Source organism: Enterococcus wangshanyuanii (assembly GCF_002197645.1).
Taxonomy (GTDB): Bacteria; Bacillota; Bacilli; order Lactobacillales; family Enterococcaceae; genus Enterococcus_L; species Enterococcus_L wangshanyuanii.
Genome location: NZ_CP021874.1, coordinates 3,517,178 through 3,572,308, shown reverse-complemented (window position 1 = coordinate 3,572,308; position 55,131 = coordinate 3,517,178). Strand labels below are relative to the sequence as shown.

Genomic DNA, 55,131 nt, shown 5'->3' with positions numbered 1-55,131 from the left:
ACGATTTTTTCGTGTAGAGATGAACGCATTTGGTTCAAAGTCTTCTTCTTCTAAAAGATCTTGCAATTCAATAACAGCGTCATAAGTCAAATCAGTTTCAAGAACATGTCCTGCCGACACCGCAGATTGATCAATCGATTGTGGAAATGGATTTTCTTGATTCAAGATAGTTGCAGCATCAATCTTCTTATAAATAGCTTCTGCAATTTTTGGTCGCATTTCATCAAAGAATGTTGAGCGTTCATATTGTAAATATTCACGAGAAGCTAAAACAATGACAGCCGCTTTTTTCGCTACCATTTTTACTGTTAACCATTTTGCAGTAGATGTTTTGATCTTTTCTGCCTCACCTACCCAGTAAGCTCCTGGTCCTTCAGCAAAATATTGGAACTCTTTTTCTTTTCCGTCCATTTCTTCATATTTTGCCAGCTGCATCATTTTAGAGTTTTCCATAACTTCTTTTAAGATCAATTCATTGTACTTATCAGGAATTGTTCCATCCATTTGTTCATACAATTTAGCGTGATCAGGTGTAAATTTTGGTACTGCAAAAGTTTGTAAATCCATTTTCATTAAGTTCTTTTTCATGTGTGAATCCTCCTATTTTATAATTCGTGTTTGTTTTGCTAACTCTGCTGTCGACATTTTTTTATTTCCGCTTGTATCGAACTGACCGCCAGCAGCTGGAGTTTGTTGACGAGCATTTTCTTTTTTGATCTTAGATACAAAGTTCGTAATGATCGCCACAGCTCCCTTAGTAGCTTCTGCATCATCTGAAACAATCAAGCTGAGTAAATCATCATCATGTGGCAAACTAGCTTCTGACAGCATTTTAGATGCTTCTGTTGTCATAGCGGCTAAAGTCTGACCACGTTCCAATTCTGCAATTTTCGCTTCTAATTGTTTCTTCTCATGTTCAGCCTTTTCCTGAGCATTCATCTTGGCTAGTTTTTCAGCTTCAGCCTGCTTCTCTTGTTGCTCTTTTTCCCAAGCTTTAAAAGCTTTGTTTTTCTCAGCAGCAATCATTTTTGCTACTTCATCACGAGTAAAAGTTTTGTCTCCATTACCAGCTCCATCTGGATCATCAGGATTCGCTGGATCATTCGGATTGGGATCACCTGCTGGCGGAGTTCCTGTTCCTCCTGGTTCACCGCTACCTCCATCTGGATCAGCAAAGAATTGTAAATGTAATGGCATTAATAAACGTTTTTTCATGATTATTCCTCCACGGTTACGCCGCTACCCGATAAATTTGACTAGTTACGCCAGTCAGCCGAAACAAGCTGTTCTTTAACGCCTTCAGCAAGAAAAGGCATAATAAAAAGCCTAGTGATCAACTAGACTTAAAACTACATTCTATTCGATATAGCATTTCTTTTTATCTTATCTGTAGAAATTGCATCTGAAATTTTCTTTGCAATTGCTTCTCCATCAATTTCAACTGTTGTAGTTAACTGATTTTTTTCGACTTTGACTGCTGGATAAGTTAGATTGATAGATACTCCAACTGAACCATCGTCATAGTGGGTTTCAGAAACGTCGACGGTCTCTAGTTCATTAATGTTTGTGTCGGTGAGAATATCAACTGCCAAATCCATTAATTTTTCTTTATTATTTGTTTTCATCATTTTCACCCTTGCTTTCTATTTTTTGTTTCAGATCGTCCATAAGACCTTGAATCTGTTTCGTTAACCGTTCTTTCTTTTTCGTACCAAAAGCCGTGTTCTTTTGTTGGTACATTAGGGATTTAATCTCAGAATCGATATAGAAGATTGTTGACTGATAACCACATGATTGGCATCCAGCATAATGACGTTCCACACCATCTGGCAAATTTTCTACTTCTTGAACAAACGGAGTGTGCTTGCCGCACTTATTACATACATACTTTTCTTTAGCCATTTCATAACCCTCGTTTCTTTAATGTTTTTTCAAACGAATCACGATCAACATGTGGTGCAGTAGAGCATTTGCAAAACGGATGCATAAACGGAGCGTTCACACCCTTAACCATTTTTACCACTTTATAGGGACTTCCTATAGCTACTTTTTTACATATCTCACAAGCAGAAGGCTCAGCGATATAATCATAATCTTCTATTTCAGCATCCAAATAGCTTTGCTTTTGAATGTCAGTTTGGATCGCCGTCATTTCAGTGATCATTAATCGATTGAGTTTGTAACGGATGTTTTCTTGGTTAGGCTTTAAGAACTTTGCAAGTTCGCTAGCTACAGTTCTAGGATTTTTACCTTGAGTAATTGCTTTTGTCAGCAATTTTTCTAAATCAGCTTTCATTTCAGTGAAGTTTTGCCAGATATTATCACTGAATGATGCATACTCTCTGGACTTAAAAAAAGCATTTACAATAGAAGAAACTTTTTTAGAATAGTTTTCATCCAGAGTGCTGCCCAAGATACCGGCTTGACGAAGATATTCTTCCTTGGCAGCAGATGACAGTTGGCTATAACCCCATTTATCCAAGCCATCAAACAGAGTAACCAATTCTAGCCCGATTTGAGCCTTAAGCAGTTCTAAACGTGAAACTCTCATAACAAGATTGTAGATTTTAAGCTCTTTGTTTGCTTGGGGGCTAAAATCCTTATTCTCAACATATTCTTTTGCTTTACGCTGGAATCGTTCCACGTCCATTTTCGCTGCACGCTTTCGAGCTTCACTGATCGTAATCTGTTGACCATTAGAAAATCTATCCCAGTTTGCATCAATTTCCGTTTGAATAGAATCAATAGCATGCTGCAGTTGTTTTATTATTTCCTTTTCACGGACTTTATCAAGTTTGATTTGTTCTTTAATCCATGCATCTTCCCGATCTTTTAAATAGGACATTTAGATCAGTCCTCCTTCGGTTGATCCTGTTTGGCTAAAAATTCTGCCTGTTCTTTTTTTAACTGTGCTTTTTCTTGATCAGTTCTTGGAGTGGATTCAGATTCTTTCTTTACCCGATCCATTTCGGCTTGAACATCATCAATAAATGATGCTAGACCTAAAATGGTCTCTTGACTAAGTTCAGCACCAGAATCAACTAATGTTTTTAACTCTTCAAGAATTGCTTTTGGTAGATTTGGAGTAAATACAATCCGTAACCCCTTTAAATCAGAGTTATCAATCTCAGAAACACTTGATTTTAGGTTAAATAAAAGACGATAGCGCCGCACAAGACTTTTTTTAAATAGTCTCTGCTTCACTGCCGTCATTTGGTTAAATCCAAACATTTTATACTTCATAGCTTCACCGGACTGGACACCAGAAAAGTTTGTATCGGTCAAATCCGGAACCATAGAAATTTCATGGATTCCTTTTCTAACTCTTTCTTTATAAGCTTCCACCCCATTAACATCATACTGCTTGTAAATATACCCAGCATTAATTGATGTTTTATTACCGTTGATATCTGTTCCTGATTCAAGCAAAAGCATATTGGCTTCTTTTTGTTTGGCAGCATCTTCAGATGTCATACCAGCTGCATCAATGTCCCCGCTAATAACCAGCAAGGCATCATTGAGATCCGTCATGTAGTTTGCTGTATCTGATTGACCAGCATCATATAAATCTATTAATGAAAGAACATCTTCATATAAGCCCATTCTGAAACGATTCGGTGAAAATTCAGTAATCTGAACCTCTTTGTATTCATGAGGTGCTTCATCGGGATTTTTAAGTTGGATTGCAGAGAGAATAGTTTCTTCATAAGTTATGATCTTGTCTTCAGTGTAGATTATTGGCTGTATATATTGTTTATCAGCATCCACTGTAAACTTAGTTTTAGGATATCGAACAGCTGCGATCGGTCTCCGCTTCACCGATGTATCATAAATAACAAACGTCTCAAAGACATTGCATAGATCAACATAGTCAACGTCATCTTCATCACGATAGATCACTTCATAAGCGCGTCCGTATTTATCCATATCTAACCAAAGTTCACCATTCAGACCATCAATGTCATTATCCAGATTAAAATCATCAATGACTGTCTGTCTCTTTTTAGGTTTAATTTGTACCTTGATTGGGTTTCCCGTATTATAACCTACGTCAAATGTGGCAAGAACTTTGCCAAAGTTATGAGCTGAACGATGATCAGCTTTCTCTGGCTCCTTTCGTCTACGATTTTTAATGATATTCGTATTTTTAGCCTTGTAATAATCATCCAATACCTGCAGACGAGGAACTTGATGTTGATAGTGATGATAAATCATCTTTGCTAAAATATCAGGATTATCCAGAAGTTCTTCAGCAGAACTATATCGATAATGAATATTCGATTCTACACCGAAACTGACGTAATTCTCAGTCACATCACTAGAATATCGAATGTCTGAAGCATGTTCAAACTCGTTTACTTTTAAAGTATTATCACTTGATTCTTCATATGTTTCATCTGATATTTTTTGATTTTCCATTTTTCACACTCCTTTAAAACATTCGTTTAACTTGTTTATATTTTTGTTTTTTTGATTGAGTCGAAGCTCTCAATTTATTCGCGCAAATTTCTGCAATGCCAGTTAGCCCATCTGGTGCATCATCATGTTTATTTTTACCTTGTTTTTGATAAGACATTAAATCTTCATAGAGTTCTGGCCAACGATGCTTCCATCCTTTAGGGAAAAATACATTTTCCATGATCCAAGGTGCATTCGTAATTATTCTAGCTTTTTTATTTTTTGATTGGTGAAACCATTTAATTACAGTTTGATTTGTTCGATATTTTTCTTTGAGCTTATCGCTGACACTTCTAGCATATCCAGTACCACCATTGTTAGATTCAAACCAAGCTGTATTCACTTCATTTTTATATAGTTTTTCAACGGTCTTGTCTCTGGTTATTCCTTGATCTTCTACTGTATAAAGAATGTCCAAAATATAAGCTTTATTATCTAGAGTTTGACCGAAGATATACATTGCATGCTTATCGTCACCTTCATCTGCGGTATCTGTATAAGCATAAGTATGAATTATTTCTGGTAAATCTGATTGTTCATACTCATTAAAACCATCTAGGTACAATCGTCCTTTTTGGTCAATTGGAACTTGTTGATAGTTGGCTGATGCAATATCAATTCCCATTGCAGCACATTTCTTTTTATAATCTTTGTAAGATAAGACAGATGAACAGAGCATAGTTTCGGTCTTTTCATCAATTAGTGCTTGCATGATAACCGTCCTAATTTTGTATCCCATGGCTGGCATCTCATCAATAATGTGCCCAGCCAAGTCTTTAGAGTGCCATCTTGTCATAATAACGGCAATTTTACCACCCGACTCCACACGAGATAGCATTTGTTTTGTAAACCAGTCCCAGTGCTTTTGTAATTCAACTTCATTTAAGGCTTCTTTAATCCCTTTGATAACATCATCAATAATCATAAAGTCAAACCCTTTACCAGTTCCAGAACCACCAGGTGATGTTGCTAGATATGATAATTTTGATCCCTGTAATGCCCAGCGTTTAGCAGCTGAAGTCCCATGCTTTAGTTTAGCCCTCGGAAAGATATCATTATAAACAACCTGATCATCTGTAACTCTTTCTTCGGCTATAGTATCTCGAACCTCTTTTGAAAAATCAGTTGCCATATCTTCATTATATGATCCTGTAGCTACTCGAAGTTTAGGATTGTTACCTAGCTTCCATTCAACAAATCGACCTGCAGTTAGTGATTTACCATGTCTAGGTGGTACATTTAGAACAAGAATGTCATCGTCAGAATCCATGAAATCTTCAAACTCGTAACAAAGTTTTTTCAAGTATTGTCGATCAGACTTATAAAAATCAGGAACCATTAATTGACAGTATGAAAAAAAGTCACTACGAGCATTTCGTAATAACTTCTCCCTTTTTAACTTTTTCAATTCTTTCAAATTTCTATAATACTCAAATTTATCCATCTGAAATCATCCCGATCTCTTTTTTCAGATCTGCAATTTTTTGATCCAATTCAACATCAGATAATCCTTCAGCATTCAAATCAACTTTTCCATTAATTTCATGAATTTCTACTGCTTTATAACCCGCACGATCCAAGAAATCTCTCGCTGCTGTCAATCGATCGGAATCTTTTGCTGATTTATCGTTCATAATCTTGCTCATAACGTCCCTAGCTTCAATTGCATCAAAGAAAAACTCACGTTTTAGTTCAATTTCAATTTGCTTTTCTCTAATTTCAAGGTATTCCAGCACATAAGGATTCTTAAGAAGCTGAGAAGATTGAACTTGAGCAGTTTTCTTACTATATCCAGCGTTAATTGCAGCTTGTTTTTGATTTTTTTTACGTAATTTCAAGAATTCATCAATAAATTGTTTTTGTTGACGTGTTGCTTCTCTCATTTTTCTCAACTCCTTAACCTTAAGTAAAAAAGACACCTCACAAAAAGTGAAATGTCCCTTCATATATTTTTCGATACTATCATATTACAACAATTTTTTAACTTTAGTAATGAAGTAAAACTGAACAAAAAGTGAACTAAAACTGAAGTGAAAGTGAACTGTTTATGAAATAGGTAACTTAACATTATCTAAACCTTGAGCATAAAGACTAACAATATGCCTTACTGAATAATGTTTCATATCTGCTATTTCTTCAAAGGTCATTGAATCTATAAAGAAACATTCTAATACTTCAGCACTACGATCATCTTCTAACTGATCGATACAGTGATAAATTTCTAAACGATTTTGTTTATTGATGTCAGTTAAGTTTTTGATTCTTTTTTTCGTTTCTTCTTTTTGAACAAATAAATCTTCAATCGTAACAGTTTGACCACCACTAGGCATATCTTTTATCTCAACACTTTTAATTCCTGTTATTCGATTATCTATTTCAAGAAGTTTTTCTTCAAGTCGTTTTATTTTTTGTTGATAACGTCGATACCTTTTTAAATAACTTTTTTTAACTTGATTCTCTTCTTTCAACGTTTCACCTCCATTTTGTTACTGCTCACATTTTTAACCGTAACACACCTAACACCTAGAGCCTCAAAGGTTACAGCGTTTTTAAACTGAAAATGTTACGGTTAAAACCCTATTTTTTTATATTATAAATAATAGATAAAAAATTTAAGGACTATTAATATAAAAGAAGTTACAAGTAACCGTAACACCGTAACAGAATCGCTCAACACCTTGATACTCTAAGTGTACAGCTGTTACGGTTAATCGTTACATGTTACGGTTAGAGTCGTAACAGAGACCTTTTTTACTACTTTTAACCAAAAAACAGGTGTCAAAAATGGGTAAAATTTGACCAAAAACAGCCGAATTAGGTCAAAAATGACCACGCCTAATTTTTTATAAAAAAAGTTTCTTCTATTATATAGTGTTTATTTCATGATAAAAATTTTTTTAGGCTTTCCATCTATACGTTGAACTTTAGTTGATAAATTTTTTAAACGATTTATTTCTCTACTAAATACATTTGATGACGTAGGTTGAAAACCATTATCTACACACCACACTTGATAGATACGATGAATGTCAGCAACAACTTCATTCTCTAACTTAGGTTCAACTTCTTTAAGGAATCCAATGATCGGATTATTTTGTTCTTCGTATTTTGTAGTTTCTTTATCAATTGTTCTGGAAGGTGAGAATTTTCTATTTTTTAATAATCGTTTTAAACCTAGGATGGCCAATTGTAAAACATATTCCATTGACTGTTGAGATATTAATTTATCTTGAATAAACGGATCAAAGTCCTTATCTTCAGATGTAAATTTTGCATTGAAAGGAATCATCATTAATCTACGCATCAACCCATTACTTGTATCATTAATTCGTGGCATCCGGTTAGCTGAGAAAATTAGTTTTGAGTAATTCGTGAAATCAAATGGATCTCGCCCTTTTCGTTCTACGTTAAGAGCTTCACCAGTTACAAGCTTTTTAAATTCAGAATTATCCTTGATGTATTCACCAGAAATATCATCACCAATATTTGCTAACTTACCAAATAGTTCAGCAGTTTTAAATCGTTGATTGAGTTCTTTTAGATCCAAAGAAGATGTATTATCTTCTCCAGCAAGTTTACGAACAATTTTTAAGTAAGACGATTTACCGTTACTTCCCCCACCAGTTAAAATGAAAGCTTTACCCAACTCATTCCGACGTAACAAAATATAACCGAATATCTCTTCAAGTACTTTTCGAAGTGATTTATCATGACAAGCAATTTTATTTAATGTACTATCTGTCACTTCGTAGTAAGCATCTTTCACATAATTTACCGGAATTTTGTTCTTAATGATTATATTAGGATCAAAACTCATCAGTTCCCAGGTCTCTAAATTTAAAATACCATTCTGGACGGCCACATAATGAGTAGCTGCTAACGTTTTTTCTTCAGCCTTCAATTGGATATAACTTAAAACTTCCATTCTACGAGCTTTGGTTAAATGAGGTAGGTGTTTAATCATCGCTCGCTCAATCTCATTCTGATTATCTGAATACACACCGTCTTTATAAATGTGCAGTACATCCATAATCGTAATGATATTATGTTCAGCAATTAAAAACTTTGCGAAATGATCATGAAGAAAAATATTTCCTTTAAAAAATGATTCTTTCAAAAAAGCTTCATCACGCAAAATTGTATTTATTTCTGAATCATCTAACGGAGAAGATAGTATGAAGTTATTGATGATTCTAATTGTTTGACGAATTTCTTTTTTATTCATCCCAACGGATTGAAGCTTTAGAATATAGTTGAATAGTTCCTGGTTCCTATTTCCTTCATCAATTTCAGTAATAGGACTCCTTGGATTAGATTTTTTCTTTTTCTCCATTGGATATAACCATTTAGGTAATGGATCATAATCATTTGTTTTTATTAACCACTTACGAGATTTACCATCAATCTTTAGTGGATCAGCAGTATTTTTATTTCCCAATTTAATCGTCACTTCTACACCGATTGCCGAATACCATTCAATACTATTTTTAGTTAAATCAAATCCTTTGAAATAGACATGAATACCTTTTGATGTTTTTAAAACTGAACAACCTAAGTTTAATGATTTGATAATTTTTAAAAGTAGTTTTGCTTCAGCAGGTGTATCAATGTCCACCATGACAAACTCATCATCTAAAATACCAACAAAAGAATCGAATTTCCGTACTGTTTCATAAGACAGTAACTTTTTAGGATTATTTTTAAATGATTCAGCAGCATGTTTTTCACTGCCTTTAAGATAACCTCTATAAATTTTTATTCACCTACCTTTCACATGTGGTACAATTAGTTTAAAATAATTTTAAGGAGTGATTAGTATGTTTATTAATACTGATAAGATCGAAGAACATCGTACATTAGCTAAATTTCCACTTGTTGTTAAAATTAGAGGTATGAAATCGTATTCTGTTCATAACGTATATTTAAAACAAAATGATGATGAGTTAGAAACTCAGTATTTTGTATTCGAATATATTTCTGGTACTGCAGTTATGAATTGGACTAAAGATGATTATGAACGTGCGAATAACTTTTTAGATATTTCAGATACACCAATTGTAATGATGGATAAGTACAACGGTAAGAACGATTATGTTAATGTATCGACAGATTATCGGTATTAACCAAGAAAATCTTTAACTCTTTTCTGAGTTAACTCTATATACCAACTCCTGTCTAACCAGTCAGGGGTTTTTTCATTTGTCACATCAGTATTAACAATTTTACAAATATCTGGTGTGTATCCGATTTTCTGAATACTATCACCTTTTACTTTTTTGAGTTCTTTTCCGGAAGTGCTGGCAAACAATCGAAATACTCGTTCATGTCTCTTTTTCTTACCGTACAACGCGTAATCAAACTTACCACTAATCTTAGTGATCTTCTGGAATTCTATTAGCTTATCGCTCTGATTAATTGTCTCCTCAACAGGTGTACCTTTCACCAGGTAATTAACCACTGCTTTATTGACAATCGGTAAATCATAATCTAAATGATCCAATTTTTTAACGTATGCACCTTTAGATTTATGTTCTCCCTCCATATCAACAATTAAGTAATTGTTAACATCTTTTTGATAAATCTTTTTGTAAAAGTCAAAGCTCATGTGTAATCGAGTACGCTGTTCCCACTCATAAACTAAATCATCAAATAAATCAAAATCATCACGTTTAATTTTTACAAGAATACCATCGGTATTTGATTGTATCAGTTCCAGCGATGGTAAAACTTCTAATTTTTCTATCAAGTCTAATAAGAATAACTGACCATATATACACACCAGTAACCTATTTCTTGGATCATACATTGCATTATATTTATCACCTTCAGCTCCATAGGTAATATTACAAATACGCTTGTATGGTTCACGTTCTTTTTTCTTCTTCTCTTCTTTCAATTTCAAACTTGTATCTAAAATATATTTAAATTTAACAGGTTGAGATACACCTCTAGATAATAGATCATATTCTGTCATGATAGTTGGGTACAGTTGATCAACGTCAGCCATGATCATTAATTCGTCTGAGTCACATTCATAATAAAATTTTGAAATAGCGCCATGTACTCCACCACCAGCAAATACATGTGGTACACCTAAAACATCTATCTTTAACTCTTTAGGATCACCAGTGTAATTTCTAAAAAAATCAAGTACATTAGTATGCTTGTTGATACGTAGTACTTCTGGAAGAAAAATATCGAAAGCATCATCCGTTTCTTTTTTGGTTGCTCCTAATATTGTTGCAGCTAACTGTGCCTGAGTTTTAGAAATATGTTTCAGAGGTAACTGAAATTCATTAATTAAAGCTAAGTGCGATTGAAATTCAACTAACTGTCGACCGAAAACTTCCATTGTTTCGTGAACATCATGACGACAGTAAAAAATGACTTCATCAATTTCGGCATCTGTCAATTTACGAGGAATATCAAATGGTACTGTCGTTTCTCTAATATCATGTCCCATGAATCCTTCTAACTGCTTCAATGATTTATCTCTCTTAACCATCGTGTCATAACTAAAAAGTTGGATAGAATTAAATTGTCGGCTAAATTCCCAGCCCTTTTTGTGTTTAACGATGATCCAATCATTCACTTCTTTTGGATTAAAGCCACAGATGATAGCCTTTAAAATATATCGATCATAACCATTACTATTAAACCCTACCCATATATCTTTTTTATGCTGATGATAAAATTTAAGTAGTCCATCAGCATCATTAATAAAGATGTGCTCACTCTGAGTTTCTGTGTCCATCATTACAACTAACCAATCATATTGAAAAACCTCGAAGTCATAAAATATGATGACTATCACCTTCTTTCATGAGATAATTTAATAAAATATAAAGGTGGTTAAAACACATGACTGATGAAGAACTATATGAGAAAATTAAAAGCACTTTAAATGCTACATCTACTGTTGATATTGATAATGATTTCGTCAATACATATCAATTCTTTTTTGAACCTAATTTTGTGAAATTAAGATGTATTTCATCTAACCAGCATCAAAATTATCCTGATGCTACTCACAGTCAGGTTGTTTCGGAATATGCAGGCCTCACTCCTCAAGGTAGAAGTAAATATATCGAACTAAAAAATAGATTTGATAAGTAATAGTGTAAGATGGGGAAATTAATCCCCATCTTTTTATTAATCTAAAATCTCTAAGACTTCATACGTTTCGTACCCTTTATTTGTACGCCCTTTTTCAAGAATGTACTCCCATTCGTCCTCAATGATTTCTTCAGCAATATCGAGAATTAGATCGTTATATTCTCCGAATCCATTGAAATCAACCTCATCATGATCTGCATCCCAAAGTGATCGTAATAGCTCATTATTCTTGTGGACTTGGAAGCCAAATGCTTTCTCATTTGCCGGCTGCATCACACCATTGTAAAAAATTAGGCTATCTTTAAATTCACCATCTAAAATTTGGAATTGAATTTTAAGCATTGGATCGCCACCAGATTTATCTTCTTTTATTTTTGATTGACCCAGCTCCATATTTTTTACTTTTACTTCATACTTACCTAACGGAATTTCAGGAAAATCACCGCCACCATTTTCTTCTGCAGTTTTTACATCGTCCTTCAGTGCATCAAGGTCTACCTGTTTATCAAATTTACTCCAGTCAAATTTTTGTTCAGTCATGTTAAATAGTCTCCTTCGTAATTTTATTATTTTTAATTTTTCCAATTTCAAAACAACATGTATCAAGTGAGTGTTTCAAAGAATATTTTCCAATTTCAATCAATAATTCTTCTTTTGATCCTGCGATAATTTTTACAGAATTTAAGCCCGTACCTTCATAACTATCAAAGAATACCCACATTATTCATCTCCTCCATCAGATTCTACTTCTTCTGTTTCTTCCTCATCCCACTCATCTTCATCAGATTCATTGGATAATTCACTTTCCATGATTCCAGCAGGAGTATTAAATTTCATATCCAACTTAACAAGGAAGTACTCCCCAGCTTTATTTGATTTTTGTTGAATAGAATGACCGACCATTTCATCGGGAAATTCTTCTTTTGCTTCATCTACAATTTTGTTTGCTTCCTCTTCAGTATTTGCAAACCATTGCTCTTTTGTGTTTAGCTGTTTTCTCATCTATTTTTCCTCCTAAAATATTAAAATGGTAAATCGTCATCTGATATTTCGATTGTTCCCCCATCAAAAGGGGTTTTTACTTTGACTCTCGTTTACGACGGCGGCGAGCTGGTTTTTCTTCCTGTTCAGGCTCTTCATCTTTTGATTTGCGCTCACGTCTTTTACGTTTTGGAGCTTCTTCAGTTTCGTTAGATTTTTCACCTGGGGGAGTTTCATCATCTTCTGGATCTGTTTCTACTTCTTTTTTATTACGTCTTTTACGCTTAGGTGGCTCAGTTGTTTCTTCATCTTTTTCATCAGTCTTTTCTTCTACGTCATCAGCAACATCTTCTTTTTTACGACGTGATTTTTTAGTTTTTTCTTCCACAACTTCATCAGTTACTGTTGGTGCAGCCTTTAGAGTTTTGTTAGCTGAATCATATACATCTAATAGTTCTTGAACCTTTAGATCAATTTCGGTTACTGGTAAATTTGGTAATCGTCCCCCACCAAAGACATAGTCTTTAGATTTAAAGATGATTTTACGCTCGTCATCATCAGCTACTACACGTCCAACAATATCAACCATACCAGCAACTTTTAAAGATGCTTTATCTTGTAGATTTGGTGCAATTGCCGTAATTTTATCACCTGTTTTTTTCGTCACATCTTTTGAAATATCTTCATGACTGATGAAGATGATGTTTTCATATGGTAAATGGACAATCCGCTTAATTACATTTAGGAACTCATTACGAACCATATCCCATGCTTTAAAACTGTTATCTGACTCATGTTCAATGCCCAATTTTTCATACATATAAGATCTGGCAGACTGATACGTATCTTCTAAAAGGTCAATGACGATCGTTTGAAAATCATTGTCTTTTTTCTCAAGCTCAAAAATAGTATCTTTCAATTTATCCCAAGCCTTAACTGTCTCAGTAATACGACCATTTGAAGTAACTTCATCAGCGATACTAATGAATGGCGCATCAACAAATCTGATGTTACCATCTGTATTCAGCATTAAAGGATTTGGAAATTCGTTAGCAAATGTTGTTTTTCCACTAAATGGTGCGCCATAAAGCCAAAATACTCGTTTTGTTACTTTTTCTACATTTCTTCGTTCTGTGCTAGGTAATTTCATTACTATCTCTCCATTCTTATCTTGTTCAAAATTTAAATAATCACGTGGTGTTAATGTTGTCCATCGACCAGACTTTTTAGCATTAATGGCTGCACAGCTAAAACATTTACCATGTGGATCACGCGGATAATCTGTTGTTGATTCAATTTCCTTGATTTGATTAAAGAATCCATTAACTTTTGACTCGTCATATTTGATTTCTCGAAATGTTACTTTTGCAGAAGCTAATGTTTTAACAAGTCGTTTTCGAAATTGAAACAGGTCTTCTGTCTTACCAGGTTTAACTCCTACTTTTTCAATAAAGAGAAAACCAAGTTGTCGGATATTGAATCCATCTTCTTCCAAATAATGTTTGTAGATGTGTAGCTGTGCTGAGTCCATGTAATTCTTAATATTGTTACTATATTTAAAATCAATGACCAAGCATTGACCGTCTGGACCTTTTACAATTAAATCGACATAACCAACGTATTCTGGTCGATCAATTTTGTATTCATGGATGAACTCACATTGCTGGAAATTCTCTGATAAGAACTCTTTAACTTTTGGAAGCATTCGATCCATCTTAATAGCTTCATTCACTATGTCATCTGTAATGATTGGGTATGAATTGTAGTAATCTTGAATCATTGTAGTAGCATTTGTTTCGATACCTTTATGCAACGCACCACCTAGAATCAATGGACTATTTGCACTGTAATCAGGAATTTCAGGTTCCTCATCAATGTATTTTAATTTGAAATGATAAGGACATTCTTTAAAGAGTGAAACCCTGGAGTAACTATATTGCATTATGAATCACTCTCCTGATCGTTCTTAGATACATATTCCTGTTTAATATAGAAATTTTGATCCTTAATTTCCTCAAGTGAAAACTCAAAGCTTTTACCAATACGTAATTCATTTCTATATTCAACATATATCTGATCAACTTTTTCATCTTCAATTAGTTCAAATACATCTAGTAATGAGATTGGTAAATAAACTGGTCCTTTACTCATCTAAACCACCTTTCTTTCCACTCATCAAATGTGAGTTGATAATAATCAAATTCTGGAAATTTGTTTTCCTTTACCTTATTTGGTCGTAATATATATCCTTCACCACTATTTGTATTAATTAACCCCATGTTGTAAGCTTGTAATTTTGATTCATAATACTCATCATTTTTAAGCTCTATCCCATGAAACGTACCATCAATACAAACGAGCAAATCAGGAATTCCTTCAACTGTAAACTTGCTACCAGCCCAATATTTTACATACCAAACTTTATTGTCTTTAAGAAATTGAATGACTTGTTGCTGAAACTTCGACTCCCTCATAATTGTGTACCTACTTCAATATCATCTGATACAGGGTACCAATCTTTAACAAAATCAATTCCATTTCCACTAACGCCATAAGTGTCACCATCTTCATCGATGATTTTATAATCGCAGTGCATATATTTGGGATATGGGTACGGTAAATTCCCCTTAACCGCATGACAAGCTTTTGCCTCAATCACTGTTCCATAATAAAAACCACCATATCTAAGACCTAGATACACAACTTTAATGCTGCTTGGGTTGGCATATCCACTTCTGACTTTATCCATCATTCTTTTTTGATTCTTTTTTTCACTCATACTTTCACCAAGTGATCATAATTAATCACTGTTCGATTCCCTTTTTCATCTGCAACTAGTGCGCTACAATTATATTTTTTAAGAACAGTTACTTTTTCTTTATGATCAATGAGCGCCACATCATTAACCTCTAACTCAGTAGGAATTGAACTTCTACTAAGTCTTGTTCCAGAAAATCCTAGTCCATAAATACCACTACTGGCCGCCACTCTTAATCTAGCTGGTGCGCTCATGATTTCACCGCAATTCTTAATGAAGCATTTCGCTTGGTTACTTTAGGGTAATCCTCTAATAGTTCCCCATATAACTTAGCTTCTTCTTTTTGTAATTTTTTCAAATCGACGCTTGTTGAGCTACTTGCAGCTACACGAGTAATTTTTAGATAATCGTTGTCGATTGATTTGATATCATGTTGATCCATTGCTTCAGTTAATTCACTTTTCAATTGCTCAAGTTTTTCTTTTGCTTGTTTGATTTGACCATCTAACAATGCGTAATTTGCCATAGATGCCATATATTTATTTTCAAAATTAGTTAATTCATTACTCATTTCTTCATCTCCTCATATTCAAATAGTTCATCAGTATAATCTTTTCTCATTTTCAGTACGTCCAACATTCGCCATTCAACACTACCTTTAGTTAATAGATAGTAATAAAAACAAGGTTGCTTTTGACCAATTCGATGTGTTCGTTTTTTACTTTGTTCAAATAATTCACTCTTATCAGTTAAAGTAAAGTAGATGATCTTATTGGACTTCTGTAAATTGAGGCCCATTGCACCTGCCTGATACTGAATCAGAGTGATACTGTCACTTTGTCTTTCATACGCTTCTAGATCTCGCATATCACCATTTACGGATGATACAGGTCGTTCCAGTTCATCACATAGTTGTTTTATCACTTCATACTCTTTTTTAAAGTTGTAGAAGATTATTAATCGATCACTTGTAGACTCAATAAGCTCTCTTAAACGAATCAGTTTATTCTTATTCATATGACCAGCAAATTGACGTTGATATAATTTGGCTTTGGATGGTGTATCTCCAATAAACATTTCACCATCGTATTCACACATGTGATGTGCTGAAAACTCTTTGTACTGCTTCGTTGTTTTCACTAGTATGTTGATATGGTTTTGTTCAGGCAGATCATAAACTTCTTCCGTCTTCATAAATACCGCACCATACTGCCTTAATTTACGTTTTAGACGGTCAATATTCTTATAACCAATAATCTTCCAACCTCCATCAATATCATCCCATTCACGCTTTACATACTGTTTCATGAATAAGTCACGACTGATTTTCCAGCCGAGTAGATTTACCTGAGATATTATTTCTTCATATTTCCCACTTACAGGAGTCCCTGAAAGTAAAATTACATTATTTGGTTTAAGCTGATTTAAGATGAATTTAGAGCGATTAGAGCGTTCATTTTTAATTAGGGAAGATTCATCCAACATCATTGTAAAGTCTCTTAAATGGGTTAATTCTGGTCTTCTCCATACCTTGTCATAGTTAATGATTAGAACTGACTCTTCTGGAATAATCTCTAGTGATTGTTTATCAAAAACGATCGCTTTGTACTCTGGATAAAACTCTTCGAAATGCTCTTTCCAGTCATCAATTTTTGACTTCTGACAAATGACTAAATTGTATGGTGTGTTGAGTTCCCACATTTTTTCAGAACCAATGAAGGTTTTCCCAAGTCCCATGTCAACATAATAAGCAACACGATTGTAATCATAGGTGTCATTTAGTAGTTGATCTTGGTGTAGAAACAGGTTAACTTTCATTTATTTTTCAAGACCATCTAACTTATCCAATAAGATTTTCAGTTCACTATCTTCTGCTGCTAGTTCATCTAGTTTCTTACGCTGAAGTGCTGCCTTTGCCTTTTCATCAATTTCAGATTTCAATCGTTTGATATTTCGTTGACGTTCCTTTTCATGAGACACTTGATCAAGCTCTACTTTTTGAATAATGTAGGATGAACTATTTACTGAAAAATCATCGATATACTCGATAAATTCTGCAACAGCATACCCATGTCTAGTTTCAACAACGACAAAATCACCTTCTTGTAGATCAGCAATCAAGGATAAATAGTGATAGTCCTTGTCAGTTCTACGCTGTTTTTCAAAATCATTGATAAATTTTACTGATGCTTTTAATGCTTTCATATGTTACACTCCTCTTAAGATATGATATTTATTTAATGGCTTGTATCGTTTGCAGACGATGCAGGCTCTTGTTTTATTTGTTCTTGAATAGCTTCAGATGTTAATTGGTAAATTTTTGCTTCTACGAAACCGCATGTAATTAATCCAGTAGCTTTAGAATCAATCACATTGGACTTGATTAGTGCTGCTTCCATACCTTCGTTTTCCGACCAACCTTTAATTGCGACTGCATTTGATGCCAACGAAACATCTGTATTTACACTTGCTGTAGCGATCAATTCACCTTCATAATCTGTACCTTTAGCACCAATCAATTGAATTGCTGTATTACCGTTGTCAGCATAACTTGAAAAGACAACTTCACTTTCATAGTTCATAAATGTTACTTTCATTTACTCATAGCCTCTTTCCTCTAAGAATTCTTGAACTTCTTCCCAATTAATCTGTAGGTCATCCATCAGGCTTATATCCTCTTTTTCTTGAAATTTTGTTTCCTGAAGTAAATCCTGATCGATGTACGGATCAACGTTGTCATTAATTAACGCTTTTAGTACTTCTGGTTTAAGAGCATCCAACTCCCAGCTAGAGTGACCATACTGACTGATATACCCTTTTGCTCTACTATCTGAAAGTTTTGCAGGGTTTGGCGGTGGATTATATGTTTCTATTTGGTCCATGTTAAGGGCTAACCGCTTAAATTCTGGACTAGCTCCGAACAAGTTAAGCCGTTCAATGATGTCTCGACTCATATCAATGCCGCTAGGATCATGGTCACCTAAATGTAATATGACAGTTTCTTTGCCTTTTTGTTCGTAGTACATCAAACGTCTTGCTGCTCTCCACATTTCTGATTGAGATGTGTAGCCACGACATGAAAAGTAATCGACATCAATATCATTGCAAATGCTACCTATCACACCCGCAAGGGCATCTTTTTCCACCCATACCTCAATATGATATGGTTGATTTTTCCACTTATCTAACCTGTAATGAGCAAAGGCTCTTCTAATTGCATCTTGTGGATTCTCATCTGATCTCAAGCCTCTGATACTTCGCGTTCGATCAATAATAGAATTCCAATCAATTACACCAGCTAAACGACCATCATTGATGAGTGTTCCTAAATTTTTATAAGATCGCTCACTATTCGGAATCAAATCAGTAGCGACTAATTGGTAATAGACTTGCCGTAAAGTCAGGTCATACCCTTTTTCCTGATACTCTTCTATTACTTGATTCACTCGCTCAATCATCTGAAGAGATTCAGCTCTGAATCGTTTTGGTACATATTCGATTTTCAAAATTAAACACCCACTCTCTGAACTTCATTCAAAATTTCATTGTGCTCGTGATACATTTTAGTAAGCTGGTTAATCAAATTTATGTCTTGATCAACTAATGGTTTAGCATTTTCATGTCTGAGTAATTCAGCATAGTTATCAACTTTGTCTTTGATTGCGCCAACTACTAATCTTCTTTGTTCTGGATTAAGCAATTTACTCACACTCGCTTTCTCTGATTAGTTCTTTAATCATTTTCGCAATCTGGCTACTATACCCTTCAACTAATTTTTTTAGTGATATGGCTGATTCATTAACTTCCCTAGTAGTTTCCCTCGTATATTCACAAATGGCATCTTCTTTAACTGCCAACATTATCTTTCCGATATTTTTTGGAACAAGGTCATACTCACCATGTGACAATACATTTTTGACCCTATTAATAGTGATGTACTCTCCAAGTTCTGTTCTAATCTCCAATTCTTCAATACTAAAAATTTCTTTTGTTCTATTTGGTTTATTATTATTTTTTTGTTTTTCGGAAAATGAAGCTAGCTTATGCTTTACTCCAATAAATTTAAGACCGTCATGAGTATTTATTTCGTAGCCGTTAATAGGTTGGTAGACATTTCCTTCACGATTTCCACCAAGATAAGACTTATCATCAGGTTCCTGTTTTAAAAATTCTCGCAGCGGTTTAATATCTTCTATTGGTACCAAATCATCACGTTCAAAAAAATAAATTAATTTTTCATATCCAAACACATACCTTGATGTCGCAGGAAACCCGATCAAGTGAACCAATACATTGAAAACTTTGAAAGATTTATTTTTGTTTTTATTTACTTCATAATCCATACTTTGCACACCGTTCCCGAAATATTCGCCATAAACGTTTAAGTAATCAATACTTGGATGATACTCAAAGATTTTAGCAATTGATTCATATACAGTGTCTGGAATCACTAATTTTAAAGCTGAAAATTGTTTATCATCATCAGTAATTAGTGATGTTCGCTTGGCCAGTCCTTGTTCTCCATTTCGATTAATTACGATTGAAGCATTAGCAACATGTATTTTTTCAGTTGAATACCATAATTCATCCAATTTATTGGCGATGCAATGTTCTTTACCTATTGCATAGTGGTTTACTAATGATGGATATTTCATAAAATTTAAAGTCATAATTTCCTCCTAATTTAATCTCTTTCTATTTGGTACATATGAATGAAAGTCCAACATCCGAACAATGACATAAGCAACAATGACAGCTAAACTTATCCAAATTGACATGTGTGACGTAGCAACAACGAACAGAGCCATAGGAATATCTTTCAGCTTTATCGTGCCGTTAAAAATACAGAGAATAATGATCATCATCCCAGCAACTACCCACAGACTTGACAAAACGGCTAGAAATAGAACAAACGGCGTTTCGTCTAATGCGTTGAAAAATTTGTGTTTCATTGATGTTCCCCCTTTCTTAAATTCATATTGTCGTAAATCTTTCACCTTGGTATACTGTATCTATCAGCAAGTGGTCTGCTGAAATAAACTCAAAGGAAGTCCCAAAATGAAAAAATGTTTTTTTGTAACCCCCATTGGACAAGAAGGATCTGAGGAAAGAAAAAATTCAGATGATACATTAGAGTTTTTAATTGAACCTATTTGTTCTAAAAATGGTATGGAAGTCATCAGAGTTGATAAAGTAAATGATACTGATAAAATTGATGTTACAATTATGAATCATCTTCAATCAGCTGATCTCGTAATTGTTGATATGACGACACATAATCCTAATGTTTTCTATGAGTTTGGTTATAGACATGCGTTAGGAAAACCGTTGATTCCTATAATTAAAAAAGGCAGTGATGGTATTCCTTTCGATGTATACAATTTAAGAACTATTTTCTATGCAACAGAAGTTCGTGCTCTTGAAACAGCTAAAAATCAATTAGATGAAACAATAAAAAATATCGACTTTGAAGAGATAGAAACCACTGAATCTTCGAGCGAAATCAATATTCCTTTATTAAAGATTAATGACAAACTAGATACATTGCTTAAAGCGATTGAAATTAGAAATGAAGCAGAGATAGACTTAATTGCCAGCCAAGTTGCTAAGCATGCTAAACCAAAAGATGACATAGATGCTACATTAATGAAAACTGTCATGCCTGAACTATTAAAAAATCCTGATTCTCTAAAACAATTACTGGAAATAAGTGCAATGTTCCCTTCAGATAAATAAATCACTTTTGGAGCCCTTTAAATAATTGATTTGGGCTTCTTTTTTATTTATTTCACATACTAAAAGTAATATCGCTATCTCTTTCCACCTTACTTGTGATAGTATTTCAACTAATTCTTCCACTTGCCTCTACCCTCCTTTATCCTTAGTAAAATGCTTACGATCCATAACACTGCTATAAGGCCGATCCCCTGAAAGGTTTCTCCAGCTGCTAAACAGATAATGGATATAATCAACAAGATTAGTGTAGAAATTATAAGTAGTAAATTTGATTTCATGTGATTCCTTTCATTGCTTGCCCAAGATTCATGATTTTTGTTTTAATACCCATTGTTTAACGGTAATGAAATCGTAAAATTTAGAACTACCAATTGTTCCATGTGGCATACCTAATTTTTCCCACGCTCTAATTGTTTTGGTAGACACTCTCATTTTTTCAGCAATTTCAACTTGATTGTATGGCTGCTCTGAAATATGAACATCTTCCCTAGCAGCTTTGAATTCTTCAACAGCAATTTCATAGATGTGTCGTCTTAACGATTTAGCATCTTCATCGGTTAAAATTACATTCATTGTTATACCTCCTTGATCACTTCCAATGATTCAAGTGCAGCTTTAATTTCTGGAATCTTACTTTCAGGACTTCTACGCCCCTTCATGATATCCGACATATACGGTCTAGAAATATCAATCTGATCGGCAAGCCATGCCTGAGTTTTATTATGTTTAGCTAACTGGACTCGAACATATGTGATAAATTCTTGTGACATCTAATCACTTCCTTTCTTACTTTATTATTTGTAAGCTAACTAAATTAGCTAATTTTCTAAAATTCGTTGACAAAAATTAGACTTTGTTTTAATATATAGACATAGCTAAATAAGACTATAAAAAGCCTACAAATCAACATTCACACCGTTCCCCAACGATTTAATGTATTTGTTTAAAGGTTTTGTTTGTCAATAATTAGCTAACTAAATTAGCTTACGAGATGAGTATATTATACTTAGTTTTAATTGTCAACGAAAAAGTAGACTTTGTTTTAATTTATTTTTCTCGGCTGGAAGGAATACTGATATGACAGCATTTGATAGGTTGAAAAAACTATGTGATAAACAAGGGATTTCTGTAAATACACTTGAAGAACGGATTGGTCTTGGAAAAAATACTTTGTATTCATGGAAGAAAAAAGTGCCAACTGGTTCAAATTTAAGTAAGGTCGCTGATTACTTCGATGTATCTACTGATTACTTATTAGGTCGCACAGACAATCCCAATATTGAGGGGAAAGGAGAAGAAGAGTTTACCACTTTCTTTCGTATTGATACAAAAGATGTTCCTGAAGAACATAGGGAGAAATTAGAAGAAGAGCTAAGAGATTACTATGAATATATGAAAAACAAACTAAAAAATAAATGATTGGACGATCGCTTGTGGACTTAGACTATGACACTTACTTTGAATATCATGACCAAACATATGTAATTATTGATAAAGTTGCTAGCTATTATGGGATTGAATTAAAAGACCTTCGTTGGAATCATTTTAAAGATTATGCGATCGATGTAGAAAATATTGAAATTATCCCCTACCAATTTGGAGAGGTGTTGACCGAATATTTATCAGGGAATATCATACGTTTTGATAATAATTATGGTATTTCTTTTAATTCATTAATGAATACTGGCAGACAAAAATTTTCCATCCTTCATGAATTAGGACACTTTTACTTTGATATGGATCAATTGAAGGTATCACAAAGTTTTTCGGACTTGTTAGAAGGTAATGGGTATTCTGAAGAAGATTTTCCTAAAGAAGCCAGAGCTAATGTATTTGCATCATTAACTATGATTAACGATGAAGCCCTAAAAGAATGTTTTAGAAAGCGGATGACCTTTCAAGATATAATACTAGAGTTTGAAACAAGTCAATCTGGTCTTTACGTTCGTATTTTTGATTTTTTGACCAAACTTTATATGCTTAATCCAAGTATCGCTAGACAAGCTTTAAACAATTATCGATATTCTGGTGATAGTTCAAAAATCCTTAGTATTATTAGAGTAAGTTTATGATTATTATGGAATGAGGAAAGAAAATGAAAAAAATTTTTGTAGCAATTGTTTTTGGGGCATTATTTATTGTTGGATGCAGTAACAAAAGCGATGATGATTTTGTACAAGATATTGCTAATGCTCTTGAATCAAGATGGAAATTAACTGATAATACTTCGAATGATAAAAAAGTAGATCAAGCTAAGAAAGGAATTGACGCAGAGCTTAATATCATTGATAAATATGAAAACAAAGACTTTAAAAATGTAGATTTTTCAACTCTTTCAAAAGAATATATAAGAGAACTTAATAACGGACTCTATCTTATAAAAACATACGGTGATGATATTAGCGTTTTTTACCCTAAATGGACTGATCATCAGTCAAATAGGTCTAAGATTTTAAATCAAATTAATGATATTTCTAAAATAAAAGTAAGTCCAAAATATCAAGATATGTTAAATGAAGTCTTGAATTACAAGATTGATGATTCTAATGAACCAAGCTCAAAGCCGAGAAAAAATTTTTTTATTATTGATACAATTATTAATTCTCATGAGGTAGGTGATCAATTGATGAGTTATAAAGACTATCAATCTTTTGTTGAAGGTAAATTAACCTTAGAGGGTGTAGTCACTAAGTATGGAGTACCAAGTCATGTAATAGGTGGAGAAGAAGGTGATTCTCACATTGAAGTATGTTATCCAACAGACGAAACTGGATATAGTGCCGACTTAGTTTTTGAAAATAAAAAAACCGGATTTGGAGACTGGGTATTAGATAAAAAATCAGTTGTAGAAACTGAAGGTATAGGATTTGAAAAATATAATAAACAATAGCTATTTCTTTTTGAAAGGAGTGATGCCAAAAGTCATGTATCTCATTGCTTGCCCAAGTAGAAGGAGAACAAAATGGCTACATTTAAACAATACAAAAAGAAAAACGGAGATAAGTTATGGATGTTTACAACCTATCTCAAAACAGACTATGTAACTGGTAAACAAATCAATGTAACTCGAAGAGGATTTAAAACTAAAAAAGAAGCACAATCTTCTTTAAATCAGTTGCTACTAAATCCAGATGATACGGTGCAGCAAACAGTCACTTCTCTCGAAGAAGTGTATGAATTATGGTTTGAAGTCTACAAGACAACTGTTAAGGAAACGACCTATTTACAAACTGATCATCGTATGAAGAAATATGTATTACCTACTTTTGGCGCTATCAAACTTGAACGATTAGATTTAAAAACAGCTCAAAAGATGGTTAACGACTGGTCTAAAAAATTTGGAATGTACACTAAATTATTGTTATATGTAAGTAAGGTGTGTGATCATGCTGTCACACTGGAGATTATTGATTCTAATCCTTTCAAGAAAATAACAAAACCAAAACAAGTTGTACTAAAAAAACATTCTCTTAAATATTACTCAAAAGAACAACTAGAATTATTTATGAAAACTGTTGACCAAAGAGTTTTACAAGTGAGCGATAAAGCTTTAGTACAAAAATACTACGCTGAGTTCGATGCGGCAATCTTCCGTTTGTTAGCTTATTCCGGAATGAGAATCGGCGAAGCTTTGGCATTAAGTTGGGAAGATATCAATTTTGAGGATAAAACAGTTGATATCAATAAGAATCTGTCGCAAACTAAGGACTCTTTTGTCGTCTCTACAACGAAAACAAGAAGTTCTAACAGAATTATCACCCTAGATAATAAAACGCTGTATGCCCTCAAAAAATGGCGTTTGAGACAACGTGAATTGTTGCTAACAAATGGTGTAACTCAAATCGATTTTATCTTTACTGGTTACGCTGGAGAAATGGTTTATCGTACAGATGTTTATCAACGATCCAAACGATTAGCAGACAAAGCCGTACTTCAGAATATAGGCTGTCATGGATTTAGACATACCCATGCCACGATTCTTTTTGAAGCAGGGATAAGCCCAAAAGAAATCCAGAACAGACTTGGACATTCAGATATTTCTATGACTTTGGATACTTATACTCATTTAACCAAGCAAATGGAGAAATCTACTGTTGATAAATTAATGAAGTATATGGAAAATTAACTAATCTACATCAAAAGCTACATCAAAAATTTTTTTAGACAAAATAAAAAGGCTCAAACCCTTATACGACAAGGGTTTGAGCTCATAAATAAATTTCTTATTTTGTTTCACGGTGTTAAGGCTTTGATGTCTGATAAGCACCGATGCGCACTTTTATATCTGGTAAACCTGCGTTCTCTGTATATTGTGACGGATGAACACTAAAGAAGGGTGTCGCCGTCAAGGTCAAAATCAAGGTCAAAAAATAGCATTGTGAGAAGAAAAAGCATCTACCTATAATTACACTAGTTAGGTAGATGCTTTATTTTGTATTTATGATCCCTTTTAACAACTCATTAAAATTGCCTGGTAATTTGATGTTAGACATCAATAGTTTATATAATGCACGGTTCTCTGTTTCCAAGTTTTTAAACAGAAGCTGTAGTTCCGAAATAAATTTATTTTTCATGTCTTCTCTTTTGGAAAGCATAATAACCATAGTTACACAAAGAGAAAAAAAGTCTCTGTTAAGCGATCCGTTTTTATATTCTTCATACAATTCAATTCTATTATCTGAATATAGTTGAATCAAATGAATTCTCAAATTATGTTTAGAAAGATGGTTCATTATTCTGTTGCCGTGTGCGGCTCTGTTTCTATACTCTTTAACTATAGTCATCATATTACTAAATAACTCTATGTTTTCCTCAATACTCGTAATATGCGAAAATGGGTACTGTTCATAATCGTATAACAAAGTTTTAACGACTTGCTTCTTGATAGTCGGTCTTGAAAGTTTAAACCAGTACATCAGAGTATCTAAAGATACAGAACTAGCTAATACCCAAGGCGGAGCATAACCGTGTTCTTCTCGGTAGTGCTTTATCTGAACGGCATTACTCTCTGAAATAATCTTATTTAGTTTATCTAGTAATATGTCTCTTTCGTATTTCCCGGCATTGTTGACATAGTTTCCTGATTTGTAATTAGCTTCCAATAAATAATCAACATTTTTATGCCCGAATTGTTCCCCTAAATAATAAGAGAAAATCGCTTTAATCGAATCTTCAATTCTAAGTAAATACTTGAAAATAATTGCAGATAGTTCTTTATCAAAGGTATAAGACTGATTAAGATCATGAAATGATTCTCCTTGAAAATCATCTTCACCATTGACACAAACAACATTGAGTATATTTTTATATCCATTGACAAGCGCATAGTAAGAATTATTCTGTAAAATTTGCTTTGCTTGTTCTTTTTCGTTTTTATCGCTGAAATAGAGATTTCTTGAAGCTAGTTTCTCTACTTGCTGATGCCACGTCAAAAATATTTTTTCACTTTCCATATTGAACTCCATTTGATTTTATGTAGAGAAATAGCCCCACCCACAATAGTGGAATGAGGCTATGTATCCCTAGGCTAAACTGCCCTTCTGCATAACAAATATAACACCGATATTGTCTATTAGTCAATACATTTGCTGAAAAAAGTTCAAAAAATACGTAATTTTGTTCGTAAAAACAGTAAAAAAGTTTTCGTTTTACGTAATAATATCTCTTTTACTCAAGAAAAGACTGCTAGTGGGTCTCGATTAAATAACACTAATTTCTTTTAATAATTGTTTGCAACTTGTTCTCTCATACAAAAAGCCCCCGCTTGGGACACATCATAGAGAGGTGTGCGAGGTTCCATTGAATACAATATAGCATTCTATTCTTTTTTTGTCGCTCCTTAATCTTTAATATCCGAAAATCTCCAATTCTTACAAACATCGCAAATATAAACATTTGTTCCATTATCGTGTTTCTTTGAAAAACGAACTCTAGAAAGTTGTTTATTCTTATCTCGGCAAACATTACAAAACACTTCGTTTCCCCTAGTATATACGCCTTGATGAAACTCTAACTCCGAATCCAAAATTTTTTCGTTTTCTAACTCATGTATTTTATTCCTTAACCCTCTATTTTCTTCTTGCAGTTCATACACTGCCGTTTGAATTTCTAACAATACATTTTTTAATTGCAGATCATTCGCTCCAGTTGCTAAATTTTTAGCATCTTGAAACATTTCTTTGATATCAGTATACCCCATAATAAAATCCCTCTCGTTTTTTACTTATTATACCATTCATGATTAATCATTTTATACATGTGTCACATTCCACAAAATATTTCAATTTTTAAGCTGCATCTCCCACACCCCATTTTTTTATTCAAAAATCACTTTTTAGTCTATTTTTGTCATTTTTGACTAAAATTAACGTCAAAAAACATGGATTTTGAGCCACTTAATGAAGTTTTCTCGTTATTTCTGTGCTGTTTGAACTAGCCTGCTATTTGATAAACACGCACCTAAAGTAATAGCTAGAATTATAAATATTAAACTTAATAACGTTTTATTCATCTAAAAACTCTTTTTATTTAATTATTCACAATAACAGTAACAACAAATTATTAATACTGATTGCCTCGTTGTGACTGTGTATTTTATCAGAGTTCAACGTGAATATTTTAAAACATGTAGAATTTCATTTTGGAATAATTTCCACATGTTCTGCTAATACCCAACCATTTAATCCGTATGAGGAATATAAAACTTGATAAGAAACATCTGCTGATTTAATTTCTGATTCAAGTTCGTCAAAAGTATCATACATTATAGGCCATGCCCTCTTTTCTCCTTCTTCCAAAAGCTCTTTATTTTCGGAAAAGAAATCATCTAGCGATCGTTCTTCTAAATCTAAGATAACACTGTATGGCATCTCATCATAAAACTTATAACAAAAGAAGTTATAAAAAATCACTTGTTTGTCCTCTAAATCATTGCTAACATCTAAAATTATCTTCTTTTCTTCAAAATTAACAGAATAACATTTTATTATATAATCATGTATCGGGCTCATTTATATTACTCTCCTTTTTGTCTAGGTGGTCTTTTATTCCAATCCCATTGATGTCTATGCGGAAATTCATGTGTACCATCATCAGGATGGTTATAATCAATATCTTCTATCGGTCTACCATCTGGGCCATAATACCTTCTCTGTTTGACAGAGCCATCAGGATTTAATAAATCTGCTGAAGAATTAGGCTCTCCTTTACCATCCAAGCTCTTTTTCTTATTCTCAAACACTTTATGTTTTTTAGCTGGTTTGCCATCCTCCCTACTCTTGTCTAGCTCTGCTGTTTCATCCACAGCATTTATAACTGGTGCATTATTAACTAGGTCTGAAATGGACTGTCCAACTTTTAGGGCTTCCGTTCCTTTTCGGATCACATCGACTACTCGACCAGCTTTACCCAAATTTCCTAATATCCCAAAGCCAGGCGCAAGTGGCATTTCATTTTTCATCACAATAACATCTTCAACATTATACTGTCCAGGCTTCAAATAGTCCTTACATTTATCTAGTTGATCGTATAAGCGTGGATGATCTTTTATTGGTAGTGGCTTCCCATTCTTCATCAAGTACCATTTCTTACTAGTCCCTAAGTCACTACAGATGATTGTATAGCCATCTAAGCTACTGATTGCCTGATTAACTTCTTTCATTTTCGCTTCTTGCTTCATTTTTTCTCGTGCTTTCCAGCGATTGTTGATCGGTTTTGCCCAAGTCATATTTAAACGGCTAATATCAAAGGTACCCGTTGCTGGATTCCATGCTTTACATTCTTTCACTTGTGTTAGTCCATTATTAAATTCTTGTTGACACGCTTCACACTCTGAAAAAATACTTGCAGAAAGAGCATCATAGGCATGAAATTTTTCTAATTTCTCTCGTCGTTTTTCGATTACATCACACGCATTCATGTAACGCCGTTCTAAATCTGGTCGAGGTGTTTTGGCTGTACTCATTTGTTGATCTAAGCTTCGCTTTAATTGTTCTAGCTGATTGATTTCTTCTAATATCAGGTCTTCATCTGTATCAATCCCACTGACTGACCCTTGATACTCACTAAGAAAACGTTTATGAGCACTTTCCAACGCTTCTCCTGTCATTATAGCAGATTGACACAACGGCGTGTATACTGCCATAAAATAGCTTTTGGCACTGTCGTAGGCTTTACTGGATAACGGCGCAGACAAAAAAGAATGAATGCTTTGTTGTAGCGAAGCGATCGCTTGCCCTGCTTGACTATTTAATTGAGAAGCTTGTGAAGATCGTGCTTGTGCTTCATGCACATAATATTTAAGCCCCATGTTCGCCCTCCTTACTCGTTTCTAAGAAGGCTCGTTGTTCTTGTAGAACGGTTTCTTCTTGATCAAATAGTTGGCGTTCTTCTTTCTTTAATCGGAAAAGTTCTTCATCAAATTCTCGTTGCGCATTTTTGGCAAGCCTTAAGCTATCGTCACCACGTTCTTCAATAAATGCTCGTTCCTCTGGTTCACAATTGGATAAAACAAAATTGTATACTGATTGTTCTTGTTGCTGGAGTTCAAAAAAAGCTTCTTGCTGTTCTTCTACTCGCCGTTGCTCTTTTTTACTTGCGAGTTGATCGTCTTGTAACTGTTCTAATCGAATCCGAAATTGATGATTTTTCTGTTCAAAGGCGGACTGTTTTTCTTGTTCCATTAAGAAAGCCCTCCTGGAAAGTTAAATTTTGTTAATTGAACAATGCGTTGGTCAATTCGATCAAACTCTTTTGCGACCGAATGAATATTATCTCCAGCAGATACAACACTTGACGAAAGTTCTTTCAATCCTCGTTGAAACTCATTCAGTGTTTTCATTGCTGGTGTATTTCCCGAAACATTCGTACTGGATGAAGTCACAGAAATACTGATACTATTTAACATACTTGCAGATTGACTAAATGAAGCTGACACATTACCAGCTATACTTGAATTACTATTAATTGACATATCTTCCCTCCAAATTTCATACTATAGTGCTACGTAGATTTAAATGTTCAGATCACTTAATTGATTTGAACCATTCTAAAAATCTAATATACTTTTTTGATATTTCACGATGTAATTCCATATAGATATCATAGTTAAAACAGATCAACAAAGTGAATGTACTATCAACGATCGAAAATAATAATTTGGTAAATCTTACCTTTTTCCAAAAATAGAGATATTCTTTCTTGTATTTCATTACATGTTCAATGATCGACATCACTAAAAAGCTTACTATTTCCACAAATGCAATATAAAGAACAACTAAACCTATATACTTAAAATCTGTAGATATTGAAAAGTTTGTAAAATAGCTTTTTATAAATTCATTCTCTAGATTATTTGTCACGAATGATAGAAACGGAAGAGTAAACCCTATTATCGTTATTGGAAATGCGCACCATTTAATAAACTCCTTATGACATTTAATGCAATCCATTATCATTTTGTCTCTATCGTTTAAGTTGTAAAATAATACGCAAGTCAACCAATGAAATAATGGATAACAAATAAGCCCCACAAAAAGCAGCCACGAAGCCACTTCAAAATTTTTATAAACGGAATTGGCTATTTCAAATAAAATACCTGCAAAAAGAGTGCTTGTGAAAAAACTCGCTGGATAAAAATAGAGTGGCGTTTTAAAGATCGCATCATATTTTTTTGTTCCAAATACAGCATAAGAATATCCTTGGTATTCATCTTCTTTATCGATGTGTATGTATATTATTTCCCTAGCATAGTTTGCTATTGCGATTCCGAGCACTTTTAAGTAGATCCAAATTTCCAAGCAAATAACAATCATAGAAAAAATAATTGGAATGATGAATACTAAACCTATAAAAGTCATGTAACACCTCATTTACTTTTTATCTATTGTACCAACATCTTGGTTGATATTAAATATAAAATGAGTTTTTTCCAAAACTTTTCGAACTTTTTAACATTTCCACTTTTCTTTTTTACTGAAATGTTCCATCATTGAACAACTATTTTTTCCTGAATGAGTGTAAAAAAAGCCGTTCTTATGCAATTTATTGCTAAAAAATGTTGTTTGATCGTAGCGAAATAACGTTTATTTTTGTACCAGTTCACTTTCTGATCAAAAATTATTAATTTTTTTACACGTTTTTTAGACTGTATTATTCTCTTACTTTATTCTCAGAATGAAGTAAGAGATTAATTTTCCATCTATATAATTAGTTAAAGCCCTGTTATATCAAGCTTTTCTTATTTTGTCGAACAATAAAAAAAGCACCCGTTTGGATGCTTTTTTATGTGCGCTATGTCAATGACGAAATGAAAAATATGAATATTACTTGTATCACCCTTTTCGACATTTTACTGATACAATTCTCCAAAATGCTCAAAAAGTGATACAAATTTTGCTACACCTTTTTGGTTTATTCTTCCCTAGTCATTAATGAAATGAACACCACTTTTTCTTATGCTGCAAAAGGCTTTCCCGTAATCGGAAGGGGTTTCTTTCTTCGTTCTAACTTGAAGGTCATTTTGTATCACACCCCCCTCGCGCGAGAAAATTAATTTTTTGTGCAGTCTTGAACCCCTTCCCGTTTCGTGCCCCCCCTGTTTAGAATTTGCATTTGGTTGCGACCGGGGGCTTCTCCAACCTAAAATTTGATAGTTAGCGTTTAAAAGAATCCAACAAACGATTAAATAAATTTTTCTGCTTTGTTTCTTGCTGTCGATCAATCATATAACTGTCTGTCTCGCCGTCCTCGGCATTGCCTAAGCAGTGAGCTAATAAAGAATCTGGATCAACTGCATTTTCATGCAGCACTGTCTTCTTGATGTCCAGCTTATAGTCATTTCTACTTATGCCTTGCACCACTCTATTTGAGCTTGCGCCATATAATGTATCTTTAACCCAATACGTTGCAAAGGCTTCTACTATTCGTTTGCGTTCAGCTTCGCTTTGTGTTGGATCGTTATAATAGAATGTATACGAAGTTGACATCTCTAGCTTATCTTTCGCATGCTTCTTGATGTAGTCGTCTATTTCTTTTTTGCCTAATGCTGTTTTAGCGTGACATTTAATGTCATAACGGATCATCGGAAAGCGTTGCTCTCTTTGTGCAATTATTTTTTCATAGGTATTCATTTTTCTCTTGTCCTCTCTTAATCAAATTGGTTGAGTTGTTTTAATAGTTGGCGATAAGTAGCATCATTGCCCATTGGCTCATGAACAACATCATTACTTGATAAATAATCACATAGTCTTTGATACGCTCTAGCATGCTCTCTTTTAATGGTTGCTAGATCATTCGATAGCCGAGTGACTTCTCTTACCGTTTCTTTCATGAGTTGAGTTCGTTTAGTCATTAGCGTATTGATTTCAGAAATTGCCGTTGCTGCTTCCTCATTGTAAAGTTGAATAAGCAGCTCTTTTATTTCTTTTGGTACTTTCTTCTTGCTAAGTCCGCCTGCATCATAGGAATGACCTCCGCTTGTCTTGTAGCGGATCATACGTTGCAATCGTTCTTTCTCTTTCGATAACCTTTCGTATGTATCCGGATGCTGTACATCACTTGTATCATAGCCGAAAGATTCATATTTCTTGCGGCCATCTTCACTTAGTAGTTCTTGGATAATCATGCTCTTTTCCGTCTCATCCAGTCTTTCTTCTGTTGCCGTACAATATACATCTGTCTGCTCTATTTGCTTCTGTGTTTTGTCAAAATAAGTCATAATGATTCTCCTTGTCTTTTTATTTCTGATTAGGTGAACGGTCTAAAATTAATTGCTTTTCCGGATCCCCTCTTGCTTGTGGTTGTTCTTCATTCTCCATGTTCTGGAGGCTTTGATATCTACGTACTATTTCCAATACGATCAATCCTTTTTTATTATTTTCAGTAGTCTAATTACTTTTCTTGATGAACAACTTTTTCAAAGCTCTTTATTTCTCAACACGTTCCGCCTTCTCTTTCTGTTCATTTAAGGATTCAGTTTCCGACTGACAAGAATAGTCGATCATTTTTTTCATACCCCGATTAACATATACTTGTACAGATGATCTACTCACACCCATATATTCTGATGTCTTAGTGTACGTATTCCCTTCACCCACTACAGAAACAATTGCCTCCCTTTCCCTTTGTGACAGAACGGATAAATATGTTTCTACAACAGCAGACTGCTCTTCATCTAATTGTTGATAGTCTTCACGCAAGTACGCCATTGATACTTTATCAACATCTCCCCATAGTTCTGTTCTTTGATAATAGGATCGCTTGCTAATCTCATTTCTATTTCCGGGCTGTCTTGCTGTCTCTAACCAGCTTATCGAATAACGCGTATCTGAAATAATTGGACTTAACCTTTTAGCCACTTCTTTATATTCGTGATATAGATCAGCGAATTCTTTCGCTAATTCTGCTTGTTGATTTTCCTTACATTCCTTTGAAAGCATCAAGAAAACTTTTGCACGATCATTATGAAAGTTGTACACGGCTAGAACTGGTTTTAAATCTTCTCTATACTCTGCAGCTAGTTCATCTGCATATTTATATCTCACCCAATATTCCCCCAGTTTACAGAAAAAGAGGACACCTCAATAAGCGTTTATCACGCTTACTAAAGTGCCCTCCAGCTTTCTGGTCAGACAATTATTTTGTTGTAAAATTGTATTCCATTCTTTGGAACTTACTATCCGATATCTTAACACCAGCTGTTCCGTGTTCAGGTAGATCAGCGATCCTTAGCTCACCACCTGTACAGATAATAATTTTCTTGTCTATGTCATTCATGGCCAGTTGTTTTAGCTGCTCCATAGTAATTTCTCTTGTTTCCTTCATTGCCGCAGTCCTTTTTATTATTTAGTCTACAGTTGCTTTTTGTGCTTTGAATAGATTGATCTTCTATTTTAATGACCCATCACAAAAATATTAGTGGGTCATCTGCCTTTGTGTTCTAACTGGTTAATATATAAAAGCCGTAATGATCGTTTGTTACTTGAATGGCGATTGGTACGCCTTTAGCCTGTATTGACAAAAGAAGAAAAGCGATCGTGATCCGCTTGGCATTCATAACGGTTGCTAAGTAATGAAGCGGTATCGCTTGTTTAGGATCAAGCGGCAGCCAGTCCATCAGATCACTTTCAAGCATGGTGATTGGTTCTTTTTGATTCATGTTTCCCTCCTGGTCTTTATTGATTGCTGCTTAGCTATAAACAGTTTTGTTCAACATTCAATTCATTCCTTAAACTGGTTTTACTCTTTTTTCAGTAAAACTTGTAAAATCAACGTTTTTAGCAAGTTCATCGACGTTCTGTTTACATCTTTCTCTTGGTCTTTTTCTTGTGTTTTTTCGGCGGTTCTTTTTTCCACATAATCAGATGAAAATGCCATCCGGTCTCTTCGTAGTATGTCGGTTCAATAAATGTGATGTGATAGTTTGGATAAAGTTTCTCAAAATGTTCATAGCCGTAATCGTTAGATGTTGCATACTTCTCTATTTTTCTTCTTGTGAATAAGCTGTCATTTTTAGTCCGGTATGGTCGTTTTAAGTTTTTGCTCGCATACCAACTCTTTTTCTTTGATTTCCAACGACGACCTTTAGAAATATAGTTTGCTAAACCGACAATGCCATCTGACGTTGTTCTAACAACTGAATGAAATGTATGTCCGAGGCTTTCACGGTTCTTTCCTCTGCCGATTGCCCAAAGATCATCTAACTTATCCATCGATACTCCTTTTTCAAATAATGCATGGAAATGGATATGAGACAAGTCGCCCGTTTCCTGATCTTCTGTAAATTCAATGACATACACATACTTCATTTTTTCTAGTCCGATCTTTTCTCGGTAGTAATTGATACGAGCAATAAAGTTATTGAACATCGTGATCGCTTCTTCAATTGATTTCGGGTGATGCTTTGGTTTAAAGGTGTACGTTGCCCAATAGTCCCCTTCACCGAAATTCCCCTGGCATAACCATCTCAAATGACGTCTACTGTTCTTGTCATTTAGATTTCTTTGTTTCGGACGTGACACACCTCTTTTATTTGGTCTTTTGTTTTTTACAATGGTTCCTGCCTCTTCTGTATAGTTGAAAATATCCACTTCTACATATGACCCTGTTTCTACTCTTTTTGCTCGTACAAAAGACCTTGACATTTTTGTTCACCCATTCTTGATTATTTTTCTTTCCACGCAACGTTAATATCAATTACAAGGTTGTTAAAACGTTGCTAAATCAACGTTTACTCTTGCGGAAAGGTTTCAAGAATGATATAATGTACTTACTATTAATTGACATTGTTTTCATTCTTGAAAGCATTTGACCTTCTCTCGCAAAGAAGGTCATTTTTTTATTTAGTTGACACTCTTTTTTTACTGTGTAATAATTAACTTACTTAGCAGACGTTATTACGCTGCCCGATTCAAACGTGATCCTTGGCTGACCTCATTAGGCAGCCCGCTCACCACAAATGAGTGGTGAGCATTTTTTAATTGATTGCTGCTTCTAACTCGGTTAGGCGGCTTTTTCTTTTGATTTTTATTTTCATTACTCGCTTACGTTCCCACGTTTGGCGTTTTGTTCCGATATACTGCCATCTACCTAACTCTGTTGTTGTGGCTAGGTAGCAATTGATGAATCCTGTTTTTGAATTCAATACTTTAAAATGATGTCCGTTCTCTCGGAGTTCATCTTCCTTGACTTCTAAATTGTTCATATCAAAATAGTTTTCAGCTTGCTTTTTGATGTCTGCCCACATTTCTTTTTCATCTGTTGGGCATTGATAAGGAAACGGTGATTTTTGTTTCATCTGCTTATTCCTTCTTTTCCAAATTCGATTAAATCTTGTTCGTGCTGTTTCGCTAGACAACCGATAGCCGTTAGCACTCCATTTAATTTATTTGTATCTTTCAACGATGCTACACCACCGCTGAAACGAAACTCTATAATATCCTCAACACCTAACAAAGCATTTCTTATATAAGCTGCATCTGCAGTTAATTGGTCAATCGTTTTTGTTTTCTCCATTTCAAAGTCCTCATTTCTATTTTTAGTATTTTGTGATACAATGAGGATCACAATTAATTGCTGTCTTTCCTTAACTCGCCAAAGTTTACAAGGAAAGGCTTTTTTTGTGTCCTCTTTTTCATCTGTCTACGCTCCTTTTTGTTCTTCTGTTTTTTTGGATAACCCTTCACTATAATTTTTTCTCCAAAGAAATTGAATATGCTGATACAATCGTTCTACTTTATCCGCCGGTATTTTTTCTAACATTTCTGCAATAGCTTGGATATGAGCTTCTTTCGATGGTTTACTCATTAAAATTCCTCTCCTTTGTCAGGCTTCCCTGTCTCTCTCTTATATTCTTGCGAAGCTAGCGTTTTCAAATGTTCCTCGGCTGCTTTGCTTACGACAAGCCCGTATATGTTCTCGATAAACTGAAAATCATTTATTGATCCGATATCAGCGATAATGGAATCGATCATGCTATTCTGTAACTCGTCTTGCTTGTTAGTCATAAGATACCCTCTTTCTTTTATCAAATTTCTTTTCGTCATAGTTCATAAACCAAAGTAACAAAAGCGGTACAGCAATACAGATTTTTATGCCAATTGAAAGTTGACTTAAAGACATGCCGCTTACAAAAGCAATAATCAATCCTCTAAGCTGCTTTAGACGTTCCATTTCGTTTCCCTCCTTTTTTAGGCGATTTTACTTGATATTTCAACATAAATCTTTCTAGTTCATCGACATGGTAGTAAACGTTACCACCTTGAATTGGTTCACAACGTTTTAAACCCTTTTCTTCGTATGCTTTTAGCGTGTCTTTTGACACGCCGTCATAATACAAACCGACATTTTTCTTTTGAATAAAAATCGGCTTAACTGATCGTTGATTAGCTAAATCAAGAAATTTTTCAAAGTATTTTTCTAGTGTTTTTAGAATGACTGTTTCAAACCAACTGCTAAACATGCTATTTTCGTTCATCTGTTCGCCCTCCTTTTACGCTGTTTGAATCTCTTCTTGTAGCAATTCTTCCATTGACACTCCGAGGTACTTCGCGACTTTTAAAATGTTTTCCGCTGTCGGAATGGAAGTATTCCATTTCCCAATAATCCCATTAGAAAGTTCTAAATCTTTTTCAATGCGATAAATAGAAACACCTCTCGTTTTAGCAATTTTTTTAATATTTTCATATAACAAAATCTTCACCTCTTTCGATTCATTTCTAAGTTTTCGCTCTAGGGTATTGACATACAATAGAGAACGCTCTATTATATGTGTATGACAAATAACCTTAACCCATTAGAGACTCTAAGCTAAGTGTTTATTTTTTTGGTTCCTCAACCACAACCTCAGTATATTAGAGAAGTCTCTATTTGTCAAACGAAAAATTTATTTTTTTAGAGTTATCTCTAAAAGGAGAGGTGTATTTTATGAATACTAAAGAGTTAGTGAAGGATTTAGCAAGGAGAAAGCATCTTTCTTTAGCTGAATTAGAACGTAAATTAGATATTTCAAATGGAACTATCGGCAAGTGGGATAAGAGCCAGCCTAGCATCGAACCTCTGAAAAAATTAGCTGATTTTTTCAATGTTTCAACAGACTATTTGTTAGGAAGGGTCGACGATCCTCATTTAAACTTCTACGATGATAAAACTTTCGATGCCATAGCTAAGTCTTTTGCTGCCGAGAATGAAACCTACACCCAATTATTTGAAAGCTTACCGCTTTTGAGTGATGAAGAGCTAGTTATAGTAAATAACCTGGTTCAATCTCTTTTGGGTTTAAATCAAAAAAAGAGCTAAGCAGCTCTTTTCAAATTACCCTTTGAATCAACTTGAATAAATAATTGATTAAATTCGGGTTACTTATATTTCGAATACTTTGAATGATAAGTTCTTTTTGTTGTTCCATATTGAATAACACTCCTTCGTTTGGAGTGTACCGCTCTAATAGTAACGTACAATAATTAAATAATTCACATCTTTTTGACGAAAAAAGATGTTATCTTGATTATTGAATGTTATACTATTGATGTTGTAGCAATCAGCTACACTTATGGAGCAGTACACTAGGTGTTTAGTGTATATCGTTAATAAATCGACTTCCCTCGACTATTAACGGCTCCTATTTTTTTATGCTCCTATTTGAATAACAAAAATAGAAATTACGCTAATTGCTACAGTAACTAAACTAATCATCTTTTATTGCTCCCTTCTATTTTTCATCAAAAAAACTATTGTTTGCAAACTGTGTCTCTCTGTAAGAACAGGATATCAGACAATTAAGCTATATGGAAGCTCTATTTTGCCATTTTGACTTATTGGCATAATTTAGTTGTAATTTTTATTCTATTAAAGAAATAATATTAAATCAGTTGTTTTACATGCCACTATGTCAACAGAAAGAAGGTAATACATTGAATTTAGGCGATACTTTGAAGTTTTTTAGAACTAAAAAACACATAACTCAAAAAGAACTTTTACCAACGCATATAGATCCATCTAGTTATTCTCGAATTGAAGGAAACAGGCGACCAATTCGACTAAATGATTTGCAGTCCATTATCAGAAATTTAGAAATTCATCCCGACGAATTTTTTAGTTATGTATCTATCGACGAAGAACAAGACTTGTTTAGGTCTATTTACTATTATTGTTCTACACACCTTACTAATCAAAAATACAAAAAGAAACTTTTAGAGTATTATTATTCATTAGAAAATAATACACATAAAGACTTACGAGAGTTATCCAATTACATAAGTATAAAAAGCCTTTTTCATCCTCACTGGGCTGAGGTTGATGGTATGAGTTCAGAAGAAGTGAATTATGTTTATAATTTACTCCTAAATAAAAGTTACTACTTTCAATATGATTATATTCTTATAAACAATCTAGTCCCTTTTTTTAATTCTAAACAAACAGACATACTTTTCATGAAGGCATTTCCAATAAAAGATGAAGCATCGCGAGGCTCCTATGTCAATACTCCGAACAAAAAAAGGCGAAAGAATTGCTTAATGCTCATTAAAAATAATAAATAAAAGAGACGTGTGAACCAATGCCTCTAAATTAGACGGCACATTTCTCTACTGATCAAAAGAAGACGCACTTAAATAACCCCTTCAATCGTCTTTTTTTGAAAAAAGGGGACGTTACTAAGCAACAAGAGAAATTCGATCTGTATTGTACCAACGAATGTAACTGTCAATGCCAACGATGGCTTCCTCAAGTGTTTTAAAGGATTGGAAATTCACATATTCGCGTTTCAAAATAGAGTGGAAGCTCTCTATTCTTGCGTTGTCCCCTGGACAACCTTTTCTTGAATAAGAATGCTTTATTTTTTTATTCGTTAATGTCTGATTAAATAAGTCGCTTGTGTATTGGCTTCCCATGTCGCTGTGTACTATTTCTATTCCTTGTGCCTGTAAATTTACTTTTTCTAGCACGCTTGTTGCTAATTCTTTCGTCATGTGGGCACCAACTTTATGAGCAATAACCCGACGGGTTTCTGGATGATAGAGACTGGCTAAATACGCCCACTTTCCTCTCACTGGAATATACGTGATATCCGTTAAAAGAACCTTAGACCAATCACTCTTTTTTCTGATTAGATTAGGTAATTGAGCGACTTCAGTATAAGATTTAGGTTTTTTCATTTTCTTTATCATCCGAGAGTGAATCCCTAATTCACGCATTAAACGATAAATTAGGTAACGACTGACAGGGATATTCAGTTCTTCTTTAAAATATTTTGTCATTCTTGGATATCCATACATCGGATAGGCTAACCAGGATTTCAATACCTTTTCTTTTATCTGTTGGCGTCTGCGCATTCGATCGCTAGGCATCCAGTTTAAATACGCATAATAGGTGGTTCTTGGGATTTTAAGAACCCTTAAAATACGAGTAATGCGGTGCTTTGCTTCTAAATTGACACGAACGACTCGTAAGACAGTCGCTCGTCCTTTGGCCATCAACTCTTTGCCAAAAGCACCGCCGCTCGCTTTAAAATAGCATTTTCTTCTTTCAAGCGTTTATTTTCTTTTAGCAATTCTTGCTCTTTTATTGAAAGAACATTTCGATCCAATGGATCTGCCTGCCGTATCCATTTCGTAAGTGTAGAGACACTTACATTGTATTCTTTCGATAGTGAGTTCGCAGACCGACCGGTCTGACTTAATGAAATCATGGATTCTCTAAACTCTTTTGAATATCTTGTAGCTGTGTTTTTTGTCTGCATAATAAAAACTCCTTTAATAGATTATAGCGAACAACTTGTCCGTATTTCTAGTATAGGAGCCCGAGATTATACTACGAAAAAATTTGCTTATAGCGCTTGGTTAAATGCTATTTCAACAAGTTTATATCGTGAAAACTATGAATTTGCTGAAAAGTACATTGATTTGGCTAGTAAATTAAATCAGGATAAAGCGAATTATAATTTCCGCATGAATTTAAGATATCTCGATCACCTTACTAAATACTTGAAAACTGGTGATCTTGATTTTATGAAACCAATAAATAATTTTATAAGCATACTTGAGGATATTGGAGATCATGCATTCGCTCAAAATGTTAAAGACGAAGTTAAGCTACTTACGCATAATAAAGGGAAAAACGATGTTGATAAGAACAAATATGGCGTTGTAGGCATAAGAGAAAACTAATAGTTCCGAAAAACGATACGGAGGGTTCGTCATGGCAACATTTAAACAATACAAACTTAAAGACGGGTCAAAGAAGTGGCTATTTAAAACTTATTTAGGTATTGATCCGGTAACTGGTAAACAGATCACAACAACAAGACGGGGCTTCCGCACAAACAAAGAAGCAATTCTTGCCGAAAAGATGTTGCAACATGAATTTATTGAAGAAGGCTTCAATCGAAAGGGAAGCTCGACATTTGAAGATGCTTATAAAATGTGGTTTGATAGCTATAAGAATACTGTAAAAGAAACTACTAGCATGAAAACTGAAATGCATTTTGATAAACACATCTTGCCTATTTTTGGATCACTTTTGATTGATAAAATCGATATGAAATTGTGCCAAAAATCTGTTAATAAATGGGCTGAACAATTTGAAATGTTTGGTCTGCTTATGCAATATACTTCGAAAGTTTTTGATTATGCTATCCACCTTGAAATGATAAGTAGCAATCCTTTTCGATCTGTGATAAAACCAAGAAAGAAAAAATCTTCCGAGAAAAAATTAAAGTATTACAACACTAGCGAATTAAAGCAAGTTATGGAGTACCTAAAGAACAAGGTTGATAATAAAACAACTTCTAGCCGTCTAAAACAATATTATAATGAATTTGATCTTGCGATGTTCCGACTGCTTGCCTTTTCTGGTATAAGAGTTGGTGAAGCTTTGGCTTTGTCATTTAGCGATTTTGATTTTAGTTCTAATACGTTAGAGATCACGAAAACTATGTCAGATTCTAAGAATGGCCATGTCATTTCTACGCCGAAAACCGAATCATCGAGACGCACAATCATGCTTGATGAAGCTACTATGCTTATAATAAAGAAATGGCAGCTTAGACAAAAAGAATATCTTTTTGCAAATAAAATAAAGTCTAACGGCATGGTATTTATTGGTTTTGATGGTAGTACAATGATTCGACAAGATGTTTACCAACGTTCAAAACGGTTGTCTAAAGCAGTGGGACTTCACACTATCGGCTCTCATGGTTACAGACATTCACACGCATCTATGCTTTTTGAAGCTGGAGCAAGTATGAAGGAAGCTCAAGAAAGGCTTGGTCACAGCTCTATTGAAATGACCATGAACGTTTATACTCATGTTACAAACGAAACAAAGAAAAAGACAGTAGAAAAAATTGTGAACTATGTAAATTTCTAGCTAGTCAAGGTCATTTTCAAGGTCACTATTTTTCCACATGAAATACAAAACGCTCAACCCCTTACTACTAAAAGGATTGAGCGTATATTTATTATTTTTATTTAGTTTCACGGTGTAAAGTAACTTTTCTTTCACGTGGGCAATATTTTTGTTTTTCCAAACGATCAGGATTGTTACGTTTATTTTTGCTTGTAAGGTAGTTACGTTCTTTACAAGAAGTACATTCTAAAGTAATGTTTACGCGCATGTGTTTTCCCTCCTATATCTAATTTCGTATTCCTAAGATATTTCTTAGCCTCAAATATCATACCATGTTTATTCTTGAAATTCTACCCTTTTGGTTAAATTTGTAAAGGAAAACTACTTTACGAATTTTTTTCGGCTTTATACGCTGCATACTCATTTACGATCGCTGTTACCATCGATTGGTTTGGTCTGCTGCTTTCACTTGTTAAATGCGGTAGAATCACACTCACAGCGATTTCAGGATCATTTGACGGTGCATAAGCGACAACATTACTATTTACAGTGACATGCTCTCCTACATTGGTTTCCGCTGTACCTGTTTTCGCTGCAATATCTAAAGCTGCTCCCTGCATATAACGCCCTGTAGTGAAAGTTCCGTTTCCGTGAACCACATCATAGAACCCATTTTGAATGATTTGCATTTGTTCTGGCGTAATATCTACTTTATTTAATTCTTTAGGTCCCATAGCTTCTTTCAGCTCGCCAATTGAACCGTCTGAATTATTCTCATAAATCCCTTCGACAACACGTGGTGCATAACGTGTACCGCCATTTGCAACTGTTGAAGCATATTGTGCAAGCTGCATCGCTGTATACGTATCATACTGACCAAAAGATAAATCAAGTAGATGTCCTGGCATTGGTGCATATTCAGGATCATTAAAGGCTTTGTTAGAAAGTCCTGTTTCTTCTCCAGGTAAGTCGATTCCTGTTGAAACACCCATACCGTATTCACCAAACGTTTTGCGCAAAACTTCGAATAAGGTTGGATCACCTGTTTTGTACGGCAGCTGCATATTATACTCATAATCGGTATTCATCATTTTCAAAACTAATTTCATCATATAGGCATTCGAAGAATATTCTAGAGCTTGTTCTGCCGTCAATGGGATCTGATTTCCTACGATCTGATTATTAAAGACCGAAGCTTTCTGCTTACTTCCATAAATTTGGATCGGTTCATCGATCAACACATCATTCCCTGTGATTACACCTTGTTCGTAACCAGCAGAAATCGTTGCTCCTTTTACGACTGACCCAGGTTCGAAAGCTTTATTGATTGTTGCCAATGGATTAGAAGTCAGTTCATTCGTTGCCGGATCTCTATCCAAAGCAACCATGGCCATGACATTTCCATTTTTAGGATTCATAACAACGACATAAGCACCATCTGAATAATTGGCATTTCCGGTTGCTAAAAGCTGTTGATACTGTGCACGAACAACTGCATCGATCCTAGCTTGAAAATCCATATCGATCGTCAATTTCAAGTTTTCGCCTTTTGCACCATTTGAAATCGGTGTTTGGGTCACGATATTGCCTTCGCTGTCTAGTGTTACTTCTGAGATAGATTTTTTGCCTTGAAGAACATCTTCGTATTGTTTTTCTAAATAACTGGTTCCGACACGGTCATTCAATTCATAGCCCTTCGCCAAGTACGCATCAGCTTCTTCTGCTGGCAGCCCAGTTTTTTCAGAGGAAACTTTTCCAAGTATACTTGTCAGGTCTGTCTCATGCGGATATTCACGATCCCAATCCATTCCTGTAGAAACACCAGCGATTTCTGATGTATGTTCACCAATGATTGCAATCTCATCTTGTGTCACACCTTCATTTTTGATGAAAGCTGTATTTAGCTCTTGAACGGCATTCATCCGTTTAAAAATAGTTGCGACCTGCATCGTCTGCTCATCGAAATTGATTTCTTCTGGTGTTACTTTTTCCACTGTTTTAACATACAATGTACCTTCATCTGTAATTGCATTACCTTTTTCATCCACTTTATCTTTATCAGTCAAACGTTTTTGTGCTGTTTTCAGATTATCTGGATTCGCTAACCAAAAGTCTTTCTTATCACGTTCTGTCAGTTCATCTGCTGGTACATTGATCAGCCCATTTACTTTGTAAGCAATATCAACTATATCCTTCGCCTGCACTTTTTTTCCACGTGTATAAGTAATGGCCAAATTTGATTTGTTGCCGACTAATACATTGCCGGATGCATCATATATTTGTCCGCGCGGTGCGCTGCTTTTGATTTTCAAGGTCGAATTCTCATCCACTTTTTGCGCATATTCCTGACCTTCGGCAATCTGCAAATAACCCAAGCGCACAATCAATGCGACAAACAATCCAAAGATGACGAAAAATAATAAGTTCAATCGAAATGGGATGTGTGATTTTTTCGTCCGCTTTGTATCAGGTTCTTCATTTTCATTTTTTAATTTATCTAAAAAGCTCATTTTTTTCATTTATCCTAGTCCTTCCATGTGAGAAAAGTCTTGCCCCTCTATTGTAACGAAAAAATGCAAAAAAAAATAGAGGGAATCCTCTTACTAAGCAAATATTTAAAATTTCTTCTTATTTTGTTCTAAAAAAACAGTGCAAAGGAATTCACCCTCACACTGTTTCTCTAATCAAAACTTTGTTTATCTTCTGCTGTAGTTCGCTACATCTGCAACCATGCTATCTACAAAGATATTTAGATCCATGACATCCGTCTCTTTACTACCATAACGGCGGATATTGACAGTTGCATCATCCATTTCCTTATCCCCGACAACAACTTGATAAGGAATCTTCTGTGTTTGAGAAGCCCGAATCTTATAGCCCATTTTTTCATTGCGATCATCTACTTCAACACGTAAGCCTTGTTCTTGTAGACGTTTTTTCACTTCATAAGCGTAATCAGAATGTGCTTCTACAGAAACTGGAATAATTGTCGCTTGGATCGGTGACAACCAAGTCGGGAAAGCCCCTTTATAAACCTCTGTTAAATAAGCAACAAAACGTTCCATTGTCGATACGATCCCACGGTGGATAACGACAGGACGATGATTATTTTCGCCATCTTCACCTACATAAGTTAGATCAAAACGTTCTGGTAATAAGAAGTCCAATTGGATAGTTGATAGCGTTTCTTCCATGCCTAAAGCAGTTTTCACTTGAACATCTAATTTAGGTCCATAAAAGGCTGCTTCGCCTTCCGCTTCAAAGTAATCCAGCTCCATTTCATCCATAGCGGCTTTCAGCATTTCCTGCGCTTTTTCCCACATTGCATCATCATCAAAATATTTATCTGTATTATTCGGATCACGATAGCTTAAACGGAAACGATAGTCGTCGATATTAAAGTCTTTATACACCGCTACCATAAGCTCTAATGTACGTTTGAATTCCTCTTTGATTTGATCTGGGCGAACAAATGTATGACCATCATTCAAAGTCATTTCACGTACACGTTGTAAACCAGATAGGGCGCCTGATTTTTCATAACGGTGCATCATACCAAGTTCAGCAATTCGAATCGGTAACTCACGGTAACTGTGGATATCATTTTTGTAGACCATCATATGATGTGGGCAGTTCATCGGACGAAGAACAAGCATTTCGCCATCACCCATGTCCATTGGCGGGAACATATCTTCATGGTAATGATCCCAGTGTCCAGATGTTTTATATAAATTGACATCTGCCATAATCGGTGTATACACATGTTGATAACCTAAGCTGATTTCTTTATCAGTGATATAACGTTCGATCGTACGACGAATCGTTGCTCCTTTTGGCAACCAAAATGGCAGTCCTGAACCAACTTCTTGAGAGATCATGAACAAATCAAGCTCTTTCCCCAATTTACGGTGGTCACGTTCTTTCGCTTCTTCACGCATTTTGATAAATTCTTTTAATTCCTTTTTATCAAAAAATGCTGTTCCATAAATCCGCTGCATCATTTGATTATCAGAATTCCCTCTCCAGTAAGCACCGGCTACAGATAATAGCTGGAAGACTTGAATTCTGCCAGTTGATGGTACATGAACGCCGCGGCATAAATCAACAAAATCACCTTGGTCATACACTGTGATTTCTTCATCTGCAGGTAAATCAGTGATCAACTCAACTTTGTATGGATCATCTGCAAATAATTCAAGCGCTTCTTCTTTTGTGACTACTTTGCGGACGATCGGGTTATTTTCTTTCACGATTTTCATCATTTCAGCTTCGATCGCTGGCAAATCTTCTGCCGTTACAGCATTTTCACCATTGTCAGTGTCATAATAAAAACCGGAATCGATTGCAGGACCTACGCCAAATTTGATTTTGGGAAATAAACGACGCAACGCATTGGCCATTAAGTGAGCCGTCGAATGACGTAAAATTCCTAACGCATCTTCATGGTCAGGTGTGACGATTTCAAGGCTTCCGTCTTCTTCGATAGGACGAGTTAAATCGATTAAGCTTCCGTTTAATTTCCCTGCTAAAGCTTTTTTAGCTAAACTATTGCTGATACTTTTGGCGATATCCAGAGTAGATGAGCCAGACTCAAATTCTTTGACTGCTCCATCTGGAAATGTAATATTGATTGACATTTTTGTTTCCTCCTTAAGAATGTTTATGATTGAAAAGATTTTACACTGGAATCCTTTTTTAGACTTTTTTGTTGAAACAAAAAAAATCCTAGTATCTGAAAAAATCAGATACTAGGACGAAAAATTCGTGGTTCCACCTATTGTTTAAACACAGCAAATAGCCATGTTCCTCAAGCGTGTTAACGGTACGACCGCCCTTGTTTCGACAAAGGTTGGAAAAAGTGGTCATTCCTTGTGCTGGTCTGGAAAATTTTCAGCCGAGATTTTCCTCTCTAGTAGACTGCCTGCAAGTTCAGTTGTCTTTCTCATCAATCATTTATGAATTAATTTAAACACTTCTTCATATAAAAAGCAAGCATTAATTCAAACAGATTATTTCTTCCACTCGCCGCCTTGAGCATAACGGTCTTTTTTTAACTCATTGACAATCACATGAATATTTTCTTTCGGTGCCCCAGCATTTTTTGAAACGGCTTCTGTAATGTCTTTGACCATATTCGTCAGTTGCTCTTCTGTGCGCCCTTCAATTAGTTCTACATGTACAAATGGCATAATTTTTCCTCTTTTCTTTTTTATTTTTCAGCACGAAGAACAAACATCGATGCATCTTGGCGCATAAATAGTTCTTCTCCATGATAAAAAGTGTTACTTTGGATCGATTGATAACCGATCGTTTCAAGCATAGCTTTCAGCTTATTTTGATCAAAACCGCTGTGAACTTTCTCGTGCCTAGCCTTTTCATTCGTATCAAAATCAACGATCAATAGATAGCCTTTAGGATTTAACACTTGATATAGCGCTTCTAGTATTTCTTTTGTATCTGGAATATGCAGCAGAACCAGTGAGACAATGATGATATCTGCTGTTATTTCCGGAATATGCTCTTTAGAGAAATGGTCGATCATTGCCTTAGTATTTTTAAGTGCCATACTCTCTACTTTTTGTTCGACAATCGTGATCATCTCTTTGGATGGATCTATCAGAGTCACTTTTTCAAATCGATCTGCTAATGGAAGGCCGATTAAGCCAGTACCACAGCCATAATCCAAAAGCGTTTTTTCATTTGTTTCTCCTAAAGAATTTTCAAGTTCATTCAAAATAATTTGAGCTAATTCTAACTGCTTTGGTGAATCATAATGTGAAGCAATTCGATCAAATACACTCACCGTTCTTTCTCCTCCGTTCCTATACTAGTGAAAAAGAAGCCCATAAAGGACTTCTTTTTAATTTCTTAAGCTGGTTCACCATAATCAACTGGTTTATCAAATTCTCCAGGTGCATCATCATAAATATGTCCATAAATGATAACAGGCATTCCTGCATATGCACCGTTAAAGATTTGAGCAACAGCATCTCCTGGCGTGTTGATACATCCATTACTTCCGAAGTTTGTTTTATAGGCTTCTTTGTTCCCAAAATATTCAGCCTTGTAATCAGCATCATGAATACCGATTTGTGTGACCACACCACCATAGCTCATCAGCGGCATCCAATATTTTACTGGTACACTATAATCTGATCCATCCAGCATTTCACCTTCCAGTTTTGTATCGGTATCTTTATACAAAATCGTATGGAAGCCAGGAACAGTTGCCGTTCCTTTATTGTAACGGCCAGTGATCACATCTGTTTCAACCACTTTAGCACCATTTTTGAAGAAGTACATTTTTTGATCATTTAAATCGATCTCAACATAGTCTTTATTGACTGTTGTTGATTGCGTGACATCTCCATCGATCGGCACAGTGATTTCTTCAGTTTCTTTTTCACTATTGATTGCCTGAACAATCAAATCTCTTGTTTGCGGCATATTGATATCCCAGCCGTAGCTGCCGTTATTTTTGTATTTCGTTGTTACACCATGAACGTTTGTAAAAATGATTGGTTTGAAGATCGAACCATATTTTTGATTGGTTTGTTCTACCCAGGCGTAGACTTTGTTCGGATCAACATCACCTGATTCGTTTATGAATGATTGCAATTCTTCTTTAGTCAGTGTTAATTTTTCGCCATTGATATCTAAAGTGATCGATTTGTTTTCTTTTTTAGATAGTACTGCTAGTTTATCCTGCAGTCCTTTATCCTCTTTAGTCACAGCTGGTTTTTGATAGAAGTCTTTCACATCATAAACATATGTGCCTTTATTCGCGTCAACGTCTTTCAAAACTTGAGCGATCAAAGCTTCTTTATCAACGGTTGTTCCAAGCTGCTCTGGCACGATTTGATATGTCCCATCAACTTTTTCGACCTTAGCATCTTGACTTGGCGTTCCTTCTGCGAACGCAAGTGCACCCAACTTATTTTTCAGCTCTGTCTTATAATCCTCATTGATTGGCAGTTTGATAGAACGATCACTGATGCTTTGCTTCAAATATTCTTCTGTGATCTCGTACTTCTCAGGCAGCTCGATCGTTTCTTCCTTACCATCAGCTTTGATAACTACTGGCTCAGACTTGTTCAATTCCTCTAGTTTCTTCTTCGCATCCTTGACATTCAAGAACCCGATATCTACGCCATTCGCTTTAGCAGTGATGAAAAAATGAGATTGAAAATAAAAGAGACCAACCGTAAATACTAACGATAAACTGATCAGTAAGCCGACAATAGGTACTAACCAACGGTTCTTTTTCTTATTTGAATGATTGTTCTTTTGAGGGGCTCTTGCATTCTTAGCTGAGCGGCTGACTGTTTCTTCATTTTCCATTGAGCGATCTTCCTTTTTTATGATTTGTATGCTTACTTTGATTCAATACGTTTTCCTAATTAAAGCAGCCGAAAGGAAGGAATACTTCCTTTAATTGTTTAAAATATCTCACGAATATAAAATAAGTAGCTTTATTCGATTAGTGTAGTTAAAATTCTGACAATCTTCAATTAATTTGCTTATATATGAGAAAAAATCTATTTTATATGTATAAATGCTTAATTTTACTTTTTTTCAAATACAAAGGAAATCGTATGTATCAAAATTTGATACAGTGCACTTATCATTCTACCACACATTGAGTCTAGGAAAAAAGCCTATTTGCCAATAACTTCCACTAATTTCTAATTTATTTACGAATAATTTAAGTAAAATAGACTGCTAATGTTCTTTTATCCTTCTATTCTATTTGTACTGCCTATTTTCTCCTATTACGTAGTGTTTTTTTGTATAAGCGATTACTTTTTCTGCTTGAATATGGTCATAAAGAAAATGATTCATTCGAGAAAAGGTTCGTGCAAGAGAACTGAATGTTTTTTGTTGTAAAATCAGAGATTCCCATAACTGTTCACCATTTGACATTCTCATCGTTTTTAACAAACACTCATTATTCTTATCCGATAAGTAATTAGGCAAATATTTATAGTTTTTTCCGACGCTGATCATATAGTCATTCTCTGCACCTACTTGCCAGCTTAACAATCGTAAAAGCTCTTTGCGGCAATTCTCATACAGAGGATCAGCAGCATATAGCAATTCATTTCGACACAACCCTTTGACTACATAAGTGCTCACCCACCAAAATTCATTGCAGCAATCTAAAAATTCTTCTTGCGTTGGCTTTTTGATCCAGTAATCTTGATCTGTAGCTTTAGATAATACAGGCAACAACTGTTCTTTATCCAATAAGATCTCAGCTAAACGGTCCCCTTCATTCCAATCGTTTGCCTGTTCTTTTGGACACAGAGTCAAATCGATCCGGTTTCCATCTTCAAAAAGCATTAAGTATGTAAACCGTCCATTTTCAGTTGGCGGAAACAACGTCATGGCTTCCGGTGTTTGCATAATCAAACGCGTACCAAAACGATCGATCCACTGTTGATCTTCTAAAAATGGTTCAACATCATCAACGATATAAACGATATCAAAGTCTTGAAATGAGTCTTTTGGTACCCGCTGATTTGTCCTTGAACCATTCATCCCAACAGCCAGAATTCGGGCATCCTCTTTTGCGGTATCTAAAATCAAGCGAAACATTTCCTGCTCTGTTCTCATGTCTCTCTCTCCTTTCATTTAACTCCTATATAGTGTACTATAAACCTCTACTGATAGTATGCTTTTCTAAAAAAAGTTAAAAATAGTTTAAATAAAATAAATTGCCGACCACTACTTTCGTTTATCTACTAAACTGAATAATGAAAGGTTGTGAAAAGGTGAAAAGGATTAAACAAATCATGATGATAATAATTGGTATTGGCGTACTATACACTGCTGTTATTCTAGCAATGATTTTTAGCGGAACAAAGGATCAGCCCATAAAAGATCCTGATACTGTCTTGATTTTAGGCGCACAAGTCAAAGGCTCTTCAAAAGATAATGCCTATCCAAGTACTGTATTAAAAGAACGACTTGATGCCGCGGTTCCTTATCTAAAGGACCATCCAGAAGCAACCGTTATCGTTTGCGGCGGACAAGGTGCTGATGAACCTGATAGTGAAGCGAATGTCATGGCAGAGTATTTAAGAGTTAAAGGCATTCCAGACACGCAAATTTTAAGGGAGGATACTTCCACCCGTACAAAAGAAAATATTCAGAATGCACAAAAGAAACAGTCCCTTGGCAAAACAGTCATCGTGACTAGTGATTTTCATATGTACCGCTCTAAATTATTAGCAAAACGCTTAGGAATTTCTTCTATTAGCGGACTCCCATCAGTTTCAAGATCCTCGGCAAAAGTCAAAACTTATATTAGAGAGATCTGTGCCTTAGGCTATGGTCTGATTTTTGATCATTGATTGTGATTAAAAAGTAATACTATTTCTTCTTCATCTAATTTATCTTGGACTTCAAAAGATAAATTAGATGAAGTTTTTTAGTGAAAAGAAATCAAATAAAAAATAGCCCACCCTCGGGGAAGGGTGGGAAAGGAGTTAAAAATGAAAAAGTGTTTTGTTAGGGTTGTTTGTTTGGTATGAATCTATAATACTGCTTAATTGTGAAGAAATTGTGATGATTATACTTGCATTCTGTTACTATTATTTAACTATTTTAAGTTATGCGAGATATTTATCTATTTCGCTTTTTTATTTAATTGCTCAAGATTCTTTTTCAACGCATCATATTTTTCTTGCTGTACTTGCTGTGTTTTTTTCATTTTTCGTCTGAAATAGTAAATGATTCCTATAATAACTGCAAGAATTCCAATTCCTAAGCTGATTATGATTGCCCACGGGACTTGTTTCTTTGGTTCAGGAGGCAAATTTATTGCCGTTGTGTTGTATTTTTTTGCTTCTTTTTCTTTTATGTCAAATTTTCGTTCCCAAGACCAATCTTTATACCCATCATTCGCTTTGATTTTTACTATATAATTCCCTGCTACAAAGGGTTGTTCTTTCAAATCGATTCGATAATTGAAATTGGTATTAGGAGCCATTGTTAGTGTTTCTTGATGATTTTCATAACGAGGTTTTTTTTCATTCTCATAATAGAGTTTCGCATCTATTTGCAGCTTTTTGACCATTGCTGATTGTTTATTTTGAATGTTCATCGTCACATTATTATTACCATTGAATTGACTTGCCTTCACTTCGTTCAACGCTAACTCTGGTCTTACTTCCTGATCAGTTTCACTAAGTAAAACCCCGACGACATAAGAAAAACGATTCCCAACAGCCACTGCTTCATTTTTATTCGATTCTTCTGTCTCCTCTTTCTTTTGTTCAAAATATAATCCGCCTAAAACATAACCATCAAATGATTGTTCTGGCATTGTAATAACACATTCTATCGTTTTTTTTGATTTTTTTGGCAAAACAATTTCTTCCGGCATTTGCGCTATTTCACTAAACGTTATACTAGCAGAAGGATCTTTTTTCGTCTTCTTATGAGAGTAATCAGCAATTCCATTATCATTAGTTATTGCTGAATTAGCAGAAGCGATGATCTTAATATCCCGATCTGTATCATTAGTCAATTCGATACTGAGTGTTTGTTTTTGTTCTGGCGTTACTCTTAAATCAAAATAACTGACATCCTGACTTCGTTGATTTTCGGGCAAAATAGCTCTTACAGAAAAATCCATTTCATTTGCATAAACATTATGTCCAGCAACACAAGAAATAAAGAATAAAATGAGTGCGAAACCTTTTTTTAATCTACTTTTAGTCATCATAAAAACTCCTTTTTAACCCCTGTATTTTATGTAACTGTAAGAAGGAAGTCACAGCTTTCTCCAACACTCTACCTTCCGATAAAAGGTGAGACAAAAGCATCGCCTTTGGAAATGGACTCAATACTTTTGTCTCCGCCTCTTTTCATAAATCACTAAACTCTTTTTTTCTATAACGGCGTATCATCTAAAATCCAAGTCAGCGTTGTTTTATATTGGCTTGAAGCAACTTTTTTCGTTGCAGTAGGAACGGTCAATTGAACCCCTTGTGATGCCGTAGCACCAGTACCAAAGGCTAAGGTCCACGTGCCCATACCAGTTGAAGCTGCAGCCGTTGCCACTCGAGAAGTTGAAGCCCCTGTTGGGTCCAAAATTACTGGTACTGAAACTGGAGCTAAAGCGATCAACTGAGTTGAATTTGGTGTAGCCGCTAAGAAACTTAAAACAGCATTATCTAAAACAGCTGGCGTTGCCCCACTTGTTGCAAACTGTGCATCTTGTTTCACAGATAATTTCCATCCTAGATTCAATCCTCGTTTATCTGTTACCTGAGCATAGTTCGGTACACTGATAAGATTGCCAGCACCATTTTGCACTTGGTCCTGTTGTGCATAATATGTCGCACTGCCCGGTTTGATTGTCTCTGTACCAAAATGAATGTTAGAAACATAGTCGATACTTAATGGTCCCGCTGTTCCAGGCTGATGAGGGTCTGCCGGATTTGGCGTGACAGGTTGTGTCGGATCTGTCGGATTCACAGGTGACGTCGTTGAATTGTCTAAAGCAAACGTAATGTCTGCATTTGATTTGATAGTAGCAACCTGAGCAGCATCAGCAACATTTCCACCAAAAAAGCTTAAAGAGATGACTAGTGCAGTAAACATGCCTGAGATAAAGAATACCTTTTTCATTTTTACTTCCTTCTTTCATTTTTTTATTTTAGCTTCTTATTTTAAAGAAGTTAAACCAATTTAAATTGGTGTGTCCGATAAAATCCACTGTAATTCAGCCTTATAAGACTCATTCACGTTGATATTGATGTCTGGTCCAATTTTTAAAAACAAACCATTCTGCTGATTCCACGGAATTTCTACATTACTATCATCAGAAGCGGTATAAGCATATACTTCTGATGCAAGTGTAGTGATTGGATAATCAATGCCATTTTTTCGATACGCAAATGCTTGATTGACTGTTTTACTTGTTGTTGTTGAATGCATTGCCAAGCTTTCTCTTACAAGCAAGTGCCATTGGCTTTTTGTCACACGACCATCAGCAATGATCAAAGATGAATTTATATTACTCGGGCTGTAAGCAGTTCTTTTACTTGGCACAGGTATTTTAGTAAATGAAATTTGGGTAGGCGACTGAACAAACCTTAACGCGCCATTTTTAACAGAAGTAGACGTGGTACTATTTTGTGTAGGAATTGCTGTTCCTCCACCGTCATTTCCATTGATCGTATCAGTAAAGGTAAGAGTTTGCCCCGCTATACCTTCTGCTACAACTCCTGTATATTGCAAAGTAAAACTAGTATTTGCCTCAACAAAATTATTTGCAGTCAATGTGTTTTGATAATACCAATATTGCGTATTTGAATTCGTATCTGTCAAAAGCTGAACACCTAATACAGGCGTGGAAATACTCGCTGCAGATGTTTTTGTCAATGTCGCTGCACTGAGTTGGGTCAAGCCTGCCGGAATAGACGATTTTAATTGCTGATTCATCCAGGTAGCTGGCTGATTCGTTAAGGTAGTCGTTACGGTATAGCGAACCATTTGACCAGTAACAACGAACGGGGCTGCTTCCCAATTTCCTTGCTTATTACTACGTTCTATTTTTTGTACGATTGATATTTGCGGCACTGGATACGGCACCGTTCGTATAAAGTCACTGCTTGCCAATAAAGAAGAACCTGTTCGAGTACTGATTCCTTGAATCCAAACCTTGACAGATTCTCCACCTTGAAAAGTTGGCAAATTAGAAAATAAGAAACTGCCATTCGCATTTAAAGAAGTTGTATAAATTGTACCGCTGTTGATTTGCAGCTTGACTTGATAACTACCTAATGCTGTTTGAACTGCCGTTCCTGATAATTGGTTCGCTCCGCCGACAACTGTGACCGCGCTGACTGGATTGATCGTCCAATTGACGGTTCGAAGTGCTGATGCCGCACTTTGAATATAATCTGTATTTGTTTTGGATCGGGCATAAACGATCGAAGACAATGTATCACCATATTCAAGCGCGGACGGTAGTGTTGCATTAAAATTTCCCGAGCTATCTACGGGTATATTATTGACGATGATCGGAGTGGTCGTTCCATCCGTATGATTGATCGTCAGTTGCACCGTGTAATTATAGCCGCTGGCTTGTGTCTGCTGAATATTACCAGTCACAGCTGTCTGAAGATGAGAAAGCGCATTCACACTAGCCGGTGTCACACGAGGAACTGGATACGTTCCTAATACTAATTGAGATTTGTTGATCGATCCTGTTTTAGTGTTGTTTC

The 55,131-nt window shown here is 34.9% G+C and carries 73 protein-coding genes (2 of these 73 only partly in view); 12 read left to right on the top strand and 61 right to left on the bottom strand.

Going from position 1 to position 55,131, the window contains the following annotated elements; translation table 11 throughout:
• The 10 genes from CC204_RS17895 to CC204_RS17850 form a co-directional block, all read right to left on the bottom strand.
• Window positions 1-588, bottom strand: the 5' portion of a protein-coding gene (locus CC204_RS17895) for a phage major capsid protein (RefSeq protein ID WP_088271414.1). The gene continues 348 nt to the left of window position 1, outside the view; 588 of the gene's 936 nt are visible here — the first part of the coding sequence; it begins with the start codon at window positions 586-588; its stop codon lies beyond the left edge, outside the window.
• Between the two features lie 12 nt (window positions 589-600).
• A complete protein-coding gene (locus CC204_RS17890; protein ID WP_088271413.1) occupies window positions 601-1,215 on the bottom strand; it encodes a DUF4355 domain-containing protein in 615 nt (204 codons plus the stop codon).
• Window positions 1,216-1,349: 134 nt separating this feature from the next.
• The gene (locus CC204_RS17885; protein WP_088271412.1) at window positions 1,350-1,625 is read right to left on the bottom strand and encodes a hypothetical protein; all 276 of its coding nucleotides are present in this window, start codon (window positions 1,623-1,625) and stop codon (window positions 1,350-1,352) included.
• Window positions 1,612-1,902 (bottom strand): hypothetical protein, encoded by a 291-nt coding sequence (locus CC204_RS17880; protein WP_088271411.1) that lies wholly within the window; start codon window positions 1,900-1,902, stop codon window positions 1,612-1,614. The genes CC204_RS17885 and CC204_RS17880 overlap by 14 nt, the downstream gene beginning before the upstream one ends.
• A 1-nt stretch (window position 1,903) precedes the next feature.
• Complete coding sequence (locus CC204_RS17875; RefSeq protein WP_088271410.1) at window positions 1,904-2,845, bottom strand: minor capsid protein; 942 nt, start codon at window positions 2,843-2,845, stop codon at window positions 1,904-1,906.
• Between the two features lie 5 nt (window positions 2,846-2,850).
• Window positions 2,851-4,419 carry a phage portal protein gene (locus CC204_RS17870; RefSeq protein WP_088271409.1) on the bottom strand — a complete coding sequence of 523 codons (1,569 nt, stop codon included), beginning with the start codon at window positions 4,417-4,419 and terminating at the stop codon, window positions 2,851-2,853.
• 13 nt (window positions 4,420-4,432) lie between these two features.
• Entirely contained in the window at window positions 4,433-5,902 is a 1,470-nt protein-coding gene (terL, locus tag CC204_RS17865; protein WP_088271408.1) for a phage terminase large subunit, read from the bottom strand.
• On the bottom strand, window positions 5,895-6,341 hold the full coding sequence (locus CC204_RS17860; RefSeq protein WP_088271407.1) for a terminase small subunit: 447 nt from the start codon (window positions 6,339-6,341) through the stop codon (window positions 5,895-5,897). Before CC204_RS17860 ends, terL begins: the two co-directional genes overlap by 8 nt.
• Before the next feature lie 162 nt (window positions 6,342-6,503).
• Window positions 6,504-6,926 (bottom strand): DUF1492 domain-containing protein, encoded by a 423-nt coding sequence (locus CC204_RS17855; protein ID WP_088271406.1) that lies wholly within the window; start codon window positions 6,924-6,926, stop codon window positions 6,504-6,506.
• A 407-nt stretch (window positions 6,927-7,333) separates the two neighbouring features.
• Window positions 7,334-9,073: a phage/plasmid primase, P4 family gene (locus tag CC204_RS17850; RefSeq protein ID WP_227011198.1), complete on the bottom strand. Its 1,740-nt coding sequence runs from the start codon at window positions 9,071-9,073 to the stop codon at window positions 7,334-7,336.
• 277 nt (window positions 9,074-9,350) lie between these two features.
• On the opposite strand from CC204_RS17850, the gene CC204_RS17845 reads away from it, so the two are divergent.
• A complete protein-coding gene (locus CC204_RS17845; protein ID WP_157894322.1) occupies window positions 9,351-9,581 on the top strand; it encodes a hypothetical protein in 231 nt (76 codons plus the stop codon).
• On the opposite strand, the gene CC204_RS17840 is transcribed toward CC204_RS17845, so the two are convergent.
• Window positions 9,578-11,215: a hypothetical protein gene (locus CC204_RS17840; protein WP_227011197.1), complete on the bottom strand. Its 1,638-nt coding sequence runs from the start codon at window positions 11,213-11,215 to the stop codon at window positions 9,578-9,580. The two genes, CC204_RS17845 and CC204_RS17840, sit on opposite strands and share 4 nt — an antisense overlap.
• Window positions 11,216-11,319: 104 nt before the next feature.
• On the opposite strand from CC204_RS17840, the gene CC204_RS17835 reads away from it, so the two are divergent.
• Window positions 11,320-11,574: a hypothetical protein gene (locus tag CC204_RS17835; RefSeq protein ID WP_088271403.1), complete on the top strand. Its 255-nt coding sequence runs from the start codon at window positions 11,320-11,322 to the stop codon at window positions 11,572-11,574.
• 36 nt (window positions 11,575-11,610) lie between these two features.
• Here the strand turns inward: CC204_RS17835 and CC204_RS17830 are convergent, their stop codons facing one another.
• From CC204_RS17830 to CC204_RS17755, 16 genes are all read right to left on the bottom strand, one after another.
• On the bottom strand, window positions 11,611-12,114 hold the full coding sequence (locus tag CC204_RS17830) for a DUF669 domain-containing protein (protein WP_088271402.1): 504 nt from the start codon (window positions 12,112-12,114) through the stop codon (window positions 11,611-11,613).
• Between the two features lies 1 nt (window position 12,115).
• The gene (locus CC204_RS17825; protein ID WP_088271401.1) at window positions 12,116-12,295 is read right to left on the bottom strand and encodes a hypothetical protein; all 180 of its coding nucleotides are present in this window, start codon (window positions 12,293-12,295) and stop codon (window positions 12,116-12,118) included.
• Window positions 12,295-12,576 carry a hypothetical protein gene (locus tag CC204_RS17820; RefSeq protein ID WP_088271400.1) on the bottom strand — a complete coding sequence of 94 codons (282 nt, stop codon included), beginning with the start codon at window positions 12,574-12,576 and terminating at the stop codon, window positions 12,295-12,297. The genes CC204_RS17825 and CC204_RS17820 overlap by 1 nt, the downstream gene beginning before the upstream one ends.
• Before the next feature lie 76 nt (window positions 12,577-12,652).
• Window positions 12,653-14,497: an AAA family ATPase gene (locus tag CC204_RS17815; RefSeq protein ID WP_088271399.1), complete on the bottom strand. Its 1,845-nt coding sequence runs from the start codon at window positions 14,495-14,497 to the stop codon at window positions 12,653-12,655.
• Window positions 14,497-14,706, bottom strand: coding sequence for a hypothetical protein (locus CC204_RS17810; RefSeq protein WP_088271398.1), 210 nt, complete (start codon window positions 14,704-14,706; stop codon window positions 14,497-14,499). Before CC204_RS17810 ends, CC204_RS17815 begins: the two co-directional genes overlap by 1 nt.
• Entirely contained in the window at window positions 14,703-15,029 is a 327-nt protein-coding gene (locus CC204_RS17805; RefSeq protein WP_227011196.1) for a hypothetical protein, read from the bottom strand. The genes CC204_RS17810 and CC204_RS17805 overlap by 4 nt, the downstream gene beginning before the upstream one ends.
• The gene (locus CC204_RS17800; protein WP_157894321.1) at window positions 15,026-15,304 is read right to left on the bottom strand and encodes a hypothetical protein; all 279 of its coding nucleotides are present in this window, start codon (window positions 15,302-15,304) and stop codon (window positions 15,026-15,028) included. Before CC204_RS17800 ends, CC204_RS17805 begins: the two co-directional genes overlap by 4 nt.
• A 26-nt stretch (window positions 15,305-15,330) precedes the next feature.
• Window positions 15,331-15,567 carry a hypothetical protein gene (locus CC204_RS17795; protein ID WP_088271396.1) on the bottom strand — a complete coding sequence of 79 codons (237 nt, stop codon included), beginning with the start codon at window positions 15,565-15,567 and terminating at the stop codon, window positions 15,331-15,333.
• Window positions 15,564-15,884 carry a hypothetical protein gene (locus CC204_RS17790; protein WP_088271395.1) on the bottom strand — a complete coding sequence of 107 codons (321 nt, stop codon included), beginning with the start codon at window positions 15,882-15,884 and terminating at the stop codon, window positions 15,564-15,566. Before CC204_RS17790 ends, CC204_RS17795 begins: the two co-directional genes overlap by 4 nt.
• The gene (locus tag CC204_RS17785) at window positions 15,881-17,131 is read right to left on the bottom strand and encodes an SNF2-related protein (RefSeq protein WP_088271394.1); all 1,251 of its coding nucleotides are present in this window, start codon (window positions 17,129-17,131) and stop codon (window positions 15,881-15,883) included. The genes CC204_RS17790 and CC204_RS17785 overlap by 4 nt, the downstream gene beginning before the upstream one ends.
• The gene (locus CC204_RS17780) at window positions 17,132-17,518 is read right to left on the bottom strand and encodes a hypothetical protein (RefSeq protein ID WP_088271393.1); all 387 of its coding nucleotides are present in this window, start codon (window positions 17,516-17,518) and stop codon (window positions 17,132-17,134) included. It abuts the gene before it with no gap.
• A 32-nt stretch (window positions 17,519-17,550) separates the two neighbouring features.
• A complete protein-coding gene (locus CC204_RS17775; RefSeq protein WP_088271392.1) occupies window positions 17,551-17,910 on the bottom strand; it encodes a hypothetical protein in 360 nt (119 codons plus the stop codon).
• On the bottom strand, window positions 17,911-18,819 hold the full coding sequence (locus tag CC204_RS17770; protein ID WP_227011195.1) for a hypothetical protein: 909 nt from the start codon (window positions 18,817-18,819) through the stop codon (window positions 17,911-17,913). It lies immediately after the preceding gene.
• Between the two features lie 2 nt (window positions 18,820-18,821).
• Window positions 18,822-19,022 (bottom strand): hypothetical protein, encoded by a 201-nt coding sequence (locus CC204_RS17765; RefSeq protein ID WP_088271391.1) that lies wholly within the window; start codon window positions 19,020-19,022, stop codon window positions 18,822-18,824.
• On the bottom strand, window positions 19,015-19,983 hold the full coding sequence (locus CC204_RS17760; protein ID WP_088271390.1) for an RNA ligase family protein: 969 nt from the start codon (window positions 19,981-19,983) through the stop codon (window positions 19,015-19,017). The genes CC204_RS17765 and CC204_RS17760 overlap by 8 nt, the downstream gene beginning before the upstream one ends.
• 9 nt (window positions 19,984-19,992) lie before the next feature.
• On the bottom strand, window positions 19,993-20,265 hold the full coding sequence (locus tag CC204_RS17755; protein ID WP_088271389.1) for a hypothetical protein: 273 nt from the start codon (window positions 20,263-20,265) through the stop codon (window positions 19,993-19,995).
• A gap of 106 nt (window positions 20,266-20,371) precedes the next feature.
• Here CC204_RS17755 and CC204_RS17750 point away from each other — a divergent pair, with 106 nt between their 5' ends.
• Entirely contained in the window at window positions 20,372-21,049 is a 678-nt protein-coding gene (locus CC204_RS17750; protein ID WP_088271388.1) for a hypothetical protein, read from the top strand.
• Here the strand turns inward: CC204_RS17750 and CC204_RS21725 are convergent.
• The 3 genes from CC204_RS21725 to CC204_RS17740 form a co-directional block, all read right to left on the bottom strand.
• Window positions 21,038-21,172 (bottom strand): hypothetical protein, encoded by a 135-nt coding sequence (locus CC204_RS21725; protein WP_257790120.1) that lies wholly within the window; start codon window positions 21,170-21,172, stop codon window positions 21,038-21,040. The genes CC204_RS17750 and CC204_RS21725 overlap by 12 nt on opposite strands.
• A gap of 183 nt (window positions 21,173-21,355) precedes the next feature.
• On the bottom strand, window positions 21,356-21,622 hold the full coding sequence (locus CC204_RS17745) for a helix-turn-helix domain-containing protein (protein WP_088271387.1): 267 nt from the start codon (window positions 21,620-21,622) through the stop codon (window positions 21,356-21,358).
• A 2-nt stretch (window positions 21,623-21,624) separates the two neighbouring features.
• The gene (locus CC204_RS17740; protein ID WP_088271386.1) at window positions 21,625-21,819 is read right to left on the bottom strand and encodes a helix-turn-helix domain-containing protein; all 195 of its coding nucleotides are present in this window, start codon (window positions 21,817-21,819) and stop codon (window positions 21,625-21,627) included.
• Between the two features lie 307 nt (window positions 21,820-22,126).
• Here CC204_RS17740 and CC204_RS17735 point away from each other — a divergent pair, with 307 nt between their 5' ends.
• The 4 genes from CC204_RS17735 to CC204_RS17720 all read left to right on the top strand — a co-directional run bounded on the left by CC204_RS17735 (window position 22,127) and on the right by CC204_RS17720 (window position 25,175).
• Window positions 22,127-22,468 carry a helix-turn-helix domain-containing protein gene (locus tag CC204_RS17735; protein ID WP_088271385.1) on the top strand — a complete coding sequence of 114 codons (342 nt, stop codon included), beginning with the start codon at window positions 22,127-22,129 and terminating at the stop codon, window positions 22,466-22,468.
• Complete coding sequence (locus CC204_RS17730; RefSeq protein ID WP_088271384.1) at window positions 22,465-23,121, top strand: ImmA/IrrE family metallo-endopeptidase; 657 nt, start codon at window positions 22,465-22,467, stop codon at window positions 23,119-23,121. Before CC204_RS17735 ends, CC204_RS17730 begins: the two co-directional genes overlap by 4 nt.
• 23 nt (window positions 23,122-23,144) lie before the next feature.
• The gene (locus tag CC204_RS17725; RefSeq protein ID WP_088271383.1) at window positions 23,145-23,939 is read left to right on the top strand and encodes a hypothetical protein; all 795 of its coding nucleotides are present in this window, start codon (window positions 23,145-23,147) and stop codon (window positions 23,937-23,939) included.
• Between the two features lie 72 nt (window positions 23,940-24,011).
• Window positions 24,012-25,175, top strand: coding sequence for a site-specific integrase (locus CC204_RS17720; protein ID WP_088271382.1), 1,164 nt, complete (start codon window positions 24,012-24,014; stop codon window positions 25,173-25,175).
• Window positions 25,176-25,476: 301 nt separating this feature from the next.
• On the opposite strand, the gene CC204_RS17715 is transcribed toward CC204_RS17720, so the two are convergent.
• The 20 genes from CC204_RS17715 to CC204_RS17635 all read right to left on the bottom strand — a co-directional run bounded on the left by CC204_RS17715 (window position 25,477) and on the right by CC204_RS17635 (window position 37,247).
• Entirely contained in the window at window positions 25,477-26,502 is a 1,026-nt protein-coding gene (locus CC204_RS17715) for an Abi family protein (protein WP_088271381.1), read from the bottom strand.
• Window positions 26,503-26,888: 386 nt separating this feature from the next.
• Window positions 26,889-27,248 (bottom strand): hypothetical protein, encoded by a 360-nt coding sequence (locus tag CC204_RS17710; protein WP_088271380.1) that lies wholly within the window; start codon window positions 27,246-27,248, stop codon window positions 26,889-26,891.
• 436 nt (window positions 27,249-27,684) lie between these two features.
• Window positions 27,685-28,059, bottom strand: coding sequence for a hypothetical protein (locus tag CC204_RS17705; protein ID WP_088271379.1), 375 nt, complete (start codon window positions 28,057-28,059; stop codon window positions 27,685-27,687).
• A gap of 5 nt (window positions 28,060-28,064) precedes the next feature.
• Window positions 28,065-29,357, bottom strand: a complete 1,293-nt coding sequence (locus CC204_RS17700; protein ID WP_088271378.1) for a T7SS effector LXG polymorphic toxin — start codon at window positions 29,355-29,357, stop codon at window positions 28,065-28,067.
• Window positions 29,347-29,730, bottom strand: a complete 384-nt coding sequence (locus CC204_RS17695) for a hypothetical protein (RefSeq protein WP_088271377.1) — start codon at window positions 29,728-29,730, stop codon at window positions 29,347-29,349. Before CC204_RS17695 ends, CC204_RS17700 begins: the two co-directional genes overlap by 11 nt.
• The gene (locus CC204_RS17690) at window positions 29,730-30,020 is read right to left on the bottom strand and encodes a TIGR04197 family type VII secretion effector (protein ID WP_088271376.1); all 291 of its coding nucleotides are present in this window, start codon (window positions 30,018-30,020) and stop codon (window positions 29,730-29,732) included. The genes CC204_RS17695 and CC204_RS17690 overlap by 1 nt, the downstream gene beginning before the upstream one ends.
• Before the next feature lie 52 nt (window positions 30,021-30,072).
• Window positions 30,073-30,906 (bottom strand): hypothetical protein, encoded by an 834-nt coding sequence (locus CC204_RS17685; protein WP_088271375.1) that lies wholly within the window; start codon window positions 30,904-30,906, stop codon window positions 30,073-30,075.
• A 795-nt stretch (window positions 30,907-31,701) separates the two neighbouring features.
• Window positions 31,702-32,178, bottom strand: a complete 477-nt coding sequence (locus tag CC204_RS17680) for a hypothetical protein (protein WP_088271374.1) — start codon at window positions 32,176-32,178, stop codon at window positions 31,702-31,704.
• Between the two features lie 17 nt (window positions 32,179-32,195).
• Window positions 32,196-32,765: a hypothetical protein gene (locus CC204_RS17675; RefSeq protein WP_088271373.1), complete on the bottom strand. Its 570-nt coding sequence runs from the start codon at window positions 32,763-32,765 to the stop codon at window positions 32,196-32,198.
• 208 nt (window positions 32,766-32,973) lie between these two features.
• Window positions 32,974-33,591 (bottom strand): sigma factor-like helix-turn-helix DNA-binding protein, encoded by a 618-nt coding sequence (locus CC204_RS17670; protein WP_088271372.1) that lies wholly within the window; start codon window positions 33,589-33,591, stop codon window positions 32,974-32,976.
• Window positions 33,592-33,682: 91 nt separating this feature from the next.
• On the bottom strand, window positions 33,683-33,871 hold the full coding sequence (locus CC204_RS21235; protein ID WP_157894320.1) for a hypothetical protein: 189 nt from the start codon (window positions 33,869-33,871) through the stop codon (window positions 33,683-33,685).
• A 115-nt stretch (window positions 33,872-33,986) separates the two neighbouring features.
• Window positions 33,987-34,205 carry a hypothetical protein gene (locus CC204_RS17665; RefSeq protein WP_088271371.1) on the bottom strand — a complete coding sequence of 73 codons (219 nt, stop codon included), beginning with the start codon at window positions 34,203-34,205 and terminating at the stop codon, window positions 33,987-33,989.
• Between the two features lie 142 nt (window positions 34,206-34,347).
• On the bottom strand, window positions 34,348-35,190 hold the full coding sequence (locus CC204_RS17660) for a rolling circle replication-associated protein (RefSeq protein ID WP_088271370.1): 843 nt from the start codon (window positions 35,188-35,190) through the stop codon (window positions 34,348-34,350).
• Window positions 35,191-35,522: 332 nt separating this feature from the next.
• On the bottom strand, window positions 35,523-35,843 hold the full coding sequence (locus tag CC204_RS17655) for a hypothetical protein (protein WP_088271369.1): 321 nt from the start codon (window positions 35,841-35,843) through the stop codon (window positions 35,523-35,525).
• A complete protein-coding gene (locus CC204_RS17650; RefSeq protein ID WP_088271368.1) occupies window positions 35,840-36,061 on the bottom strand; it encodes a hypothetical protein in 222 nt (73 codons plus the stop codon). The genes CC204_RS17655 and CC204_RS17650 overlap by 4 nt, the downstream gene beginning before the upstream one ends.
• Before the next feature lie 126 nt (window positions 36,062-36,187).
• Window positions 36,188-36,352, bottom strand: coding sequence for a hypothetical protein (locus CC204_RS21230; protein ID WP_157894319.1), 165 nt, complete (start codon window positions 36,350-36,352; stop codon window positions 36,188-36,190).
• Window positions 36,352-36,552 (bottom strand): hypothetical protein, encoded by a 201-nt coding sequence (locus tag CC204_RS17645; protein WP_088271367.1) that lies wholly within the window; start codon window positions 36,550-36,552, stop codon window positions 36,352-36,354. The genes CC204_RS21230 and CC204_RS17645 overlap by 1 nt, the downstream gene beginning before the upstream one ends.
• The gene (locus tag CC204_RS21225; protein WP_157894318.1) at window positions 36,545-36,718 is read right to left on the bottom strand and encodes a hypothetical protein; all 174 of its coding nucleotides are present in this window, start codon (window positions 36,716-36,718) and stop codon (window positions 36,545-36,547) included. Before CC204_RS21225 ends, CC204_RS17645 begins: the two co-directional genes overlap by 8 nt.
• Window positions 36,696-37,022, bottom strand: a complete 327-nt coding sequence (locus CC204_RS17640) for a MerR family transcriptional regulator (protein ID WP_088271366.1) — start codon at window positions 37,020-37,022, stop codon at window positions 36,696-36,698. The genes CC204_RS21225 and CC204_RS17640 overlap by 23 nt, the downstream gene beginning before the upstream one ends.
• 15 nt (window positions 37,023-37,037) lie before the next feature.
• Entirely contained in the window at window positions 37,038-37,247 is a 210-nt protein-coding gene (locus tag CC204_RS17635) for a helix-turn-helix domain-containing protein (RefSeq protein WP_308422447.1), read from the bottom strand.
• 224 nt (window positions 37,248-37,471) lie between these two features.
• Between CC204_RS17635 and CC204_RS17630 the strand changes: the two genes are divergently transcribed.
• On the top strand, window positions 37,472-37,843 hold the full coding sequence (locus CC204_RS17630; RefSeq protein ID WP_088271364.1) for a helix-turn-helix domain-containing protein: 372 nt from the start codon (window positions 37,472-37,474) through the stop codon (window positions 37,841-37,843).
• Between the two features lie 614 nt (window positions 37,844-38,457).
• Complete coding sequence (locus tag CC204_RS17625) at window positions 38,458-39,084, top strand: helix-turn-helix domain-containing protein (protein ID WP_088271363.1); 627 nt, start codon at window positions 38,458-38,460, stop codon at window positions 39,082-39,084.
• 114 nt (window positions 39,085-39,198) lie between these two features.
• On the opposite strand, the gene CC204_RS17620 is transcribed toward CC204_RS17625, so the two are convergent.
• Window positions 39,199-40,283, bottom strand: a protein-coding gene (locus CC204_RS17620) for an IS3 family transposase (protein ID WP_120308903.1) whose coding sequence is annotated in 2 segments (ribosomal slippage) — window positions 39,199-40,046 and window positions 40,046-40,283 — 1,086 coding nt in all. Because the reading frame shifts where the segments join, the coding sequence is not laid out codon by codon here.
• Here CC204_RS17620 and CC204_RS17610 point away from each other — a divergent pair.
• Together CC204_RS17610 and CC204_RS17605 are read left to right on the top strand one after the other, a co-directional pair.
• Window positions 40,267-40,710 (top strand): Rgg family transcriptional regulator, encoded by a 444-nt coding sequence (locus CC204_RS17610; protein ID WP_088271362.1) that lies wholly within the window; start codon window positions 40,267-40,269, stop codon window positions 40,708-40,710. The genes CC204_RS17620 and CC204_RS17610 overlap by 17 nt on opposite strands.
• A 31-nt stretch (window positions 40,711-40,741) precedes the next feature.
• Window positions 40,742-41,911 carry a site-specific integrase gene (locus tag CC204_RS17605; RefSeq protein WP_088271361.1) on the top strand — a complete coding sequence of 390 codons (1,170 nt, stop codon included), beginning with the start codon at window positions 40,742-40,744 and terminating at the stop codon, window positions 41,909-41,911.
• A 97-nt stretch (window positions 41,912-42,008) separates the two neighbouring features.
• On the opposite strand, the gene rpmG is transcribed toward CC204_RS17605, so the two are convergent.
• The 7 genes from rpmG to CC204_RS17565 form a co-directional block, all read right to left on the bottom strand.
• Window positions 42,009-42,158 (bottom strand): 50S ribosomal protein L33, encoded by a 150-nt coding sequence (rpmG, locus tag CC204_RS17600; RefSeq protein WP_002296119.1) that lies wholly within the window; start codon window positions 42,156-42,158, stop codon window positions 42,009-42,011.
• A gap of 118 nt (window positions 42,159-42,276) precedes the next feature.
• Entirely contained in the window at window positions 42,277-44,409 is a 2,133-nt protein-coding gene (locus CC204_RS17595) for a peptidoglycan D,D-transpeptidase FtsI family protein (RefSeq protein ID WP_088271360.1), read from the bottom strand.
• 177 nt (window positions 44,410-44,586) lie between these two features.
• On the bottom strand, window positions 44,587-46,527 hold the full coding sequence (thrS, locus tag CC204_RS17590) for a threonine--tRNA ligase (RefSeq protein WP_088271359.1): 1,941 nt from the start codon (window positions 46,525-46,527) through the stop codon (window positions 44,587-44,589).
• A 372-nt stretch (window positions 46,528-46,899) separates the two neighbouring features.
• On the bottom strand, window positions 46,900-47,079 hold the full coding sequence (locus tag CC204_RS17580) for a 2-hydroxymuconate tautomerase (protein WP_002356318.1): 180 nt from the start codon (window positions 47,077-47,079) through the stop codon (window positions 46,900-46,902).
• Window positions 47,080-47,099: 20 nt separating this feature from the next.
• A complete protein-coding gene (locus CC204_RS17575; protein ID WP_088271358.1) occupies window positions 47,100-47,693 on the bottom strand; it encodes a class I SAM-dependent methyltransferase in 594 nt (197 codons plus the stop codon).
• A gap of 65 nt (window positions 47,694-47,758) precedes the next feature.
• Window positions 47,759-49,231: a L,D-transpeptidase family protein gene (locus CC204_RS17570; RefSeq protein WP_088271357.1), complete on the bottom strand. Its 1,473-nt coding sequence runs from the start codon at window positions 49,229-49,231 to the stop codon at window positions 47,759-47,761.
• A 405-nt stretch (window positions 49,232-49,636) separates the two neighbouring features.
• The gene (locus CC204_RS17565; RefSeq protein WP_088271356.1) at window positions 49,637-50,506 is read right to left on the bottom strand and encodes an aminoglycoside 6-adenylyltransferase; all 870 of its coding nucleotides are present in this window, start codon (window positions 50,504-50,506) and stop codon (window positions 49,637-49,639) included.
• 179 nt (window positions 50,507-50,685) lie between these two features.
• Between CC204_RS17565 and CC204_RS17560 the strand changes: the two genes are divergently transcribed.
• Entirely contained in the window at window positions 50,686-51,246 is a 561-nt protein-coding gene (locus CC204_RS17560) for a YdcF family protein (protein ID WP_227011194.1), read from the top strand.
• 275 nt (window positions 51,247-51,521) lie between these two features.
• Here CC204_RS17560 and CC204_RS17555 read toward each other — a convergent pair whose 3' ends face one another.
• From CC204_RS17555 to CC204_RS21575, 3 genes are all read right to left on the bottom strand, one after another.
• Window positions 51,522-52,619, bottom strand: a complete 1,098-nt coding sequence (locus CC204_RS17555; RefSeq protein WP_227011193.1) for a WxLIP family cell surface protein — start codon at window positions 52,617-52,619, stop codon at window positions 51,522-51,524.
• A gap of 170 nt (window positions 52,620-52,789) precedes the next feature.
• The gene (locus tag CC204_RS17550; RefSeq protein WP_373285353.1) at window positions 52,790-53,503 is read right to left on the bottom strand and encodes a WxL domain-containing protein; all 714 of its coding nucleotides are present in this window, start codon (window positions 53,501-53,503) and stop codon (window positions 52,790-52,792) included.
• Between the two features lie 87 nt (window positions 53,504-53,590).
• A protein-coding gene (locus tag CC204_RS21575; RefSeq protein ID WP_373285354.1) for a hypothetical protein crosses the window boundary here: on the bottom strand, window positions 53,591-55,131 show its 3' portion. It continues 700 nt past the right edge of the window; 1,541 of the gene's 2,241 nt are visible here — the last part of the coding sequence; its start codon lies beyond the right edge, outside the window; it ends in the stop codon at window positions 53,591-53,593.

Coding starts and splice junctions, on each gene's coding strand:
- rpmG (WP_002296119.1), bottom strand. CDS start 42,158: ATGCGCGTAAACATTACTTTAGAATGTACTTCTTGTAAAGAACGTAAC.
- CC204_RS17580 (WP_002356318.1), bottom strand. CDS start 47,079: ATGCCATTTGTACATGTAGAACTAATTGAAGGGCGCACAGAAGAGCAA.
- CC204_RS21230 (WP_157894319.1), bottom strand. CDS start 36,352: ATGAGTAAACCATCGAAAGAAGCTCATATCCAAGCTATTGCAGAAATG.
- CC204_RS17630 (WP_088271364.1), top strand. CDS start 37,472: ATGAATACTAAAGAGTTAGTGAAGGATTTAGCAAGGAGAAAGCATCTT.
- CC204_RS17550 (WP_373285353.1), bottom strand. CDS start 53,503: ATGTTTACTGCACTAGTCATCTCTTTAAGCTTTTTTGGTGGAAATGTT.
- CC204_RS17655 (WP_088271369.1), bottom strand. CDS start 35,843: ATGAAACAAAAATCACCGTTTCCTTATCAATGCCCAACAGATGAAAAA.
- CC204_RS17820 (WP_088271400.1), bottom strand. CDS start 12,576: ATGAGAAAACAGCTAAACACAAAAGAGCAATGGTTTGCAAATACTGAA.
- thrS (WP_088271359.1), bottom strand. CDS start 46,527: ATGTCAATCAATATTACATTTCCAGATGGAGCAGTCAAAGAATTTGAG.
- CC204_RS17715 (WP_088271381.1), bottom strand. CDS start 26,502: ATGGAAAGTGAAAAAATATTTTTGACGTGGCATCAGCAAGTAGAGAAA.
- CC204_RS17730 (WP_088271384.1), top strand. CDS start 22,465: ATGATTGGACGATCGCTTGTGGACTTAGACTATGACACTTACTTTGAA.
- CC204_RS17835 (WP_088271403.1), top strand. CDS start 11,320: ATGACTGATGAAGAACTATATGAGAAAATTAAAAGCACTTTAAATGCT.
- CC204_RS17570 (WP_088271357.1), bottom strand. CDS start 49,231: ATGGAAAATGAAGAAACAGTCAGCCGCTCAGCTAAGAATGCAAGAGCC.
- CC204_RS17665 (WP_088271371.1), bottom strand. CDS start 34,205: ATGAATCAAAAAGAACCAATCACCATGCTTGAAAGTGATCTGATGGAC.
- CC204_RS17565 (WP_088271356.1), bottom strand. CDS start 50,506: ATGAGAACAGAGCAGGAAATGTTTCGCTTGATTTTAGATACCGCAAAA.
- CC204_RS17710 (WP_088271380.1), bottom strand. CDS start 27,248: ATGGGGTATACTGATATCAAAGAAATGTTTCAAGATGCTAAAAATTTA.
- CC204_RS17735 (WP_088271385.1), top strand. CDS start 22,127: ATGACAGCATTTGATAGGTTGAAAAAACTATGTGATAAACAAGGGATT.
- CC204_RS17740 (WP_088271386.1), bottom strand. CDS start 21,819: ATGTCACAAGAATTTATCACATATGTTCGAGTCCAGTTAGCTAAACAT.
- CC204_RS17845 (WP_157894322.1), top strand. CDS start 9,351: ATGAAATCGTATTCTGTTCATAACGTATATTTAAAACAAAATGATGAT.
- CC204_RS17595 (WP_088271360.1), bottom strand. CDS start 44,409: ATGAAAAAAATGAGCTTTTTAGATAAATTAAAAAATGAAAATGAAGAA.
- CC204_RS17755 (WP_088271389.1), bottom strand. CDS start 20,265: ATGAAACACAAATTTTTCAACGCATTAGACGAAACGCCGTTTGTTCTA.
- CC204_RS17705 (WP_088271379.1), bottom strand. CDS start 28,059: ATGAGCCCGATACATGATTATATAATAAAATGTTATTCTGTTAATTTT.
- CC204_RS17840 (WP_227011197.1), bottom strand. CDS start 11,215: ATGATGGACACAGAAACTCAGAGTGAGCACATCTTTATTAATGATGCT.
- CC204_RS21225 (WP_157894318.1), bottom strand. CDS start 36,718: ATGGAACGTCTAAAGCAGCTTAGAGGATTGATTATTGCTTTTGTAAGC.
- CC204_RS17815 (WP_088271399.1), bottom strand. CDS start 14,497: ATGCAATATAGTTACTCCAGGGTTTCACTCTTTAAAGAATGTCCTTAT.
- CC204_RS17825 (WP_088271401.1), bottom strand. CDS start 12,295: ATGTGGGTATTCTTTGATAGTTATGAAGGTACGGGCTTAAATTCTGTA.
- CC204_RS17780 (WP_088271393.1), bottom strand. CDS start 17,518: ATGAAAGCATTAAAAGCATCAGTAAAATTTATCAATGATTTTGAAAAA.
- CC204_RS17700 (WP_088271378.1), bottom strand. CDS start 29,357: ATGGGGCTTAAATATTATGTGCATGAAGCACAAGCACGATCTTCACAA.
- CC204_RS17880 (WP_088271411.1), bottom strand. CDS start 1,902: ATGGCTAAAGAAAAGTATGTATGTAATAAGTGCGGCAAGCACACTCCG.
- CC204_RS17645 (WP_088271367.1), bottom strand. CDS start 36,552: ATGACTAACAAGCAAGACGAGTTACAGAATAGCATGATCGATTCCATT.
- CC204_RS17680 (WP_088271374.1), bottom strand. CDS start 32,178: ATGAATACCTATGAAAAAATAATTGCACAAAGAGAGCAACGCTTTCCG.
- terL (WP_088271408.1), bottom strand. CDS start 5,902: ATGGATAAATTTGAGTATTATAGAAATTTGAAAGAATTGAAAAAGTTA.
- CC204_RS17890 (WP_088271413.1), bottom strand. CDS start 1,215: ATGAAAAAACGTTTATTAATGCCATTACATTTACAATTCTTTGCTGAT.
- CC204_RS17875 (WP_088271410.1), bottom strand. CDS start 2,845: ATGTCCTATTTAAAAGATCGGGAAGATGCATGGATTAAAGAACAAATC.
- CC204_RS17790 (WP_088271395.1), bottom strand. CDS start 15,884: ATGAGTAATGAATTAACTAATTTTGAAAATAAATATATGGCATCTATG.
- CC204_RS17810 (WP_088271398.1), bottom strand. CDS start 14,706: ATGAGTAAAGGACCAGTTTATTTACCAATCTCATTACTAGATGTATTT.
- CC204_RS17660 (WP_088271370.1), bottom strand. CDS start 35,190: ATGTCAAGGTCTTTTGTACGAGCAAAAAGAGTAGAAACAGGGTCATAT.
- CC204_RS17870 (WP_088271409.1), bottom strand. CDS start 4,419: ATGGAAAATCAAAAAATATCAGATGAAACATATGAAGAATCAAGTGAT.
- CC204_RS17720 (WP_088271382.1), top strand. CDS start 24,012: ATGGCTACATTTAAACAATACAAAAAGAAAAACGGAGATAAGTTATGG.
- CC204_RS17800 (WP_157894321.1), bottom strand. CDS start 15,304: ATGGATAAAGTCAGAAGTGGATATGCCAACCCAAGCAGCATTAAAGTT.
- CC204_RS17690 (WP_088271376.1), bottom strand. CDS start 30,020: ATGTCAATTAATAGTAATTCAAGTATAGCTGGTAATGTGTCAGCTTCA.
- CC204_RS17695 (WP_088271377.1), bottom strand. CDS start 29,730: ATGGAACAAGAAAAACAGTCCGCCTTTGAACAGAAAAATCATCAATTT.
- CC204_RS21235 (WP_157894320.1), bottom strand. CDS start 33,871: ATGAAGGAAACAAGAGAAATTACTATGGAGCAGCTAAAACAACTGGCC.
- CC204_RS17775 (WP_088271392.1), bottom strand. CDS start 17,910: ATGAAAGTAACATTTATGAACTATGAAAGTGAAGTTGTCTTTTCAAGT.
- CC204_RS17555 (WP_227011193.1), bottom strand. CDS start 52,619: ATGACTAAAAGTAGATTAAAAAAAGGTTTCGCACTCATTTTATTCTTT.
- CC204_RS17805 (WP_227011196.1), bottom strand. CDS start 15,029: ATGAGGGAGTCGAAGTTTCAGCAACAAGTCATTCAATTTCTTAAAGAC.
- CC204_RS17560 (WP_227011194.1), top strand. CDS start 50,686: ATGATGATAATAATTGGTATTGGCGTACTATACACTGCTGTTATTCTA.
- CC204_RS17885 (WP_088271412.1), bottom strand. CDS start 1,625: ATGAAAACAAATAATAAAGAAAAATTAATGGATTTGGCAGTTGATATT.
- CC204_RS17605 (WP_088271361.1), top strand. CDS start 40,742: ATGGCAACATTTAAACAATACAAACTTAAAGACGGGTCAAAGAAGTGG.
- CC204_RS17760 (WP_088271390.1), bottom strand. CDS start 19,983: ATGACTTTAAATTTTATGAAATATCCATCATTAGTAAACCACTATGCA.
- CC204_RS17830 (WP_088271402.1), bottom strand. CDS start 12,114: ATGACTGAACAAAAATTTGACTGGAGTAAATTTGATAAACAGGTAGAC.
- CC204_RS17795 (WP_088271396.1), bottom strand. CDS start 15,567: ATGAGCGCACCAGCTAGATTAAGAGTGGCGGCCAGTAGTGGTATTTAT.
- CC204_RS17675 (WP_088271373.1), bottom strand. CDS start 32,765: ATGACTTATTTTGACAAAACACAGAAGCAAATAGAGCAGACAGATGTA.
- CC204_RS17650 (WP_088271368.1), bottom strand. CDS start 36,061: ATGGAGAAAACAAAAACGATTGACCAATTAACTGCAGATGCAGCTTAT.
- CC204_RS17685 (WP_088271375.1), bottom strand. CDS start 30,906: ATGACTTTTATAGGTTTAGTATTCATCATTCCAATTATTTTTTCTATG.
- CC204_RS17785 (WP_088271394.1), bottom strand. CDS start 17,131: ATGAAAGTTAACCTGTTTCTACACCAAGATCAACTACTAAATGACACC.
- CC204_RS17725 (WP_088271383.1), top strand. CDS start 23,145: ATGAAAAAAATTTTTGTAGCAATTGTTTTTGGGGCATTATTTATTGTT.
- CC204_RS17640 (WP_088271366.1), bottom strand. CDS start 37,022: ATGAACGAAAATAGCATGTTTAGCAGTTGGTTTGAAACAGTCATTCTA.
- CC204_RS17750 (WP_088271388.1), top strand. CDS start 20,372: ATGAAAAAATGTTTTTTTGTAACCCCCATTGGACAAGAAGGATCTGAG.
- CC204_RS17745 (WP_088271387.1), bottom strand. CDS start 21,622: ATGAATGTAATTTTAACCGATGAAGATGCTAAATCGTTAAGACGACAC.
- CC204_RS17860 (WP_088271407.1), bottom strand. CDS start 6,341: ATGAGAGAAGCAACACGTCAACAAAAACAATTTATTGATGAATTCTTG.